Here is a 57,671-nt window from a genome sequence, read left to right on the forward strand (position 1 = left end):
TAGAGGGTCGAGGTGGTAATATTTCTATTAACGCAGAAGGGGTTTTTCTGGATACAGATAGTCAAATTACTGCCACTTCAACTTTGGGCATTGACGGTACAGTTGAACTTAATACTCAAGTAGACCCTACTCAAGGAGTGGTCAGATTATCTGCAACAGTCATAGACGCTGATTCATTAATGGCCAACAATATATGTGCCCCGACTCAAGCCCAAAAAGAGGGTAATTTGTTTGTGATTACTGGTCGGGGGGGTCTACCACCAGATCCAACTCAACCATTAACAGTATTGAGAGGAACAGTAGAATGGGAAACGAACACTCATATAGGTAAATATGAGAACACAACAAGGATCGTTTCTCATCACAGACAACCAGTAAAAGTTTACCATCGCCCACAGAGTGCAGATTTACCAGAAATTAATCAGGTTCAAGGTTGGGTAATGACCGAAAATGCTACAGTGAGGCTGACATCGACCTCAACTATAGTTAATTCAGCTAGTCCACAATTAATTCATCCTAGCTGCTATCTTTATTACTAATCAGAGCATTTAGAGATATACAAAATTTTACACTCTCACATTTTTTTCTGGATTTGATATTAGGAAAATTGTTAGACATAATATCATATTTTATAAGATACTGACAATAAAGCTTCATGGTCAAGCTAACCGCATCCTAAAAATATTTCTGGCGCAAAACACAAATATAGTAAGGAACCAGTAGGTGTTTGACATAGACGAATAATTAACCTTAGACAGGGAAATGTTTTTCTTACTGTTGCCTCACAGGAGTGCGCATTCTCTCTTTTGGTCCGTTGGATATGGCGAGGAACCCGAAGAATGCAGAGCTGCTCCGCTAATGGCATCCCACCCTAGTGCCGCTACGCGGAAGTCATAAGTCATAAGTCATAAGTCATAAGTATTGATTGGTAAGGCTTTTAGGATTTTGTAACTGGTCAGTTATTTCCGCCATTCTGCACTAGGGGAAGCTTCCCTTTCCTAAGTAATGCTACGCAAACATGTCGCTGACAGTCAAAACGCCGACATGAAAAGCTTTAGCTACTCTCCGTTAACATAGTTGTGCGCTAGCTTTTAGCAGAAGCTCTGCGAAGCGCAAAACGACCGCTTGCGTCTGTCGCCGATGCGGGGTCGCACCGCTGTTCCCTGCTATACAAACATAGATTTTTTTGTAACTAATTATACAAAAGGATAATTAGTTCAATTCTTGAGGTGCATTAATATGACTATATTTGTGTTCAATGTTTATGATACCAATTTGGAAAAATAATGTGACGAAGAATCAGGACAATTAAATGACTTTATAGGAGATGTCCCTTGGAGTAAAAATATCAATTCCGACCTAATAAATGGTATCAAAGCTATTTATTATGACTCCTGACTTCCCTTCCTGGGAAAGGTTAGGGGTGGGTTTACTCCTAAGAAATAACCTATTTATTTGTAGCAAAAATTTATTGATTTAGTATAACACACTCCATTGTTACCGAAAAATTGTGGGTATGTGCCTCCCCTTTTAAGGGGATAATAAGCGGTCGATCTTCGGAGCTTCCCGTAGGGTGGGATGGCACCGAAACCTGCGGCATTCTCCAATCGACTCCTGTGAAGAAAAATTTTCATCTCTTTGTCAATCCTCTTCTTTTCAAGGAGAGGTAATGATTCATTATTCATTATTCATTATTCATTATTCATTATCATTTTCTTTATGGGTTTAATACCCCACCGTCTACACGGTGTTCAAAATTACTTGGGGTTAGAATCCCCATGTAATTTCTCTCCTGTCTCCTGTCTCCTGTCTCCTGTCTCCTTCTTCAATAATTGTTGAAAGTGTGTGATGGCCAAACTTCTATAAATGCTGGAATATAGCGCTACGCGCAAGGCAACAGCTCCGGAAGGCAATAGGGGAATACAAAAGGGTTTGCTGCTTCTATTCATGTCAAGCACCTTAATGCGTAGAACTATACATAATAAATGGTGTCGCCACATACTCTACTTTTTCTATCAATCAACCGTCTCTAAGTTAGCAAATTTATCATTATTTTCTCGGTTGAATATTAGGGAAATAGAAAAAAAAGAAGTATAACTATGGATAAAATAGCCCAATGATGGGTGAGACATTTCACACCCTTATAAAATTATGTTGGGTATTTTATGTTGGGTCTTAACACTAAGCCATGAAAGGACACTATAAAAAAAATTTTATTATTTCGATGACCATATTTTATTATTTGCTTAGGCAGGACCTCAACCTCAAAAAAAAGTTATGATTGTCTGGATAATAATTCTTATTTCTTTGTCTTATCTTTCTGTTTCTGAACCTGCCACTGCTCAAACAACTCCTAGACCAGTTAACCCTAACCCTCAACCTATACCACAAGTAGAACCATTACCTCCACCAGATGATTTACTCCAACCTCCACCAGTACCATCTCTATCTCCCCAGTCACCTCCTCTGCAAATTCCAGGTAAAATTACTGTTACCCAATTTGTAGTTGTTGGTAGTACAGTTTTTAGTTCTACAGAATTGGCGGAAATTCTTGAACCTTTTACAGATCGTCCTATTTCTTTTGCCGAATTATTAGAAGCACAAACAGCAGTAACTCAGCTATATTTCGATGGAGGATATGTTACTTCTGGGGCATTTATTCCCCCACAAACTTTGCAAGATGGTACAGTTACAATAGAAGTGATAGAAGGGATAGTTGAAGTAATTGAAATTTCGGGGTTAAAACGACTTAATTCTGGTTATATTCGCAGTCGAATTGAATCTGGTATTAAAACGCCTTTAAATCAAGATGATTTATTTCAATCTTTACAGTTACTTCAGCTTGACCCTTTAGTTGAGAGATTATCTGCTAATTTAACAGCAGGTTCTCGTCCTGGTTTGAGTAGGTTAGAGGTTGAGGTGGAAGAAGCACCTGCTTTTTTTGCTCAACTTTCTGCTGATAATTTACGCTCTCCTAGTGTGGGTACTGTTCGTCGTCAAGCTCAACTTTCTCATAGTAATTTGACTGGGTTTGGCGATCGCCTAAATGCAACTTATTACAATACAGATGGTAGTGATACTCTTGATGACTTTAGTTATACTATCCCCATTAATGCTAAAAATGGAACTATTAGTTTACGTCATCGTCGCACCAGTAGTGAAATTATTGAAGATCCTTTTAATGAACTAGATATTGAAACAAATTCTCGCACTTATGAGATGAGTTTTCGCCAACCTATTTATCAAACTCTTAGTAAAGAAATTGCTTTGGGTTTAACAGGTTCAACAGAAGAATCAAAAACTACTCTTTTTGGTGAACCTTTTCCGGGTTCTGTAGGTGCAGAAGATGATGGGGAAATTAGAATTTCTTCCGTTCGTTTTTTTCAGGAATATACTTCTAGGAGTACCAATGATGTGTTTGTAGCACGGTCAGAATTTTCTCTAGGAATAAATGCTTTTGATGCTACTGTTAATGATCAAGCTCCAGATGGGAGATATTTTTCTTGGCGGGGACAAGCACAATATTTACGTTTATTTGCACCAGATACAGTTTTTTTAATTAGGTCAGATATTCAATTAGCTCCTAGAAGTTTGTTTCCCCAAGAACAGTTTAGCTTGGGAGGTGGATTAAGTGTGAGGGGATATCGTCAAGATGCTTTACTTGGTGATAATGGTTTGTTTATTTCTAGTGAGTTTCGGTTTCCTATTCTGCGGGTGCGAGACTTGGATGCTACTTTACAATTAACTCCTTTTGTTGATTTTGGTACTGTTTGGAATAGTAATGAAGTTGAATTGGTAGAGGAAACTTTATCTTCTGTAGGTGTGGGTTTAAGAATTCAAGTAGGAACTCGTTTTTCGGCTCAATTAGATTGGGGAATTCCTTTTGTAGATATAGAGACAAATGGAGATTCATTACAGGAAGATGGCATATACTTTTATCTTAGATACAGAGCTTTCTAATTATTTATTAATTAAATATTCTCGATTTGTTAAGATATAAAAAAAATATTATTAGATAATTGATTGTATTCTGTTTTGAAGAAGGAGTCAGGAGACAGAAGACAAAAGACAGAATCAATTGCTTATGGATAGTCTTCGACACGCCGTCAGGAGAAAGCTATTAAAAAAATACTATAGGAATAGGGAATAGGGAACAGACAATGGGCAACGGGCAACAGTAGGAAAAATATTTCTCTGTCTAAGGTTTATCATCAACATAAATCAAACACCAACTCGTTCTTTGCTATACAGCGCTTTTGCTCATTGATGAACCACATCTTCACACATCAAACGTTGTAGGGACATTCCATGGAACGTCCCTACTAGACATCTGGTAATAATAAAAAATCAATATCTATATCGTACAGAAATTATCAATTCTTTCCCCCTACTGCCTACAGCAAAGCTGCCTACTCCTTCTTTTCTGGAGATTTCTACTGTGGTCTACCCAAATGAAAACTGCTGTATACTAATAAGTAGTCGTGCAAAATAAATTTCCTAGTTGAGATAGGGAACAGGGAACAGGGAACAGAAAGTCAAATAGGATGTGTAATTAATTTTGCATAGGAACTTACCAAATTGAGAAATGTTTGCTACAAATAATTTTTTAGATTTTAGGTGGTAGGTTTTAGATTTTAGGTGGATTATTAGTTATTTACTAGCCAGTTTATTTGTAAAATTCTTTTTTTCATGCATGGTATAATTTTATCCACAATTAAGATAATACTATTTGCCAAAAAATATAAAATTTTATGCTTTGCCGAAAAATTGTGGTTTCAAGCCTCCTCTTTTAAGAGGATGATTTGAGTCAATCCTATCCGTTTTAAAGGAGAGGTAATTATTAATTGTTAATTATTAATTATTAATTATTAATTGTTGAACTATTCTGTAGCAAATATATGCTTAAAATTTTTCTTATTTCTTCTGCCTTCTGCCTTCTGCCTTCTGCCTTAATTTTAGGTATTCAAGTCAAACAAGTTCAGGCAGTTTACCTGGATAATAATCTAGTTAAAAAAAGTAAAATAAATGGGGATGTACTAACTCAAGCACCGACAACATCAGCTAGTAATTTAGAACTACAAGCACAAAAATTATTTGAAAAAGGAGATTTTTCTGCAAGTATACCTCTTTTAGAAGTAGCTATTGATAATTATGCCACTCAAGGAGATAATTATAGTCAGATCAGAGCGCTAAGAAATTTAGGTTTAGTTTATCTCAAACTAGGAAAATGGCAAAATGCTGAAGCAGCCTTAAATAATTGTTTAAATTTAATTCAACAAATATCAAATCTTCAAAAAACTGAAAAAATTACGGCTAGTGTTCTAGAAGTAAAAGGTCAATTAAAATTATCTATTGGTCAATCAGAAGCAGCTTTAGATACTTGGAAAGAAGCCAGTGAAATTTATGAAAAAATTGGTAATTCTTTAGGGTCTACTCGTAGTGTCATTAATCAAGCTCAGGCTTTACAAGCTTTGGGTTTATATTCTCAAGCATTTAAACAGTTAACAAGAGCTAAACAAAATCTGGAAGAACAACCAGATACAATAATTAAAGCAAAAGCACTACAAAGTTTAGGTGATGTACTTCGAGGAATAGGTCAACTATCAGAATCTCAAAAAGCTTTAGAATCTAGTTTGGTAATAGCAGAAAATTTACAAGCAACAGAAGAAATTGCCATAATTTTGATTAGTTTAGGTAATACATCTATCCTTTTAGATAATCCCCAAGCGGCTAATTTATTCTATGAACGAGCTATTCAGGAATCACCTATAGTAGAAATTAAAATTCAAGCAATGCTAAATCAGTTAAATTTAGCTATCCAACAAAAACAATATTTAACTGCCACAGAATTAGTAACAAATATAGATAATTCGTTAAATCAATTATCTGCTTCTCAACCAGGTATTTATGCCAGAATTAATCTGGCTCAGAACTTAATAGAATTAAGAAAAGTAGTCTTGGCAAATGGTAATAACAAACCATTATATTCACCAGTTAAAATTGCTGATTACTTAGTTATAGCAGTACAACAAGCAAGAAATTTAGGAGATGCAAGAGCAGAATCTTATGCTTTAGGAACTTTGGGAACTTTATATGAAAATAATCAGCAATGGAATGAGGCTAGAGAGTTAACAGAAAAAGCTTTAATTTTGGCTCAAAGTATTAATGCCGCTGATATTGTTTATCAGTGGGAATGGCAATTAGGTCGGATTTTAACAGTTACAGGAAATAAAAACGAAGCGATAGTAGCTTATTCTCAATCAGTAAAAACTCTCCAAGCTTTGCGGAGTGATATAGTTGCTATTAGTTCAGAATTAAAGTTTGATTTTCGAGATAGTGTCGAACCTATTTATCGTGAATTAGTCGAGTTACTTTTAGAACCTTCTACTCCCGGAAAACAAGATATTAGTCAAAAAAATTTAAAACAAGCACGACAAGTAATTGAAGCTTTACAGTTAGCTGAACTAGATAATTTTTTTCGTAATGCTTGTTTAGATGCCAAACCTGTAGAAGTAGACCGCGTAGACAAAAATGCAGCTATTTTCTATACAATTATTTTGCGCGATCGCTTGGCAGTGATATTAGCTATACCAGAAAAACCTTTGGTTTATTACAGCACTAAGATATCAAGAGCGGAAGTAGACTCAACAGTTGAAACTATGCTAACAGCTCTAACATTTCCGCAAAAGCGAATTTTTATTGAAAATTATCGGGAACCTGCTGCAGAAGTCTATAAATGGCTAATTCATCCTGCTGAAGAGCTATTGGGAGATAATAAGATAAAAACCTTAGTATTTGTATTAGAAGGAAGGTTGCGAAGTATTCCTTTAGCTAGTCTTTATAATGATGATAGTCAGGAATATGTAATCCAGAACTATAATGTGGCGATCGCTCCTAGTCTAGAATTAATCGATCCTAAACCACTAGCACGAAATAAACTAGAAGTACTAGGTATGGGAATAACTGAAAGTCGTCAAGGTTTTCCACCGCTGCCAAATGTGAGACAAGAGTTAGAAGATATTCAAGCTCAAACTTCTAGTGAGATTTTGCTAAATGAGTTGTTTACAGAAAATGAAGCTAATACCGAAGTCGCTGATACTCCTTACCAAGTAATTCACATTGCAACCCATGGCGAATTTAGTTCTAATGTTGAAGATACATTTATTCTGACCTGGGATGATAGGATTAATGTTGAAGAGTTACGAAGTATGATTAAATCTGGGGTTCAACAAACCCGTCCTGTAGAATTATTAGTATTGAGTGCTTGTCGTACTGCAACTGGAGATGAGCGAGCAACATTGGGGTTAGCGGGAGTTGCAGTCAGAGCAGGGGCAAGAAGTACCATTGCTAGTCTGTGGTATGTGAGTGATGAAGCAACTGCTGTGCTGATGAAAAATTTATATGAACAGTTGATAGACTCAAAAATTACTAAGGCAGAAGCTTTGCGTCGAGCACAACGCAAAATTTTACGAGACGCTCAAATAGGAGAGGTAAATTCAGAATTTGATCATCCTTACTTCTGGTCAACTTTTGTTTTAGTAGGGAATTGGTTGTAGAAGTCAAAAGTCAAAAGTTAAAAGTTAAAAGTGAGAAGTTAGAAGTTAAAATTTAGAAGTCATATCATGTCCGGTTGAATAATTAGACTTTGGTGGAAGAAAGGCAGAGGACGGAAGGCAGAATACGGAATGGTTTCCTGCAATTTTAACCTAATTCTATACACAAACGATGCTACCAGACATGATATCAGGAATCAGGAGGAAAGAAAAGGTTAGAAGGGAGAAAGTTTTTTTATCGTGCTATTATCCGGACATGATTATAAAAATAAAAAAAGAATGCTACGAATAATAGCGCTGGTGATTTGAGGTATGATATCTTGTCCGGATAATTACTGATAGAACTCAATTCTGCGCTCCACGTTTTCGGTGCGGAATGCTGCACCTGACCTGTCGCGTAGCGTTAACGTGTGTTGTGCGCCAGTTAAACAAAAAACTTTCTTCCCTACTGACTCCTAACTTTTGACTTCTACCTTCTGACTTCTGACTTTTGACTTTTGACTTCTAACTTCCTCCAATAGCTTCTGAGAGAAAATCTGCTGTAGATTTAACTATGGCGATCGCATTCTCATAAACCATTCTCGTTGGCCCCAAAACTCCTACACTTCCCAGTGGAGTTGTCCCATTTCCATAAGTTGCAGAAATCAGGGCACAACCTTGGATGGGTTCTAGAGGATTTTCTGAACCTATTCTGACTGTCACCTGCTTATCTGTACTGGGGGCTTCAAATATTAAAGGCCATAACTGCTCCTGTTCTTCTTCTAATAGTTGAATAATAGTTTGAACCTGTTGCAGTTTAGAGAATTCTGGTAAACGCAATACTTCTGCTATACCACTAATCATAATCCTAGTATACTCTGGTGTCTGACAACGGAGAGCTAAATTTTCCAACAGATTTTTGATTGACTCAGCATACTTCTCAAACTCCCGGTCTAGCTCCGTCCAATCTAATGAAGATAATTCCCCTATTGCTCGTCCTCGTAGTTGGCTATTCAAAAAATTTGATAATATTTGTAACTCTCTGTCAATATCTTCTGGGTCAGGCAGTACAGAATTATCTGGTAAATCCTTGCCATGTTTTTTCTGATTTACAGCCCTCAAGTCCATCATCAGAGACTGAGTTTCATAGGTATTTGTCACCACAATTAACATGATTTTTTCTGCTTCCACTTGTACCAGTTGTAGATGTCGTAACTTAGCGGTAGCAGCTTGAGGCATTGTCACTAGGGTAATATAACCACTCAGAGTAGCCAAAATTTGAGCCGAACCTTGAAGTATGGCCTCTAGGCGACTTTCTGGCAAATTCAATTGTTTTTGTAAAAGTTCTTCAACTTCAAAAGCCAGAGTTTCTGAAGGTTTCATTAATTGGTCAACATATATTCGGTATCCTGAGTCCGAAGGAACTCTTCCAGCTGAAGTATGAGGTTGATATAAAAGTCCTATTTTTTCCAGAAAGCTCATCCCATTGCGAATTGTCGCTGGACTAACACTGAGATTGTACTCTTCTGCTAGAGATTTGGAGCCAACTGGTTCTGCCGTTGCAATATAATGACGAACTGTTGCCCATAATATATGTTGATGACGATTATTAAGATTAACTTGCAGTGACATGGACGTAGAGAAAGTATATTAGGTAAAGTGCCAGACAATAGCAAAAAATATGATGTTAGTTAATCATAACACCAAAGTTATTTTTCTTTATATAACTTATACTTCGTTATTATCTACTCATATTGATCTTGATTTGTAGATAGCAAGATAAACTTTATCAATTTAAATCTAAAATACTTAATCCTTGAATAAGGTGGCAATTTATATTTTTTATTTACTTTGTAGATACACCAGCGCGAAGTGCTATTAGGTTCAATTAGATCAAAAGATGGTAGGTCTTATATCATCTCCGGATAATTAGCGATGGAACTCAGTTCTGTGCTCCGCGTTAACGCAGTTTTGCGCGAGCAAACAAAAAAACTTTCTCCTTCTCCTGCTCTTTCTTCCATCTTGACTCGGTCTTCCTCCGTCGTTTATTTATAACTGCTCAACCACACATGATATTAGGTGTAAAAAAATTTACTACGCCACCTAAAACCTTTGAAGCGTAGCAACTATAAAATGTTGTATATTTCTAAAATTAGAATACCTTAGCTAACTAAGTTCTACCAAAAGCTGAAAGTTCCGAATTCTGATTAATAGCGAGGTATACTTTGATCTACTACCATTGAGTAGGCATCAATACCACCAATAATATTTTTCACATTTGTAAAACCCTGGTTCTTCAACCATTGGCACATTTGAGCTGAACGTATGCCATGATGGCACAAAACTAGAGTTTCTTTCTCATAGTCTAAATGGACATGGATTTGTTCTGACCATTCAGAAAATTTACTTAAAGATAAAACTTGAAAACCTTTGATAGAAGCTATTTCTACTTCTTGAGATTCTCGAACATCAACTAATTGTAAATTTTCAGGAATACCATTTGTTAAACGGTCTGCTAGTTCTTCGACAGTAATATCTAGTAAAGGCGCTTCGGAAGATTGTTGTGACATTTGAGAAAAATTAATGACTTTACATTGACAATAAAGTTATAGAAAGCTTTTCAACGTTAACTATAATTTTTAGCTGAATATATAGCATTTTCTTTTATTTTAGTCAAGCATAAAAGTTTTTGATGTTTTTGGTTGCTTATTTTTGATTAAATATTTAGGTTATGAATAAAAGAAAATTGTATGAAATTATCTCCCCAGTTTCCTATTATCTCACCGAACTTGAGAAATTTGTACAAGCTCTATACAAAATACATAACAAAGATCAAAAATCAGAAAACATTACCGAAAAATTGTGGGTATGCGCCTCCCCTTGGATAGGGGATAATAAGCGGTCGTTTGCGCAGCATGACCTAGGATGGGATGGCGAGGTCTCGGAGCTGTCCGACCATCGACTCCTGTGAAGAAAAATTTTCATCTCTTTGTCAATCCTCTTCAATTCATGGAGAGGTAATTATTCATTATTCATTATTCATTATTCATTATTCATTATTCATTATTCATTATTCATTATTCATTATTCATTATTCATTATTCATTATTCATTATTCATTATTCATTATTCATTATTCATTATTCATTGTTGAATGCTTTTCCATAATTCCAAGAAATTTTCTACACAACCGCGCCGAGGACTACTATTGCAAATTAATTAAACTTGTAAATACTTTTGTAAACTATTGATTAATTCTTGGTCTAAATAAGGCTTACTTAAATAGTCATTTGCACCTAATTGTTTAGCTAATATACGATAGGGCTGACTACTACGAGATGTTAACATTAATACAGGCATTTCTGCCATAGAATATTGTTTACGACAACGACTAAGGAATTCAAAACCATTCATTTCTGGCATTTCTACATCACAAATAACAGCTTGAATTTGAGTATGCTGTTGTAGTTGTACTAACCCTTGCCACCCATCTTTAGCTTGCACAATATCATATCCTGCTTTTTGTAAAGTACTGGAAATAGCTTGGCGAGTAGTTAGAGAATCATCAATTACTAGAATAGTTGGTAATTTAGAAAGAGTATACTGTTTAAATTTAGATGTATTTTTGGAAGATTTTTTAGTATTGAATTGTTCTGTTTGTAATGTTTTTTCTAATAATTTAATCCCATCAATAACTGGTACTAAGCTCCCATCTCCTAAAATTGCACAACCATATAAATATGATGGTGCGGTTAAAATATTGCTAAAAGGTTTAATCGTTAAATTTTGCTCCATTAATATTTGCTCAATTTTGATAGCAATTGTATCAGAATCTTCAGATATTAATAGCAACATCACTTTCCCTTGAGAGTTTTTTGTATAAGAATTTTTCCAAGAAGATTCAATAGGTTCTTGTTGAATAATTCCTGGGGCTATGGGATAATTACAATTAAATAAAATTGATGGTGCTATAGATACCTTTTTGCCTTTCCAATAATATACTTTTTCCCTGCGCTCGACTTTAATTTCACTAGGATCAACATATATGATGGCTGCTAAAATATCTAAAGGAATTGCAAATAAATTTCCCTCCATGCGAAAAACCAATAATTTTGTAATTGTTAAAGTCCATGGCAGTCTGAGAAGAAATTTTGTCCCTTGACCAAGTTGGGATTGAATAGTAATATTTCCTTTCAATGATTCTATTTGACTGTAAACTGATTCTAACCCCATCCCTCTTCCTGATAAATCACTCACCTTTTTTGTAGTAGAAAAATTAGGATAAAATAATAATTTGTATAATTGTTTAGTGGATAATTTCGCTGCTTCAGTGACAGAAAAAATTTTCTTTTTTATAGCTAGATTCCGAATTTTATTAACATCTATACCCCGACCATCATCTCGAATTTCTATATAAGTATAATTCCCTTGATAATAAGACTTAATCGTGATTTTTCCTTCTTTTGATTTACCATTACTTTGTCTGATTTCTGGGGGTTCGATACCATGATCGAAAGCATTTCTGACTATATGAACTATAGGATCGTACAATTTCTCTAAAACTGCTTTATCAATTAGAGTATTCATCCCTACTAATTCGAGTTTGACCTGTTTTTGCTTTTGCACTGACAAATCTCTAATCATTCTAGGAAATCGATTCAATAATGATTCCACAGGTAACATTCGAGTTTTTGTGAGATGATTTTGTATTTGCTGTAAGGTTTGTTGTCTTTTTTTGACAACTTGTTGACTTTGCTGATGTAGTAGTTTAATATCATTAACTGCTTCGCCTACTTGAGCAATTTCTTCTAATAGATTTGGTAGTATATTTACTAGGTATGCTAGTTGATTATTCTGAGAATTGGGGGATTTTTTTAGTTGCTCTGGAAAAGTATTAATATCTTGAAGTTTCATCATTAACTGATGAAATTTTTGCCACCCTTTTTCTAAAGTTCCTATTGAAGCTTGAGATTGTTGATTTTGGAGAATAAAACTATTATCTTGAGTGGCTAATTCTCCCAGCAAATTATTCAGCATTTCCAGACGGTTGATATCTATCCTGACACCTAAAGAAGATGAGGATGTAGAAGTAATTTGCTTTTGCTGAATTTGTTTCTTTTGATTAGCAACTCCCGGTGCAGAAACTTGTTTTTGAGAAATATTTACTGATGCGGTCGCACTATTAGATGTTTTGACATTTTCTGTTTCCACTGCAACTTCAGATTTTTGAGGGACAACAGCTTTTACTGCTTGAGTTGGTTGATTAACTTGTTTTCTCTTAGCAGTTGTTTCTACCTTTCGAGATTTGAGTGGTTTTGTTAGTTTGACCAATGTGGCATTTAGATTCCCTCCTTGAGTGCGATCGCCTGCTAATACTGCTTTTTGCCCTGCCCAAAAATCTGCTAGAGCTAGTGTAGCAATTTTTTTTATGTATTTTGGATTTACTTCCAAAGCTTTGATCGTAGTTTGAGCAATAGAAGTAAACCCAGGCAAATTTAGCATAGTCCCTAAAGTTGCAAATACTTCAGCTTGTCTCTTCAGTTCATCTTGAATGGATAAACCACTGTCAGGGCCATTATTTCCAGCCAATAAATTTTCCCAACGATGCAAACCAGAGGGTATTTCTTCTGTAAACAGAAATTTAGTCATATCACCCTCTTCCATCGATACTTCGGGAAATTCTGCTGCTTCTTCTAAAGAATGTCCAAGTTTCTTTTCTATCTGCTCAAAAACTTGTTTGGCCTTAATAATAGAATTCTCTTGGTCGTAGTTACCTGTTTCAATTTGTTTGACAGTAGGCGATCGCAAACAGTCAAAAGCTTGTAGCAGTAGATTTTCTAACTCTAGGTCAAAAACAGTATTTTCTTGATAAAGTGCTCTAATACTATTTTCTAAGTCGTGGGCAATTGTTTGAATTCCCATTAAACCAATACAAGCAGCACCACCTTTAATTGAGTGAGCTGCCCGCATTAGTTGATGCAGTTTTTGGATCTCATGCTCTTGAGAGATATTTATTAATCCTTGTTCAAGAGTCTGTAGTAATTCTGTAGCTTCTTCTACAAAAAATTTGTAGGCTTGATCGTCAATTTCTATCATTATATTATATCAATCTAAATCCATAGGGAACAGGCAACAGGTAAGAAAATTGAAAGTATCATAGTGGGCAAACATTAAGTTTTTGATATTAATCTTAAATACAGCAGTTTCCTACCCTCTGGAAGTATATATATAGCAGAATAAAGAACCGAAAGACCGAAAAATCGTCGTTGTCTGAGTTTTAAGCTCTTGATATGTCCGTACCCTTTGCTTCGACTGCTATATTGATGGTTTTAGGGAGTAGGGAACTTCTGTATCTATAACACCCACATTCGCCACGTCAATTTGTAATATACAAAGTAGCACAAAATTTCCTAGCCCCCTAAGTATTTATAACTCTGTAAATTAAGTTGATTAGCCTTCGCAATGGTGCTCCATAGGATGCGGAGCACCATCGCGCCGTTCGCCAGGAAACTGCTAAGTATTTGTACTTAATTTATTTCTCTGATTACCGACCATTATTTTCTCCTGAGTTCTGAGTGCTGAGTTCTGACCCCTGATTTTGATACTACATTTTGAAGTACGGAATGTGGGATAAAAGCATTTTAGAACTACCTCCAAAGTTTCTTGGCGAGTACTGAATGCTGTTTGCAAAGCATGACAAACGAAAACACTATTTAATTTACCTTAAACTCCGCCACACTCTTTTCTAAATCTCCTGCTACCCCTAGTAACTTAGAAAAAGACTCAGCAACAGTCATAGATTGTTCAGAAGTTTGATTAGCGATCGTTGCCACTTCTTGCATTGTTTTTGAAAGTTTGCTAGAAGTATTAGCTTGAGTAGTCGCAGACAAAGTAATCTCCTCTACCAACTCACTGATCTGTGCACTCACATCCAATAAATCAGTCAGAGTTTTTCGCGCTCCTTTAACCAACTGAGTTCCTACCATTACCCGCTTGCGACCTACTATCATTGCCTTGACAACTTTGCTAGTACCAGATTGCATTTCTTCAACAATTTGCTCTATTTCTTGAGTAGCACTAGCTGACTGTTCCGCTAGAGAACGTACTTCACTAGCAACTGTAGCAAATCCTTGGTCATCTTGCCCCGCTCTGGTTGCCTCTACCGAAGCATTCAACGCCAAAATATTTGTTTGATTTGCCAAATCATTAATCAAACTCAGCACCCGTGAAATTTTCTTAGAAGTTTCCCCTAAAATTTTCACCTTCCGTGCAGTTGCCTCCACTGTTTTTTGAATTACCACAATTCCCTCCACACTACGGTTCATTGCAGCATCACTAGTTTGCAGAATCTGATTTGCTTGCTGCACCTTAGCTTCTGCCTGTTGAGCATTAGCAGCTACTGCTTTAACCGCATTTGCCATTACCTGAATTTGCCCAAGAGCATTAGCAATCGCTTCTGCTTGACGATGAGCTTCACCGGAAAGTTTTTTAATTTCAGCATTGTTAGCTTCAGTTGTTGAACTCACAATATTTGTTGCTGACTTCACCTTTAGTACCAACTGCTGTAAATTTTCAATAACGGCATTAAAAAAGTCAGCCACAGTCCCCATTACACCTACTGTTACATTAGCTCGTACTGTCAAATCCCCATCAAAAGAATTTTCTATTTCTGTCAAAAAAGTTTCTATTTGATTTTCTAATAATTCTTTCCCCTTTTGTTGTTCCTCAGAGATAGTTTCTGCTGTTTTCCGAGCCTGGATTACCTGTTCTAATAGTAGAGCTTGTTCAAGAGTAGAACCCACTTGTAAAGCCAGTTGTTTGAAAGCTTCGACCTCTGAATCTTGCCATTGTCTTGTACCGGAACATTGATGAGCGCCTAATAAACCATAAAGTTTTTGATCTACTAAAATCGGCACTACCACATTTGCTTTCACCTGCCATTTTTCCAACTGTTCTCGATGACAGTCTGTTAAATTTGCCTTGTTAATATCTTCTGTGACTTGTACTCGACCTTGACGATAGGGTTCTACATACTCACTCGGAAAACAGGGAACTTCTGTTTCGATGTCTGCAATCTTTGACCAATTAGGTTTGACTGACTCAGAAATAATTTTACCGTCCCAGTTTTCATCGAAACGATATATGACAATACGGTCAGCTTTCATCAGTACCAGTGATTCTTCTACAGTAGTTTGGAAAATTTTTTCCAATTCTAGAGATTCCCGAATGCGGGAGCTAGTTTCACTGAGTAACCGAGCTCGTTGAGTCGCTGCTTGTTGTTGCTGTAGCAAGAATGCTTGGTCTAATGCGTAACCAACTTGAATAGCTACTTGCTTAATTAAGTCAATTTCTAATGCTTCCCAGTTGCGAGGGGCAGAACATTGGTGGGCGATTAATAAACCATATAATTTTTTATCTGTGATAATGGGAGCTACTAAATTTGCCTTAACCTTGAACTGTTCTAATTGTTTAATATGGCATTCTGTTAATCCAGCTTCACGGATATCATTGGTTGGTCTAACTCTGCCTTTGAGATATGGCTTAATATAACCTTGAACAAAGCATGGATCTGCAATTTCAGATCCTAATGCTTCAGGAAATCCGACTGTTACTGATTCTGCTATTATTGTACCTTTCCACTGAGGATCGAATTGATAGACCATAACTCGATCTGCTTGGATAGCTTCCTGCATATCCTCCACTGTAGTGTTCAAGATGTCTGGAGGGCTGAGAGATTTACGAATATTGGAGCTGATTTGATTGAGGGCAATAGCTTGTTTTGTGGCGGCTTGTTGCTTTTGTAATAATGTGACTTGGTCAAGGGCAAAACCTACTTGGGTGGCTAGTTGTTTAGTAAAGTCAATTTCTGAATCTTGCCACTTACGGGGTGCAGAACATTGATGTACGATCAGTAAACCATGAAGTCTTTGTTCGGCGATAATAGGAGCAACAATATTAGCTTTAACGGCAAAAGGTTCTAAAAGTTGGATGTGACATTCTCCTAGTCCAGCTTCATCAATATTCTCTATAGTACTAACTCGTCCTCGCAGATATGATTTGAGATAATTTTTTTTAAAGCAAGGCTCAGATATTTTTTTACCAAAGGCTTGAGGCCAAGCTTTATCTACTGACTCGGATACAACTGTACCATTCCAGTCAGCATCAAATTGATAAAGTATGACGCGATCGGCTTGTAATGCGCTACGAGCTTCTTCCACGATCGTATCAAAAATATCTTCACTCCTCTGGGAACTCCGGAGTTTGATGCCTATCTCGTTTAAAAATCGAGCTTGCTTGGCAGCGGCCTGTTGTTTTTGCAAAAGATATGCCTGTTCTAGAGCATAACCCACCTGAACAGCCACCTTGCGAATTAAGTCAATTTCTAATTCTGTCCAGGCTCTAGGCCCTGTGCATTGATGGGCAATTAATAGACCCATGAGTTTTTTTTCTACTAATATGGGAGCAATTAAGTTAGCTTTTACTTCAAAGGGCTTAAGCTGATTAATATGGCACTCTGTTAGCCCAGCTTCGTAAATATTTTCTGTGGCTTTAACCCGTCCCCTTTGATAGAGTTGAACGTAGCGATCGGCAAAGCAAGGATCGGCTATTTCTGCCCCTATAGCTTGTGGCCAGTTACTATTAACTGATTCTGCAATAACTTTGCCTTTCCACTGGGTATCAAATTCGTATATTACTACTCTGTCACATTCAAGAGCTTCGCGAGTTTCTTCCACTGAAATAGTGAGAATGTCTTGAACATTTGGAGATTTACGAATCTGGACATTGATGTGATTAAGTTTTTGAGCTTGTTGGGTAGCTACTTTTTGTTTTGTTAGTAGTAGAGCTTGGTCTACAGCATAGCCTAGCTGAGTAGCGAGTTGCTGAAAAAATTCTATTTCTGATTCTACCCATTGTCGTGCTTCAGAACAATGATGGGCAATTAATAAGCCTAATAATTTTCCGTTGGCAAGAATGGGAGCAACTAAGTTAGCTCTAACAGCAAAAGGTTCTAGTTGACTGATGTGACATTCTGTTAATCCTGCTTCGTAGATATCAGCAGTCGCTTTTACCCGGCCTTTTTGATAAAATTCTACATAACGGTCTGCAAAGCAGGGGTCGGTAATTTCTGCCCCCAGGGCTTTTGGCCAGTCACTATTAACTGATTCTGCAATAACTGTACCTTTCCAGTTTTTGTCAAATTGATAAACTACTACTCTATCTGTTTGTAGGGCAGCTCTGACATCTTCTACTACTGTTTTAAAGATGTCTTTTAAGTTGAGAGATTCCCGAATATGGGAAGTAATTTCGTTTAATAATTCTACTCGTTCGGCTGCTGCTCCTTCTGTTTCTATTAATAATTGAAGTTGATTAATTCGGACATCTATATTAGACCGTAAGGCTGCTAAATCTTCTGTTAAAGCATTAGTTTTTGCTTTGATTCCTAATGATTTTTGATTAGTATCCGGTTGCCACACTTCTACTGGAACAATTGCTAATGATTCATTATTTGCTTGATTCTGTACAGTTTCTTGCTCAGATTTGTTGTAGCTATTTTGGGTCAGATTTTGCGTTCTATTTTCTGATTGGTTGGTTTTTCTAAAATTTGTCTGTGCCATAATTTTAGTTGTATTAATTTTCAATAATTACTAATTATTTAACGGCTATTACTAATTTTTTGTCTGATTTTTATTTCTTTGCTTTTTCTAAATATTGAAGAATTTTTTCAATATCTAGAATCATCATTTTTTCTCCTTCTGAGTTTGTACAAGTCCCCTTGATAAATTTTTCTACAGGAGAATTAACTTTCTTTTGTTTCAACAGGGTAATATTTTTAGTCTCAATATTTATCAAATCACCTACTTTTTGTACTAAAATACCTAGATAGTTATCTTTATATTTTACTTTTACTACCCGAAATTTTTCCTGATTGTATCCGGTAGATAGTAAAGGATTAAATCCCATCAAATAAGCAATATCAATTAACCACATAATCTCGCCATGCCACTGAAAAACTCCTGCAACTACAGTTGGCATACCTGGTATTTGTAAGATTTTTCGGTAGTCTAAGGTAATAACTTCATCTAGGTCATCAGTAGATAGTATAGTTTGTAAAGTCCGATCAATTTCTATGTATAGAAATTGTGTGCTACGGAATAATTGTTGTTTTTGCATTGACTTTAACTGAAGACTTTAGTCATAAAAATTGATTTTTGTTAAACAACTATGTTAAACAACTAATCGTCTTAATGTTGCTACAACTTCTTCTCGATTAATTGGTTTTGTAACATAAGCAGATGCACCTTGCTTCATACCCCATTTTTGATCTATTTTCCCTGATTTATTAGAACAAATAATAATTGGTATATGAGCTGTATTTTCTTGATTTTTTAGTTCCCTACACAGTCCATAACCACTTTGACCAGGTAATACTACGTCTGTTAAAATTGCGTCAAAAGTTTTTTGATTCAGCAAAGCTTTAGCTGCCTCTGCTGTGGTTACGCTCAATACATCAAATCCTGACTTTTGTAGGCATTCAGTCAAAATACTAGCTTCAGCTGGGTTATCTTCTACAATTAATATACTTGCTTTCATCACTTTCTAATTGTTATTTAATGTTTGTCCAAAATTTTACTTAACTATTAATAAATTTTTTGTTTGCCAGTTGAATTTTAAGTGTTAGGCAAATGTTTTTGGATCATTTTTAAGGTTTCTTCCGGTTTAGGAGGCTTACTCAAAAAGTCGGCTGCTCCTATTAATTTAGCCCGACTGCGGTCTATCAAATTATTTCGATTGGTAAAAATAATGACTGGTATTTTTTCAAATGCTGGTGCTTTGCGTAAGAATTGATAGACAGTATAACCATTTGCATGAGGCATTTCTAGGTCAAGAAAAATTAAATCTGGTTTATATTCAGCTATTTTAACAAATCCTTTAATTGGATCTTGTATACTGATAAACCTATAACCAGCAGGTTGCACAATTTTCTTTAATGTTTCAGCCACTACTGGGCTATCATCAATACAAGCAATTAATAATTGTTTTTTGGATGTAGTTTTGTCTGTACTTTTCTGAGAATTAGCTGTTATTAAAGATGATTTTATAGGTGATTTTGATAAGTCTGGTACTGTTTTTAATTGAAGTAATCCTTTTTTGACTAAAGGAAATAAAGTTTTAGTTACAGCTAATACTGATTTTCTTAGTTGATAGGCAATATCCCATATAGTTAGGTCTCCCTGTAAGTATTTACCCCAACCAGATAAAGCTTCTGGTTTAACAGGTTTTTTCATTACAGGAACAAGATTGGGGTTAAGACTATTAAAACCTGCTTTTTGCCATAACTTTTGCATTTTATTAACTTTACTAAAAATTTCTTCTAGTTCTCTATAGCATAGAGCTAAACCTAAAGATAATTCTGATTTCTTATCTGGACTTTGCTCCCACTGGCATGTTAAATCTACGTAAAGACTCAGGGAAAATAATATTTCTAAGGTGACAGTACGAATGACTTTTTTAGCCTGATAAAGAGTAATTTGATCTCTTGTTATTCCATCATATAGTAGAAGATATTCCCAAGGTTTTTCTTGATCTGATAGTTGTGAAGTTATGGGTTTCCATTCAGGACAGTGCAATTCTATGGATCGTTGCCAACGTCTCACTCTATGAAAGTTACCAGTAGTATAGAGTAATCTACCATAAAATATATAAATTTTTCCTTGTTTAGCATGGCTATTTAATAATAGGTTGCCGGTTGCCATTCTTTGACTAAGGATGTCTATTTCTTGTGCTAATTTGATTATTTTGTTGTTTGCAGACATGAATCTTAAAGGTTCAATATGAAAACTCGAATCGTGATCGAGTTATGAATATTTGACAACATCACTTGTGGCCATCTGCTTAACTTTCTAGATTAGTTTTTCTTCTCAAGAAAATGACAATACAATAAAATTTTTTTAATATTTTCTCCGTTAATCATAATTATATTATGATTCTTAATATTTGAACAGAAAATCATTATTTCATACATTCTCAAAATATTTTATTGTATTGATTGTATTAAAATCACTGATTTTTTTATTTTTGCTAATCAAATACATTAGATAATTATCATAAATATCTAAACAGTAAAACCATGTTAATTTCATCATAAAATTAATCTTATTTTATCAAAAAATTGATTGATAATATTAAAATAAGTAGCTGAAAACACACGATAGTTGATAGTTGATTGATATCTATCATCATATATATAAATCATTCTACACTATTAAATCTAAGTATATTTACTTTGTGGCCAATGATTTTGATGGTCGCCTTATATATAGCAATCCGCTCATTGGTTGTGACAATTTTTATAATAGTTAATTTCAACTGAAAACCTTGAAAATTCTGACTCCTGACTCCTGAGTCCTAACTGTCAGAAAAATATTACAACTTAAATAGGATTGCTACAGATTTATAAACTATAAAAGCTTTGCTATAACTTACTAATTACAAAATTTAAAAGCTAATGAACTTCTCAATAATGTTAAGTTCTCAGACCTCTAAACAAATTAAGTTAAATTAATATTTATGATGTAAATTCTAGGAGTGATAGCCACTTGAACATTTTTTTGCACTATGAATTTCTCATATATCCCCTTTTCAGAAGTTAGGATACATATTAGTGATTGAAGTATTGAAAAGGCGCAATCGAGATGTATTGACTCCATTCAGCGATCAGTTAATATTTTTAACTTTGCACTTTTATAAGGAGTATTTAGACACGGATTGACTTTCCTTGAGTATCTCTCATACACCTATAAATTTTCACTGATTCAATTCTTTAGAGTCAACAAAATATAGTAAAAGTATTACGAAATGATCAAACATACCACCTAAAGGCCATATTAAACACTTAAATTTTTGCTAATTTGAGACAAATATAAATAGTTACTGAAAAATTGGGGTATGGGGCCAGGTGTCTCGCCCTTGTAAGGCTACTTTTTATTTTATTTGCAAGTGAATTGAATATATGCTAAAGTCTTAGGTAGTCCAGAGCGCAAAGTGTGGGAATGATTTGATGAATATAGTCCCTAAATCGTGGAAATAATTATGGAATGTCCTCTGTCTGGTGATCATAAACTCCATAAACAGGGAAAAACCATTCAACAATTAATAATGAATAATGAATAATTACCTCTCCATGAATTGAAGAGGATTGACAAATTCATGAAAATTTTTCTTCACAGGAGTCGATGGTCGGACAGCTGCGAGACCTCGCCATCCCTGGACCGCTGATTATCCCCTATCCAAGGGGAGGCGCATACCCACAATTTTTCGGTAAAGGAACTCAAGCATACTATTGTCCCGAATCCGGACAAACTTTTCCTGGGGAATGGGGAGCAAACAGGCTCAACTTTTGACACTCTATACTATCGTCGGCAAATTGAACCAGAAAAAATGCCCATGGTTCTACAAGCTGATGTTGAGGGCAGTAGCTTCAGAGGAATTAGTCCCACAGTCAATAAGCGCCTATAATACAATAGTTAGTTTGGTCACAGCAGCCTCTCAAAAAGGGCAAATGATTGATAATGCCCATGTACAAAATATAGAAACCTCACAAATCAGTAGTGACGAATTTTGGTCATTCGTCCAAAAAAAGCGAGTGCGTAATTCTGGGGAGACCCCAGAATGTAAGACGCACTCAACAGACAAAAACACTGTCAGATGAATGAATTGACACTTATGTGATTGTGGGACTGGGATGACTCAACCATCCAGAACCTGGATAAATTTTGGCCACTGGTGTCGGCAAACACACTGACCAGTTGATCGCAGAATTAATTGCCAACACAGAAGGGAAAAGTAACTGACTGGCAGTGGCATACTGATGATTGGGGAGGGTATGAGGGAGTTCTCCCTCCTGAAGGGGGCACATCATTGGTAAAGACCAGAGGCAGCAGTTAGAGCTTTCCTAACGGGATTGTCAGACAACAGATAGGTTGGTGGCATCGCACCCCAGAATAAATTTGGTAAGGTCTGGACACAGACAGAGATAACGGTTAGGTTAGCGTACGCGTACTTCAATTGAATTTGGGTTCGCCCGTCGCACAAGATTATACTGCTGCACAAAGAGCTGAGTTGGCGTTCGCTCCTTGGAGTTGGAACGACCTAATTACTTATCCCACACTTTGCGCTCTGCACTACCAATATGATTTTGCTTTCTGTCGTTTGAAATTAAACACAGTTTATTATAGCTCTTCACTTCATATTCTGGGTTTTATCCAGATACTAAATAAGTTAAGCACACCTTTAGGCGATCGCATTGCCGATAGACCGAGTTCTTAGGCAAATAATTACCATTTTTATCTTTTTTAGATTAGACTTGTCGCTAAATAGAGGGAAAAAATCGCTCCAACCTAGACAGAGCAATAATTCCAATAATTTTTGCTTACCAATAGCTACAATCCTTACAGAACAAAGTTTTTGGGGATTTTTTAAGTTATAAAGCGACAAGTCTATTGATTATGTTTTGCCATATTTGACACTTTTAAATATTCTCAAATATGACATATTTGACATCTCCAGGGGTTGAAACACCCTGGATTCTGTGGTTAGTCCACCGCAAATGGGATAAACCCACATTTGCTTAAAGCCTGTCAACAGACTTCTAAACTCCTCGGCGTAAATCAAAGATTTAGCTGTGAGCTTACTTTTTTATAGCTTTCACGAGTGGTTTTACTCGCGCTGGTTGGAGCAATCTTCTCGCTGCTCTAGCTGCCTACTTGCTTTTCGGTGCCGAATGCGGAGCTAACAGCCGTCGTAGGAAATCAATTCCCCGTCTCCTGTCTACCGGAATCTCACCGCAAAGCGCGGTCTTGTCATGGCGACAAACCTTGTTCCTTATTCCTCTAAGTATAGCAGATTTTTACTACGCTTTATTACCCGCGTGTCGTTATTCAACCAGCCGTTAAAACGGGCGCTGCGTACTTCCTCCCGTTATTTTTTAGGTTTTATTCGATAATTCTCACCACCCAATTTGGCAATAAGCAAAATTAGATACCTGATTTTATCTAAGTTTTACAGGAACAATCATTAAGTAGAAAATACTACTATCTGCGAAAAATTTTTCTCATTCTTGATATTATATCATATCCGCTTAATAGATAGTACGATCAAACTCCGCGCGTGCTGACGCGAACAAAAAATATTCTCCGGCCTTATCTTTTTGGTGGTGGTGCATAGTAATGGTAAAGGAAGTGTGGGGAGATGGGTACCCACCCGCGCACCCCTCCGGTGGAGGGGAATGTGGGGAGATGGGGAGTGTGGGAAAAATTAAAAAATATATATCCTCACCATTACCATGCAGGACTACCATCTTTTTTTGGCTTATTCCTCCTATCTACTCCCTAGTGCAGGATGGCGGAAATAACTGACCAGTTACAAAATCCCAAAACAATTACAAATCAAAAATGATTGACTGTCAGATATGCGTCTTACATTCTGGAGGGGCTGTGTGCGGAATTACTTCCGCACAGTAGGCGCCCCGTAGGACACCTCGCCAATTAGCACTCGATGCATGAATTTTGACTTTTAACTTCCGCGTAGCAGCACTAGTCTCTTATTTATGGACATAATATTACTTATTACTTTTTCCTGATTGAAATTCTATTCAAGCACTTTTTAAGATAGTGAGGTATAATTTCCATCCCTATTCCCTATTCTCCCAAAACTGCTGTAAATGAAATTTAAAATCACAATTTCTCCCTTTAAAATTGCTAAATACTTAACTTTTGGCGTGATATTTTTAACTATATGCAGCATCGCCATTCAGATAGGTAAATACGTTTTTGATTACCGCGAACCCTGGACAAGATTATTGAATCTCGACCGGGAAATGAATATTCCAACTTGGTATTCAGCTTTAATGTTAATATCTTGTGGATTAATTATTCGCGGAATTTTTGCAATAAAAAAATCACAGTCTGACCGTTTCTGGCGAAAGTGGAAAATTCTCTCAATTATCTTCTTCCTATTAGCACTTGACGAAGTAGCTAGTATCCATGAAATTTTGATTATTGATGACTTAGCAGATACTCTAAATCTTCCGAGTTTATGGCACTCAGTGTGGGTAATTCCTGGAACAGTTTTAGTAATAATTTTTATCTGGAAATATTGGAAATTTATACTCTATTTACCAAGGGAATTGCGCCGATATTTCTTAATTGCTATTAGTTTATATGTGGGTGGTGCATTGGGTATGGAAATGGTCGGAAGTTACTATGATGGAATTGATGGTCAGCAGAATTTAGTTTACGCAATGTTAGCCACTGTAGAAGAAGTAATGGAAATGATGGGATGTGTAGTTTTTATCTATGGTTTATTAACTTATTTAGGTGAGTTAAGTGCAGAGTTACAAGTTAATTTTTACATTCACAATAAGGGTTAATTTTATATCGCAGGAGTAGGTCTCACTGTAGGGAAAAAATGGATAATACCAATTTGGAAAAAGTGGAAAAATAATGTTACGAATTAATTTGGGCAGTTAAAAGACTTTAAAGGAAATCCCCCTTGGACTAAGCGGTGCGACCCTGCGACGATGCCAGCTCGCTTGCGGAACTTGCACCAAGAGAAAAAGATAAATTACAACCTAATAAATAACCTAGTTAGGGTTTGCTGAAAAAGTCTTATGGGTGAGGGTAGGAGACAGGAGACAGGAGACAGGAGACATGAGACATGAGACAGGAGACAGGAGACAGGAGACAGGAGACAGGAGACAGGAGACAGGAAACAGGAGACAGGAGAAATGGGAATGAGCGAGGAGGTAGGTAGGAGTAAGAATTTTCATTAATGGATAATTGATAATTGATAATTACCTCGGGTTTTAACCAAGAGGATTGAATATCAGGAGATATTATTTCTTTTCTTGGTCGATTGGATATAGCGCAGGTTTCCTCGCCATCCCATCCTAACGGACTGCTCCGCAAACGACCGCTTTTTTTCCCCTATCCAAGGGGAGGATTCAAGGCTCGAATTATTTAATTATTAATTATTAATTATTAATTATTAATTATTCGGTAAGAGTGATTTTTCTACCCCACTATGCGCCTAAAATACGCTCCTTTTTGAGCGTGAATAGCTGAAAAATAGGCACTTTTGAAAGACCCCAAAAAGGCTAAAACCTTTATCTGTAAATACTTTTAGATTTAATCAGCAAGCCCTAGTTATTTGTAGGAAATATTTATCAAATTGGTATAATATCATGTCCTTTGGTATCCTTTGTGTAAAAACTTAGGTAATATCTACTTTTTCTTGATTTTAAATCTTCTTCCTTCTTCCTGACTGAATAATTATTAATTGTTAATTATTAATTGTTGAATTGAGCTTTATCTTTTCCCTTATGGATTTAATACCCCACTGTCTAGACGCTGCAAATACGCTTGGTGAGGTGAGAATCTCCATCGACCGCATTTTTCTGACTCCTGAATTCTGACTCCTGACTCCTTCTTCAAAATACTGATGTACCGGACTTAATATAAATAGAATAGCTAAGGCAACCACTTAGGATTAATACCAGTTAGAGGCAATTCTTCTGGTTTAAGTTGCCACTGGGAATCATCTTCTGGCATTTTTGAGTCTAAAGGTAACATCCATAAACGACTAATTTTTCTCGTGTTTTTTGTATTTTCTTGTTCTTGTTCTTCTTGATTTGATATTGTCACCATTTGGTCAAATAATAATGCTAAACCATCCGGTGATAAATCCATATTAACTTCCTGTTGATTTGGCAAAATAACCAAAGGTCTTAACAAATTTATCTTAAGATCAAATGCTGCGATATAAGGTTGTTCTTGATACTCTTCTTCCTTCTCTACTACTTGAGTTAATAAACAATAAATAATTCTTTTATTCGGGTCAAATTCTGCACTGAGAATATTACCATAAGGACGAGTTCGTAATACCTCTCGCTCCTCACCTTGATTAGTCACAATATAAAGCGATCGCGTTCCATCTTGATTATATTTTACCATGGTTGCCATCGAGCCATCAGGAGCAAAATTTAATACTGTTCCAAACTTTGGTAAAAATATTAAATCCTCTGAATCTGTTTCTGGATTTATTGGTAAAATGGAGGTTCCTTCTCCTTGTAAAATCACTAAATTTTTGCTATCTGGGGTAATTAAAAAGTCTCCACCTTTTTGAATTATTCCATCTTTATTTGTTAAAGGTTGTGCTTCTTTTCCTAATTCTAATACCCACGGACCGGAATCGAAAACATCTTTTCTATTTACCCTTTGAATTACAATTTTTTGACCATCAATAGATAAATCAAATTTCAAGTTTTGGTATTCTAAATTATCAAGAACTTTTTCGATTTTACCTACAACTTCTGAAGATTTTAATCTGGTATCTCCAGGAGTAAAATTAATACCAGTTGTCACAGTATATATTTGTTGTTCTATCAGAGTCGGAACTTCATTTTGCTTTTCAACTGCGGAAAATAAAATCTTTTCACCTTGGGGAAAAAATTTAAAATCCATTACTTCTAAATTTTTCGGACTTAGTATTATAGGCCGTTGCTTTTTAGTTAAATTAATTAAGATTAATCTGCCTTTTTCCTCTCCTTGAAAACCTACATAAGCAAATGCGCGATCGCGACTGCTAAATAGACCTTGAAAAGGCTGCATTACCTCCCCTTGATCTAAGCCATAAAACTTTTCTTTTGCTCCAGATAATTTTACTGTATACTGATTACCATAGGGAGCAGGATCTAAAATAGTATAAGCCATTCTTCGACCAGCCCAACTCACTTTTCCTGGTAAAGGTGGTTCTATTGTTAAGTTTTTTTCAACACTTGCATGATTCATTGGTCGATTAAAATTTAGTATAAAAGCTGTATCTTCAGCTCCTATTTTTTTGTCTTGCCAGCTAAAGTCTTTAACTTTTGGAGCTGTACTTCCACCACCCACAAATAGCAGACAAATTAACACAGTTAACCCGAGAATCAAAGTAATAGCAAGTCTATCAAGAGGTTGTTGTAATTCCTGTAAAAGAATGTCTTGATTTTCACGAAATAGATAATTAATTTTTTTTCTTAAATTTACCATTTATTTTTATCCTTATATCATCTCTGATTTAATACTTATACTTTGAAATAAGGAAGGCAGAAGGGAATTTTCGTTCAAAGGGAGAAAGTTTTTGGTGGTTAATTATTCGGGCAGAATATTATATCCCACAGATAAAAGTTTCGCAATAGTTTTGAAAATTGTACTTAATCATAATAGTGTTTACCAGCGTTGGAATACTTAACTTTTGAAGATTTATAGAGAGTTACTTGTGAGATGCTGTTATTAAGCAGAGATAATAATATTATCTTTTTCTTTTGAGTTTAATACCCCGCCGTATACAAGATGTTTACAATTGGTTAGGAATTTGAGTTCCCATCCACTTTTTCCTTGTTACTTGTTACTTGTTACTTGTTACTTGTTACTTGTTACTTGTTACTTGTTACTTTTGAATTCCTCCTTCCTCCTTCTTCCTTCCTCAATAATAATTTTGAGTTCCCATCCACTTTTTCCTTGTTACTTGTTACTTGTTACTTGTTACTTTTGAATTCCTCCTTCCTCCTTCCTCCTTCCTCAATAATAATTTTGAGTTCCCATCCACTTGTTACTTGTTACTTGTTACTTGTTACTTGTTACTTGTTACTTGTTACTTGTTACTTGTTACTTTTGAATTCCTCCTTCCTCCTTCTTCCTTCCTCAATAATAATTTTGAGTTCCCATCCACTTGTTACTTGTTACTTGTTACTTGTTACTTTTGAATTCCTCCTTCCTCCTTCTTCCTTCCTCAATAATAATTTTGAGTTCCCATCCACTTGTTACTTGTTACTTGTTACTTGTTACTTGTTACTTGTTACCTTGTTACTTGTTACTTTTGAATTCCTCCTTCCTCCTTCTTCCTTCCTCAATAATAATTTTGAGTTCCCATCCATTTTTTCCTTCTTACTTCTTACTTTTGAATTTTGACTTTTGAATTCCTCTTTCTTCTTCAATAATCATAAGGATTTTTTGGCTTAGGAATTGGTTTAATTTTAGATGGCGAAATTGTTAATTTACGTTGACCATTCAACTCATCAGTAATCATATTACCTTCAACTTTCAACCAACCATCTTGAGCATATTTACTCCGACTTCTGCCTTCTGGTAATCTAACAGGTAATCCTACTGGATAAGCATCAGCAGCACAACAAGTCAAAATAAATCTAGATATCCAAAAATATTGCTCAGATAATCCAGGAGGATAAATTACAAACCCAGTTACTTCCACTTTTTGCTCGTTATAAGCATCTGGTTCTGGATAAACATTCAAAATTCTAATCCATTCAATCAGCGATCGCTCTTCTGGTTTAGTAGCACTACGAAATTCTTGAGGTTGAGTTCTAGTCACTGGCAAAGATTCTGTTAAACCTCTTTGTAATGCTGTTTGACTAGCAAAAACTTGAGGAGTAATCATCAATGCCAATAAAGCTGATATTAATAATAAACTACTACTCCAACCAGGGGGAAAAAGATTAATATGCTGATTTTCAATACTGGTTAATGCTTGTTGTGATTGTCTCTTAAATCTTTGACTTTTGCGAATACTCCATAACTCTAAAATTTTCAATCCACCTAATAAGAGTAAAGCAATTCCAGCTCCCACTGTTAAACCAAAATAACGAGGATGAATTAATATGTATAACTTGCTTGTCATCCAATAATGCAATAACACAAAACCCCAAACAAAAATTGCTATAGCATCTATCCAAGAACTATATTTTTTGAGTAGGGAAAAAAGTGACTTGTAAACTTTCATCTGATTAAAATTACCGAAAAATTGTGGTTTAAAGCCTCCTCTTTTAAGGGGATAAAAGCGGTCAATCTTCGGAGCTTACCGTAGGGTGGGATGGCGAGGAAACCTGCGCTGTCCGACCATCGACCAAGAGAAGAAAAACTTTCCTTTGAATCAATCCTCTTATTTTAAAGGAGAGGTAATTATTAATTAGGGTTTGCTGAAAAAGTCTTATGGGTGAGGGTAGGAGACAGGAGACAGGAGACAGGAGATAGGAGAAATGGGAATTACAGAGGATGTAGTTGGAAGAATTGTTCCTTAATTTTTCGGCCCAACTCTTGCACAAAATGCTAGTTTTTTGAGCAATCTTTACCGAAAACAGGCGCACTTTTATCAACCTAAGAAGGCTGAAACCTTTATATGTCAATACTTTGATAGTTAATCAGCAAGCCCTAATAATTAATAATTAATTATTAATTATTAATTATTAATTGTTCCCTACTATAAGTTAATTTAACTCAAATATAAATTCACAATCAAAGCCATAATAAATGTTAATTGTGCTGCTAAAACCATTAAATAAATTACAACCCGCGACCGAAATACTGATAATAACAAACCAACAGCTTTGATATCAATCATCGGTCCAAAAACCAAAAAAGCTAATAGGGAACCACTGGTAAAAGTTGCAGCAAATGATAAAGCAAAAAAAGCATCCACAGTCGAACAAATAGAAACAACTGCGGCCAAAGTCAGCATAGCAATAATTGAACTAATAGGACCCTGACCAAGACTCAGGATAAATTCACGGGGTGCAGCAACCTGAATCATTGCAGCGATCGCGCTACCAATAACTAACACTCCACCTAAGTCTTGTAACTCTTGCACCATACTATTTAACAAAGATAAAAGTCGCTGTCGATCAGGTGCAACGAACAGAGATTTCCAACTCATATCTTTGTTAGAAGTGGTTTTACTACCAACACCTAGTGGACTTTGATTCATAGTACTAGCTTCTACTTGCCAAAGTGGGATAGACTCCAGAGGCATAGATGTGCTAGACTGACCGAGAAAAAATGTTCCTGACTGTAAAAGAGGAGAAGTTTCAACTTTTTGAGAAACTGACTGTTGAGGTCTAGGCAATAGACGAGCAGTTGTAGCTTGCAATAACGGTCGCATATCCTTTTGTACGCTGAATACCCAACCAATAATTGTTGCTATTGCTAGAGAAAATACCACTCGTAAAACCACTATTTCTGGTTGGTCTCTAAAAGCAGTCCAAGTAGCCCAGATTACTATGGGATTTACTGTTGGAGCTGCCAATAAAAAACCAATTGCTACTGAAACTGGCACACCTTGTAGTAATAAACGTCGAGCAACCGGAACATTACCACATTCACATACCGGGAACAAAAAACCAACTAAACTACCGACAAATGCTCCTAAAAGAGGGTTTTTAGGCAGATATGTAATTAATTTACGTTCATCAATAAACCACTGTAATATTCCGGATAAAATCACCCCCAACAGTAAAAATGGTATTGCTTCTACCAATAAACTAAGAAAGAGGGTAAAAGCATTATTCAACTGATTTGTCAGCGTTGATGCCATCTTTATATTTACTTTAGATTTACTCTTTAAACTTTTTTTCCTAAGTATTTTCTTTGGTTCAATAATCGCCTAGGGATCGATATTAATTATTTAAATAACTATACATATATTTACAATGTGAGTATATACTAAAGTAATCTAGAATAATTAGCCTCTCTAGGTATATACAATTTCTTTCGACAAATAAATAATATTGAAGTTTTATGGTTAACTTATCTAGCTTTAAGTCCTTAATCTTACCACCTCTTGAAAACTCCCTGCCAAAAACTTTTCAGGAGTTAACTTTACAAAATTTATCGTTATATGGTTTTCAAGTTGACAGTAATCAATCAGGAGAAGTGGCTGCTTTAAGACTAGAAGCTGAACCAAGATTGCCAGGAATAATCTTAACTGAAGAGGGACATATCTCAGGAATGATTTCCCGACAGCGATTTTTGGAGTATCTGAGTCGCCCTTTTGGACGAGAACTATTTCTCAAAAGGTCTTTAAAGACTTTGTATGAGTTCGCTTACACAGATTTTTTAGTGATGCCTGGAGATACTAAAGTTATAGAAGCTAGTAGTAAAGCTTTACAGAGACCAACTAACCAAGCTTATGAACCAATTGTGGTTGAAATCGAACCCTATGTCTACAGAATTTTAGATGTCCATCATCTGCTAATAGCTCAATGTCATATTCATGAATTGGCCAGTAATTTACTCCATGAACTTTATCAAGAATTGGAGACAGCTCACCAAGAATTAGAACTTCAAGCTTCTTTAGATGCTTTGACTCAAGTTGCTAATCGTAGAAGATTTGACCAATATCTAGCTCAACAATGGTTCCAAACGTCTAAAGAGCAGAACTCTATATCCCTCATCATGGCAGATATTGATTGTTTTAAAGGTTACAATGACACTTATGGTCATCAAGCTGGAGATAAATGTCTCAAACAAGTAGCTTTGGCAATCAATCAAGCTGTTCAAATGTCACTTCAAACAAATAAGGAAAATTTAGTAGCTCGTTATGGAGGAGAAGAATTTGCTATAGTTTTACCCAAGATAAATGCTATTGATGCTGTTTCTGTAGCTGAAAAAATTCGTTCTCATGTCAAGTCATTAAATATTATTCATCAAGCTTCTGTTGCCTCAAAAGTTGTAACTTTAAGTTTAGGACTCGCCACAACTGTACCTCAACTGGGTGGCTCACGAGAAGCATTAATTTCTGAAGCAGATCGAGCACTTTATCAAGCTAAAATTAAAGGCCGCGATCGCGTTCTCCTTAGTTAAGGTTAGCTCTGGATAAATTATATCACCTCCGGTAGAATCGTTAGTGTATAAAATTACGTCACAATTAGAGGGAACCCTTCTTCCTGATAACTCCTGTTCTCTGTCTCCCTTTCATCAAACTTTAGGTATATAACCGGACATGATATTACAGTGCTTTTCAAATGAATGAACCACAAATATCTAAAATAGAACTGTATAAGGAGTAATCGCCTCAACTTATAGTTGAATATTAATGATGAGCATCAAAAATTATCATCAACTTTCTTCAAATAACAAATCAACCGTTTTCAGATTTATTCAGCGAACCCTAAATATTGCTTAACTATTCAAGCTAATTTTCTGCTTCTAACTTCTTGAATCAACTAATTTTATTTCTGAGTACGACGACTTCTAGGAGGAACGACTTTTGGGGAAGTTGATTTACCGGGAGTGGACTTACGTCGCTGTTTCTGAGGCTTGACTTTGGGAATTAAGCTAGATAAACCTTTCGTTTTGAAGCGTTTGTAAGCTGAACTACTCCAGTCACTAACAGAATGACTCATTGCACCAAGTTCTAGACCCACTAATAAAGCGATTACTTCTTGATAATGCAGGGAAAGCGATTGCCATAAGCTTTCAACAAACCCTAAAATACTCCATTCCAGCCCCAGTAATTCATCTATAATTAAACCAAATACAACCACCATTCCCAGCCATGTCAAAATATACAGCAGTCGTAGTGCAGTACCAATTATAGGTCCGTGAGATAAAAAGGAGCGATGATTCAGACTTGTTTGGTAGGGTCGCCAAAGCCACTTAAACCAACCCCATCGTTGAAATTGCCGAGAATTAATGTCCAGGTCTGGGCCAAACATTAGCCCACTGAACAAAAAACTCCCAGAAACAAATAAGGTTAAGTGGGTACTACGAATTAACCCAAAGCTTAAGCTTGTTACTATGGGTAAACTCCACAAGGTTATCCGGTCATGGGTGCTACCACTGGGCATAGCAGATTTAATCTAGGCCAAAAAATGCATAATCTATTTATCAAACTTAGCAGATAAAAGATACTTTTTTTTACTTGCATATTTAGTAAGATGTGTTATACTTATAAAAGTTGGGCGGTTAGCTCAGCGGTAGAGCGCCTGCCTTACAAGCAGGATGTCACTGGTTCAAATCCAGTACCGCCCATAAAATAAATCTAGGTATTAGTTAAGTTTATGTTTTTGGTAATCATTTTTGATTCCTAAATTTAATTAGATAATCTTAGATAATCAAAACCATTTATATACTTATTCTTAATTTATACCTTAATTTTCTCCTTTTCCAGTCTCTGTGAAATGTTGACTATATTAGTTTTGACTTTAGTGGACTAGACTACTTCTGATTTAAGCATATCTACTTTGAAGTGAAAGTCCCAGTATTAGAGCTGATTTTTAACTCGTGCTAAAACCCTTATTTCATCTAACTCTCAGGGATTTAGGCATTATTGGACTATAACTCCCAAAACCCTTGTATTGCCAGAGATTCAGCCTCTTAATATTTATTTGAGAAATCAGCTCTTAATGAAAATTGAATGGATATATTTGTATAGGTACTTATTACTTTTAATTCGCACAAAGGCGATCGCCATATCAAATTTTATTTGACCGAATAATTAATCATTAATCATTATTAATTAAATAATTCAGCTTTATTAGCCTCCCTTTTCAAGGGGAAAATAAAGAAATAATATTTCCTTATGTTCAATCAAGAACGGTTTTAACCAGAGGTAATTATCCATTATCCATTATCCATTATCCATTAATGAACGGACAATCAAGGTTTAATATCATGTCCGAAGGCAATCGTTTGTGTAAAAGTTAGCGTGGATATCTATAGGAAATTTAAGTTTTTTTTCTTGCTCTTATACCAAATTCAAAAAAGGTAGTTACATCTTAATTTGTGATTTATTGCTACAATTAAAAATTGTATATATCCATCAAATGTCAAAATTAAGCATTTTTTCCTCTTTTTTATCCAGTTTTTCTTTCCCTGTTGTCTGTTCCCTGTTGTTTGTTCCCTGTTGCCTGTTGCCCGTCTCGAGACTGTAGCAATATTTTATGAAATTGGCATTAAGCCTTCCTGCCTTCCGGAGCTGTTGCCTACCTTTGCTATACAACAACGATGCTACCCGACACGATGTCAAGCTTGTGCCTCTATACCACGGACCTTCACTATACAAGCAGCAAACAAGAAAAATTTTTCCTTTTAGTAAATCCTCTTCTTTTCAATTAAAGGTAAAGGTAATAGTTAATTATTAATTGTTAAAATTCTATCCTATTCTTCTGGTGCCTTCTCTTGAACTCCCTGTATAATTCTAGATAATTCACTTTTCTCGTTAACTACAATTCTAGTAGGAGAACCACTAATAATTCTTTCATAGCTACGGAAGGAATCTTTAATCTCAGGACCATTTGATGTTATTGTATATTCTCTAATTCCTTTATCATGCCATGAACCACGCATTTTGAAGACATTAATAGCCCGGGACATTTCACCACGAATTTCGACATACTGTAGCATGATGATTGTATCAGTAATAGTAGAAATATGAGTATTTGTAATAGAATGAGACCCCATAAATTGATCGGTGGTATTAGTAAAAAAGCCTGTTATTTCTTCTTGCTTGGCAAAACCTGTAACCCCAATCACAAATTGTCTAAAGGCATTATTGCTTACTCCTCTTGCCAAAGCAGATAGAGAATCAATAGCTATTCTAGAAGGTTTAAAGTTGGCAATTTCTGATTTAATAATTTGTAAGTGGTCTTCTAAACCTGCTGATTCTGGGTAGCTACACAAGATTCTTAATAATCCCTTTTTTTCTAATTCTTCAAAATCTATACCCCAAGAATAGGCATTACGAAATAATTGAGCACGAGATTCTTCATAAGCAAAAAGCATCGCAGGTTCATTATTTGTACAACCATTTTCTAAGAATTTACTTACTAAAAGAGTTTTTCCTGTACCTGTAGCTCCAGTTGCTAATATGATTGAATCTTTAAAGAAACCACCTCCACACATTTTATCTAGAACTTCATCTCCAGAGGAAACTCTAACATTTGAAGAACGTTGAGTTAGTCGCATTGCTCCTAGTGGGAATATATTTACACCATCATTAGTAATCGTAAATGGATATTCCCCCTTCATGTGGGTTGTCCCCCTAAGTTTTAAGATTTCCATGGTTCGCCTTCTACGCTCGCCTTCTAGAGCATTACGAACTATAACAACATTATCCGAGACAAATTCTTCTACTCCAAATCTGGCTACTGGACCATATTCTTCTACTCTTTCTGTAGTCATAATTGTAGTTGCACCAACTTGTTTGAGTCGGGCAACTAAACGAAATATTTCTCTTCTAACTACAGAAGCAGCATCATATTGTTGAAATACAGCAGTTACTGAATCAATAGAAACTCTTCTTGCTTTGTATTTACGAATGGCATATTGAATTCTTTCTATTAAGGCAGATAAATCAAAATTTCCTACTATATCTTGCCCCTCTGGATCGGGAGAAGCATCTAGTATAAATAATTTCCCATCATTAACTAATTTTTGTAAATTCCAACCAAAACTGTAGGCGTTTTTAATAATATCGTGGGGAGATTCTTCAAAGGTTACAAATACTCCTGGTTCATCAAAATAGATAATTCCATTGTAAAGAAACTGAATAGCAAGCAATGTCTTACCAGTTCCAGATGTACCACTTACTAATGTGGTTCTGCCAACTGGCATACCCCCATGACTGATGTCGTCAAACCCCTCAATCATGGTCCGAATCTTTTCAACTCCTACTGTTGCTATTTCATCTCTTTTAATAGATTCACTATTTTCATTCATATTTTTATCTTTGGAATATTAAAAAAATTTTAGCTATCCGCAAATATATAAATATATCTACATATATCAGGATTGTCGCACCATAATGTACAGTTTATGGCATTTTTAATTTTGGTAGAACACAGAGAAGTCTGCTCTCTGGCTTTTGCTTGAAGGCAAAAGTCTATATGCCATACCTCAATAAAAATCACGACTATGTCCAGAGTACTTATATCACAAAATACTAAAATTTATGTTAATTGTATCAAGAAGTTCATTTTAGAGATTAAATTCGTCTTCATTGAGTTCCTCATAAAGTAGATCTAATCCAATTAATACTTTTTCTCTATCTGAAAGATCCCCAATAATTTTTCTCACAGGTGGGGGTAATATTTTTGACAAAGTTGGTGTGGCCAATATTTTATCCTCTTCTGCTAATTGAGGATTTTTTAGTACATCTATTACTTTTAGGGCATAAACTCCTTGAAATTCTTGCTCAAGGATTTCTTTGAGTGTCTTTAGCGCCCGCACAGAATTAGGAGTATTTCCAGCAACGTACAACTTTAAAACGTAGGTTTTCTTCAGGGGACTCATAGTTATTCTCTAGTGATTTTTTTGCTGTTTGAAGAGTTTTTTCTTGATGAACAGAGTTTTTAACTATGTTTAAATTTTACAAAATTTACAAAAAAAATTATATTTTTTATCCTCCTAAGGTAGAGGTTAGCAGGGAGTAAGGGATAGTTACTTTTGTCTACCCCTTTTCACTATTGGGTTTAATGTTCCACGGCTCATCTTTAAGATTAATCAATCTGGGTGGAGTTTAATCCCCACCTCAATTGCCCCAACTCCCATACGTTCCAAATTCGACGGTTCTTCTACCCAATTCCCTTGTTCAATTTGAAGGTTCATTTATTCATTGAAATATATTTGATAATGTAAAAGTCTTAAACTTTATTAAAGGCACATTATTTATTTATAAAATAAAATTTTCAATCAAGAATACTTTACCTGGTATGTATATTGAAAGTTCTTAAGCTTACCTATATATTTATGAACTTTACACTTACTTTTCATAAATAGTTAGACTATCATTTCAGTGCTACAATCTTGAGCTAGTTAATTATTATTTTATAATTTCAAGTTTTTAAGATTCTCTAGGAATAGAACGTCGGTACATTTCACATAGGTGTGCTATTGTATCTATAAGAGTTAATCGGTAATCTAGTAATATTTCCTCACTACGTCCTTCTAACTGTAATTGTTTGGAAAATTCATCCATTAAGTCCATGTGAATTTCTACAATTTGTGTTACAGGAACATCTGAGAAAAAACATAAATTGACAAACTCATCTATTTGATTGTTGAGGGAATTATCTTTAGAAAAATATTTGAGAACAATGTGACGGTAATCTAAGTTAAGTTTATCTAAAAACTTACGTCGCTCTTCTGGAGGCATATTCCTAATGAAATTTATGGGATTCCTTTTGTAATACACACCGAGGTATCCTAATCTTTCTCTTAATTTTTCAGATAGTCTACGTTGTTGTTGATTGAGTGAATTTTTGGTACTATCATCGGCAATTTGACTAGATTTTTGAGATTTATCTGTTGAAGAATTACTGGGAGAAAGTTTCAGAAATTTTTGAATTGACTGCCCAATATAAAAATCAATTTGGCTTAGTTGGTTGATTAATAATGAAACTTCTGCTTCGTGGTAAATAAAACTTGAATCGTTATGCTGTTCGTGAGATTTAGTAAAATTAGTATTAGCTAAACTATGATTATTCTCGTCGCGTTCAGATTTAAGTTGTTTGATAATTACAGCAGGTAGTAAAATTGATTGATATTGTAACTTCTCAATCAAAGAAGTTAGTTCAGAATATTCTTGGAATATCAGACAATCTATGTTATTATTTTCCTCAACAAGCTGGAAAAATTCTCTGGAAGAATTAGTCAGTGCCACAAGATAGCGATCGCTACTTAGTAATTTCATTACTGAATTAGCAAATTGATCGTCATATAGGTATACACAGACAGATATTTGAGTAGACAAAGTTTTAGGTACAGTAGTTAAATCTTGGTTAGGGTTAGAATCTTTATCTTGAGAAATCTCCATTACAAAATAATTATTATATTAAACATCTAAACACAAACTTTAACAAATATTAACATATATCGTCTCTATATTTTCTTTGTAAGGAAGATAGCATAAGGAATATAGCTTGATTATGAATAATATGCACCCAAATTATATTTAATTTCCCAACCCAAACTCAAGAATATCTCTAACATAGCACTAGCTTAACGCAGTTGTATCCGTGTACAGGATATTTAATTCTGTGGTGATCACCAATCAGTATCAAGATTTTAACTAACCGTAAATTATAGAGAAGTTTCCTACAAGCGTGTTAACGTAACGTAGCTATTTTTCATAATCTTGTAGATAGTAGATAAATGTGGGGATAATTAGGTTTAGTAATAATGGCCAAAATTATGGTTAGGTTAGTCAAAATACGCTCATCGAATTACGAACTTTCTCTCAGCATATAATATGCTCTAACTTTCATGTCAATGGCCTACACTACTTTAAAAAAATTTATATCTTCTATACCAATCTGCTTACACACAGAAAATTTGCAGGTAGTATGGTCAATTCTCTGTAAAGAAAAATACAATGAGTTAGTAGTAGTAAATCATCAGCACAAACCACTAGGACTAATTTACTTACATAATTTAATTCAGTATATAGATTTAAAGCCTGAAACTCAACCCGATCAAAATGATGCTCTAATTTTGAATTGGCAACAACCTCTATCTGAAGTAGATTCTTTAACACTTAATGGCCTGAGAGTATTGTCAGCAGATTTAACTATTACTGAGTTATGGCCATATCTCCAGACACAATCAGAAGGGCAAATTAATGAAGAATCTGATACTTTAGACATTGCACCTCCTAGTACACCTATTGCAGTAGTAGACAGGGAAGGTAAATTTTTAGGACTACTAGATACCTGGCGTCTACTAGAATTTATTGCTACAAATCAAGCTCTAGAGACAAAATTGAGTAGCAAAAATTGTATCTCTGCTCCAGAAAATTCTATCAAAACATCTGGGAAGTTTTTACCTACACCTACTGCCAAGGAAAATTTGCAACCCCAGGCAACAGCAGAGACTTCTTCCTACCTCTATTCACTCATAGAACTTTTAGAAAAACTGCCTCTACCTCTAATGTTACAGAGCAATGACGGCGAAATTATTAAGCAAAATCTGGCATGGCGTTCTCAGATAACAAAAGAATCTGATTTGATGGAAATTGCAGATGCTGTTGTAAACTTGTCTACCAAAAATATCAAACAACAGTCCAGAAGAGTCGAAATGCCAGATTCTCTAGCAGTAGTGAAAGATATGATTACATTATCATGTCCAGCTACAACTAATTGGAGATTTTCTCCTGCAACACTTTTACAAGAACGAGCAAAATTGCCAGAGTCAAATTCTGCTTCTAGCTTTTGTTATTACACTCAACCAAATACCTACCTTTGTACTTGTCCTCAAAAAAATGGCCAGGAACGAGTATGGCAGTTTAGTAGTCAACCATTGTTTGACTTGACATTAATTTTAGCTCAGGATGTCACGGAGCAACGCTTGATAGCGAAGGAGTTGGAAGCTAAAAATGCTGATTTGATTCAGCTTAATCGACTTAAGGACGAATTTTTGGCTTGTATTAGCCATGAGCTGAAAACGCCATTAACCGCTGTATTGGGTTTATCTAGTTTGTTGAAGGAGCAAGCTCTGGGGAGTCTTAATGAACGTCAAGCTCGTTATGCTCAACTAATTCATCAAAGTGGTCGTCATTTAATGGCTGTAGTTAATGATATTCTAGATTTGACTCGCATGGAAACAGGCCAGATGGAGTTGAACTCTGAACCTGTGGAGATTCAGAAAGTTTGTGATCGTGCTTTTCAAGAGGCTTTACAAATTCAGTATAAAAATCCTCAAGACTCATCTTCTTCCTCACTACCTGATTCTTTAAACGCAAAGTATACATTGGAAATAGAATCTGGTCTAAATATTTTTATTGCAGATGAGTTGCGTTTGCGTCAGATGTTGGTAAATTTGTTATCCAATGCTTTGAAGTTTACTTCAGCGGATGGCAAGATGGGATTGAAAGTAGCTAAATGGGAAAAGTGGATAACTTTTACAGTTTGGGATCATGGTATTGGCATCCCAGCAAACAAGCAACATTTGATTTTTCAGAAGTTTCAACAATTAGAAAATCCTCTAACTCGTCAGTTTGAAGGAACTGGTTTAGGTTTGGTATTAACTCAACGTTTAGCTCGTTTACATGGTGGGGATGTGACGTTTATTTCTCAGGAAGGTAAAGGAAGTGAGTTTACGTTAATTTTGCCGCCTAGTCCGCCTCCAAAAGATTTAGGAACTGAAGGATGGGAAACAAATGATTATCTCAAAGAGCAAGGATTAATTCCTACTAGGCAAAGTGAAGTTGGTACAAAAAAACATAAGAAATTACCTGTTAATAATTACGAAGTACCTGTTATTAATTATTCATCTCGTTTAGTTTTAATTGTTGAAGCAGTACCAAGATTTATTGAAGATTTAACGAGTAAATTAACAGGTTTAGGTTATCGAGTTGTTATTGCACGTTCTGGCACAGAAGCGGTGGAAAAGGCGCGAAAATTACAACCAAAATTTATATTTCTTAATCCATTACTGCCTCTTTTATCGGGTTGGGATGTATTAACTCTGCTGAAAACGGATATTGATACTTGTCAGATTCCTGTAGTAATAACTGCTACTAGAGGGGATAAAGAACGAGCGATCAATAATGGTGCAAATAAGTTTTTAAGTTTGCCTGTGGAACAATTAGAATTAGAAGAAATTCTGGCAGAATTTCCTGATTCAGTAGAACAAAATCATTATCAAAAGTTAGTACTTCTGCGCTTAATTCCAGGTAAATATGAGTTTCAGCAGTCTACAGAAGAAAGTTCTATTTATGAGGATAAGTTCCTTTCTTTGCCTGGAGAATACACAGTAATAGAAGCAGATGATTTAGCTCAAGCAAATTTACTTGCTAAGATTTGGCAGCCTCATGTCATTCTCGTTGAAAAAATTAGTAATTCAGTAAGTCCAGTTAAATTTATTAATCAACTCAGTCAATATTCTGCTTTAAAAGCTATTCCTTTAGTAACTCTAGATTCTGAAACTACTCAAGTGGCTAATCAAGTGAAAGAATTGTCTGTGTTTCCTTGTTTAGCTTTTGAGAAAAATGACAATAATTTAACAGAAACAAAACTTGATTATGAATCTTTAACCTCTGCGTTGTGTCAAGTAATTTCTATTGCTGCGGGTATGAACTGGCTGCCAACTATATTAGTTATGGATGTGGCAAATATTAAGGATTTTACAGTACCTTTAACAGATGTTTTGTCTGAGGAAGCTGTTGTTAATTTCTCAGATTTTACTCCTGAGCAAAAGGGGAGAGACTTAGGAGATAATACTTTTAGTTCTCCGATTTTTCCTGCTTTGAGTTCTGATTTAGAAGTGGCTAATCAAAGTTGGAAATATTGTGAACAAACAAAATTACCAATTGATAGTACACAGGTATTAGTTCAGTATATTCAAACTTCTGGGTTTAAAGGTTTAATTGCTAAATCTTGGGTTGAAGTTTTGTCACAATTGAAAAATCAGAGTGTGGATTTATTATTAATTTGTTTACGGAGAAATTTACCACCTGGTTTGGATAAGGCATTATCTGATTTAGAGCAAATAGTTACAAAACCTCCTATATTAGTGTTGGAATATTCTGATTATAAATTACCCAAAAATATGACGCTAGAAAGTCTAAATTTAGTCTTGAGCAAGATTGCTACAAAAATTTTGCCTTCTGATTTACCAATAGTAGATTTATTGGAGGAAATTAAGGGTCAGTTGATATTTTAGGGAGTGGGGAGTAGGTAGTAAAGAATCAGAAGTAATCCTTGACTGAGTTTGAGCATTTATAAATCAGGACTTACGCAAATTTACTTTTAAACCACCATCTGTAGGGGTAAATAGTATTCTTTATCGCTATATGTAGAGTCTCTGCGTAAGTCCTGTAAATGTCTTAACTAACTTATCTCAACGTTGGTTGAAGACCCCCGCTCTCCCGTAGGGGAGCGTCGGGATGAAAACCAATCAATCTTGAGGTTTTCCAGATAATTTGTTAAAATGCAAGTGTGACTCAACCAAAAACCAAGGTTGAGACTACTATCGCTTTTTAATCAAGTCGCCGAGGGGCACTCGGAGACGTTAAACGGACACGGAGGAAGCGTTAGACTGACTGGCAAGCCAGCATTTTCCAGCGAGGTGTCAACTCGCCCTGAATCATTTGTTCAGCTTGGTCTGTTTGAATGATGGATGGGAATCCCGTGCTGTACCCTCAGGTCAGCGTCGGGAGGATGTCAAATCAGGTTACATTAATTAACTACGATACAAAAAGATGGCGTAGATAATTGAGTCATCTAAAGATGACTTAAACTATTAGCCAAGGATTGAAATTCTTGGCTTGGCTAGCCATCGGGTCAGGTATAAAGTTTAAAGTTGTGTGGCAATGTCTACCGCCAAGCCAAGAAATAAATTTCTTGGCTCATAGCAGAAGTCATCTAAAGATGACTATTTTCCCATGGGGATAGAGGAAGAGTCGTTTCATTTATTTAAGCTCCCGAAGCTGGATGATAGAATTTTTCTGTTCTCCATACAGATAGAGGAAGGTTCGTTTCATTTGCTGAAGTTCCAGGAGGCGGATGAGATGATGAAAATTTTCTCTTTCCCATAGGTCTAGAGCAAAAGTCGTTTCATTTGCTGAAGTTCCAGGAGGCGGATGAGATGATGAAAATTTTCTCTTCTACATACAGATAGAGTAAACGTCCTGCTACAATTTCCCATAAGTAAACAGCAAAAATAGTCTGAAGTTATTGTCAGTTAAGATTTTAGTGCAAATAAATATTCTTTTGTGATGAGAAGAGTGCAGATCGAAATAAACTATATAAAAATTTGCTTGCTAGGTTGCCTTGCAGTAGCTGGATTCGATTTAGTATCTATAAATTGCACAGAATCAAAAGTATTAATCCACAAGTGAGCGCCACAACTTGCTGGTTTGTAAGGTCGATAGACGATTTGGCAAGGACCTGAAATATATAACTCATAACCATAATAGTTCTTACCGCCGTGCTTAACTGACACTACAGCTTCCAATTCTGTTGGAGGCTTACTTTTATTACTTTGAATTTTGTTTTGATTGACATGAATCATTTTTGGTGTGGTAGATTCTCTCTTGCGCCACATACCTTTCGGACCGCGCCGAGCCGGAATTATTACAGGCATTCCACTCGAAGATACTGGTATTTCCCAGAATCTACCTTTTTTTTCGGCTCCTTTAACTCTTCCTTGAGCTAATAAAACTAATAAACGTTGACGAGAGATACCTAATAAAAAAGATGCTTCTCTAGTACCCATAATTTTTTCTTAACTGTTGGACAATAGTAAGTGTTTAATAAAAAGGTAACTTTCTCAAAGTAATAGAGAGAGTATTTTATGCAAGTTACCTAAGAATAAATGTAAATGAGATTATTGATTTTGTTTTCCTCTAAAATCTCAGAACTAAAACGTTTGAGTTAGAGAAATTTTTAACCACAGGAAAAGCTTCTAATTTTTGGTGACTCTAAAATCTCATAACTCAGAAGTTAGAGGTTAGAGAGAAATTTTCTTTTCCGAGGGAAAGCTGCTGGTTCTTGGTCAGGACTAAGAGATATTTACACCAAGCCCATATTGCTCTAAACGTAATAATAGCTCAAACGATTTGCTTTAATAAAATCCTTGGCTGTCTGTGCTATCTCTGGAATCGTAATATATACGATTTTCTCTATCAGGAATGGTAAAGGAATTTGACCGGGGGATACCTTTGTCTTGGGAACTTTACTCAATATTCCTCTCAATATCCTTTTCCCCCAGTCACTTTTCTTGGTTCGTTTTTTCCTTGGTGTGTAGCGCCGACAGAAACCTTTGTAGGAGTCGGCGCATTCTGACAAGGATGAACCTAATTCAAGGAAGGCGGGATGCCATTGGGTAATACCATCGGTGGTTAGTTGTTCGTAAGTGCCATAGTTACTGAAGTCGTAGAAAAAGCCTTCTCTCATCCCTGCTGCCTTGGGGTTGGCATGAATATAACGGATGGTGTTTAATGCTCTTTCTTTGTCGGAGTTGGGGAAACCATGACAGGTATATCTTTGTTCCCAAAAGTGACCTTTGCGGTTAAGGAGGGCGTTAAAAGACATGGCAGAATACCAGAAGAAGGAGTCAGGAGTCAGGAGTCAGGAGTCAGGAGGGAGTTACGGAATTTTAGGAGGAGTTAGAAGTCAGGAGATTGTCTGCGCTGTTCAATTGCAGCAACATAAGAATCTAGTAATTTACTTACTTCTTCTAAATGTATTAAAAGTTCTTTTGTATCCCCATATTCAAGGTCATTTGCCAGAATTAAGTAATACCGACTTTCTTCTAGGGAACCTTGTGCAATATTCAAGAATCGAATTTTATCTGCTAACCCTTTTTTCCGAAAGCCTTCTGCTACATTAGCTGGAACTGATACAGATGCTCGTCTTAACTGAGAAGTTAATCCGTAGGTTTCTGCTTTGGGAAAGTTTTTGCTAAAGCGGTAGACTCTAAAACGAGTTGATGTGCTTTTTGCCAAACAATTAAATCTTGAAAATTTTTAGCAGGTTCTCTCCTCATTCTGACTCCTTCTTCCTTTAACTCCTTCTTTGTCTCTTCATTCTGACTCCTGACTCCTGACTCCTGTCTCCTGACTCCTTCTTCACTCCTGACTCCTTCATAAAAAGATTCTTAGGAACTTTCCCTAATTGATAAGCACCACGACTGTCTAAATATTGATATTCTCCTGGTTGTAATCCTGCATGAATAAACTTTTTTGGATAACCAATCATCACAACATTACCTGAAGAATCTTTTTGCACAATTTCCTCTAGATATTCTCTAGCATTTGTTGCGCGTCGGAAAAATTCTACTTGTTGCCTAGTGTAAAAAACTAAACTAGGTTTTTCTAAGGCAATCATAATTATTTCTTCTCCAGGTTTTCTAACTTCAACAATACGGTAAGCTAGTTGACGTAAGGGTAATTGACGTTCTTGGTCTACTAAAAACATCATGGGGTTAATAGTAAAAATTAAACAAGCTACTAATTCAATAAAGTTAGCAAAAAAAACCCAAGAAATTAACTTTTGCCATTCATTCTGACTCCTGTCTCCTGACTCCTTCTTCCTCCTTTCATTCTGACTCCTGTCTCCTGTCTCCTGACTCCTTCATAAAAAGATTCTTAGGAACTTTCCCTAATTGATAAGCACCACGACTATCTAAATATTGATATTGCCCAGGTTCTAATCCTACATGAATAAACTTTTTTGGATAACCAATCATGACAACATTACCAGAAGAGTCTTTCTGAACAACTTTCTCTAAATATTCTCTGGCATTTGTAGCGCGTCGAAAAAATTCTACTTGTTGCTGAGTATAAAAAACTAAACTAGGTTTTTCAAAGCTAATCATAATTATTTCTTCTCCAGGTTTTCTGACTTCAACAATAGTTTGAGCTAATTGACGTAAAGGTAATTGACGTTCTTGGTCTACTAACAACATCATCGGATTAATTGTAAAAATTAAACAAGCTATTAATGCAATAAAGTTAGTACTCCAAATCCAAGAAGTTTGTTTTTTAACTAACAGAAATCCCACCACTATTGCTGTAGTTATTAAGATTAATCCACCACGAGTCAATAAACCTGATTTTCTAATTAATTCTGGGAAATATGGCATTGCTGGGTCTCCATCTAGCCAGTTAAAACTCAAGATAATTCCTATGGCTAAAATAATCAGAAAAATGATATTGGCGATAATCGAAGCAGATAAAAAGTGACTTATTAATTTAGAATTATTTCTCTTTAATTTGACAATACCTTTAACATAATTATTGCTTGTATTAAAAGTTGATGTGGAATCATTGGCAATTTTATTAGTCTGACTACGACTAGGAACTAAATCTCTATTAATAATAATATCACTCCACAATAACCCTATTAATATTGCTGCTGCTGGCATTAATGGTAAGACATAGCTGGGTAATTTGGTGGCAGAGACTGAGAAGAAAATGAAGATACAAATAAACCAGAAAAAAGCAAATAGACTTAACTGTTCATTTCGAGGTTTATTGCACCAATAACGACGTTGCCAAAATTTAGTTTGAGCGATCGCTATTGGTAAATAAATAGACCAAGGTGCAAAACCAATTAGTACGACTAAAAAGTAAAAGTACCAAGGCGCTCCATGATGATTAACAACTTTAGTAAAACGTTCAAAATTGTGATAACCAAAAAAACTCTCAATATATTCTTTACCATTTACTAAAGTGACTAAAGAATACCAAGGCAAAGTAATAGTAAAAAAAATTAAGCTACCACGCAAAATATTGATTTCTTTCCAGACTTCAACAAATTTACCTACATATAATAAAAATGAACCAATAATTAGTCCTGGTAAAACAATTCCAATCGGACCTTTAGCAAGAACTGCTAAAGAAATTAGGATATAAAAAGCTAAATACCATCTGTTAATTTTGGGAGTTTTTGTAGCTATTGATAATTTATTTTTATTTGGTCGTGATGAAACTTGTTTTCTGAGTATTTTGCTGTTTTTTGGCTGTGATTTTTTTTGCTTCTGAGGATGATTTGCTTGAGTAATCCGATCATTATCTTTATTATCTGCTTGTGAAGCATATCCGATAAAAAAGGCGAATAAAGCCGAACAAATACAGCCTGTTAATAACATATCAGAAACTCCAATGCGTCCCCAAGCAATAGTTTCTGGATTTAAGGCAATCGTAGTAGCACCAATCCATGCGATTAATAATTTTACTATTAAAGACTTATTTTTAGGGGTAGATTCCTGATTACTCAAATGATAATTACCATATTTGTAGAGGACGTAAAATCCAAAACAGACTAAAGAAGTTCCAGATATTGCCGAAGGGAGACGCACAGACCATTCATTAATACCAAAAAGATGATAAGCGACCGCCATTAACCAATAAATTAAAGGTGGTTTATCGAAGCGAGTTTCTCCATTAAAATAAGGTGTAATCCAATCTCCAGTTTCTACCATTTGACGAGCAGCTTCAGCAAAAAGTGGTTCTGTTTCATCAATTAGACCAATATTTCCCAAATTACAAAAAAAGGCTAACCAAGAAAGTAAACAAAGCCATAAAATAGACAGTCCTAATGTTAAAAGATGATTTTTTGGTTGAGTTTTAAACCAATTGATAATTTCTAATTCTTGTATTAATTTCATTCAGATTTAGTTATCCTTTGTTCGTCTTGAAGTAGCACTCAGTACTCAGCTATCAGCTATCAGCTTCTCAAGGTGTATAATGGGGGATACTCAAGAAAAGTCGCTCCCCATCTACAAACCCCCATTAACACGCACCACGCGCTTTTTCCAATAAATAAATATAATGTAATGGGGGACTTAAACCCTTGAATTTTTAGCTGACAGCTATTAGCAGTCAGCACTTCCCTACGGGATGCTACGCAAACAGCAATTATACCTCCCCAGAAAAGAGGGAGTAGGCAGTAGGCAATAGGGGGAAAGAATAGATAATTTCTGCGTGATAATTGATTTTATTTTTTATTATTGGAGATGTCTAATGAATAAAGCAACTATTCATTTAATTTCTACTACTACATTAAGGCCAGATATTAGCACTCTGAAGCTTTGATAAAATTGCTTTTTTCTCCTTTAAAGGTAATAAAGCTGTTTGCGCAGCATTCCGTAGGAATAGCTGATAGCTGAGTGCTGTTTGCGCAGCATTCCGCAGGAAATGCTTACTTTAAAATTAACAACCATTCTAATGTTTCTCTATTCCAAGTAGGAAATTTTGTTTCTCCTACAACATAAGGTCCCCAGTATAAACGAGAGCCATCTTGGGCAAAGATAACTAGGATATCTCCTGGTTTCAAGGTTAATTTTTCTTCTGGCAAAGAAAGTATTAATCCTCTATTACTACCTTCCCCTGGGGCAAAATCCCAGTGAGCAGATTTTTGGTAAGATTGGTCTGAGGATTTAGCTAGTAGTGCTAGACGAACTGGACGATCTGTACAGTTGCTAACTCGAAAAGCTCCTTTATCAGTTTTGACCATAGATGATTGAGAAGTAGTTATGAGGAGACCACATTTTTGAATATGGTTTGTTGGAGATTTTGGTAGGGGTTTGTGAGTAGGAATGTTTAATAACGGAGATTCAGAAAATGTCTCAGAATTATTTGTTTCCCAAAATATTTTTAACTGAAATCTGCCAATAATTAATCCTAATAAAAAAAATATTAAAGTAATAATAGTTTGTGTATAAGGTTGAAGTTTCATTTGAATTTTATTCTTTCTTTTCATTCTTTAACTAGGCACCCTGATTTTATTCAATTAACCTGATACATCACAGCTTGCTCTTTTGCTATGTTAGACTGCCTAGAGTATTTTGTAAGTATTCAGCTATTAGCTAGTCAGCTAGACTTCTTCGGAGGAACTACCTTAACAGCAATTAGTAATGAATAATTACCTCTCAGGTTTTGTCCGGGGACTTTAGCAGTAATTTTTTATTCAAACTTAATTTCAAAGATTGCTTTTACCGAATAATTAAGGTTTAAAGCTTCTCCTTTAAAGTCGATCTTCGGAGCTTCCCGTAGGGTGGGATGGCGAGGTCTCGGAGCCATATCCAATCGACCAAGAGAGAAAAAATTTTCATGAATTTGTCAATCCTCTTCTTTTTCAGGAGAGGTAATTGTTAATTATTAATTGTTAAACACACCCAAAATTAATGGCTGAAGTCCGCAGTTCCGACCCAAGAAGCTAGCTAATAACTGATGGTTATTTGGGCAGCATTCCGCAGGAAATGCTTACAGTATTTTTAACTTTCAAATTGACTTAAATATTCCAAAAATTCAAAATTTATTTATTCATATCTATAATATCTATGCAAAATACCCGTCTCAATAAATTATTTAACGTTATTACTGAAAGGTTTAGGCTATGGTTGAGTAATCCTTGGCGTCGAATTTCTCTATTAATTATTAGTTTGTTATTTGGTAATTTTGCTGGGACTGCGGTTTCTACGATCGCTGGGCAAGAAGGTTACTTAGATGTTATTTATGCTTTAATATGTTTGCTGATTACTGAATTATTAAACTGGTTTACTTATGGTATTAAGGGTAAAATAGCACGTTCTTTGGGAATAGATATTTTGAATGGTTTTAAAATTGGTTTTACTTATGGTCTATTTTTAGAAGCTTTCAAATTAGGTTCTTAGATTTTCTCTACCTTAAGGTGTTAGGTGGTAGGTAGCAATAAATTTATCTTTCGCTGTCTGAAAATCAATAAATTCATTGCCAAAATATAGAATGAAATGACCCTACTAAATAGGTAGATATAATTAAATTTAAAATGTCATTGCGACTCGAACGGAGTGGAAGGAAGCCATCTTAATTACTTCTTGAATTTCCAAATAATTTCCATTTTACTAATTATTTATGTCTATCTACTTAATACCCATAAAACCTTACAAGTTAAATATATTAATGAGTGGCCTTTCAGCTATCGCCGACATCAAAGGCGGAGCAAGTACGACAGCTACATCGCTTTAATAAAGATAGTTATGATAGGTGTTTGAGTATTTTTGGAGATTTATATTTCCTAAACTATAGAGTTATATTAATATTTTCACTATCCTCAATCGTGTGAGGTGGTTAACTTTTTTAACCTAAAACCTACAACCTTATTCAATAGTTAATTTAATTTTTATGGAGTTTTCCAATTTATCTCTAGTACAAATTTTACAGACTTTAAAGCTAGGAAAGTTTCTAGAAAAAAAAGAATTAGAAATATTAGAAACTCAGGAATTAATAGACCGAAAACGAGCCGAAGTTTTTAACATTACTCCAGAAAATGTCAGAGAAGTAATTAGAGAGCGATCGCTTGTATTTCAATATGTAATTACTGACTATCATAAATTACCCTTGAAGGATAATAATACTCTCGAAAATTTATGGAAATTTTGGTTGCCTTTAGGGATAAAATTAGCAGATAAATGTCAAAATTTAGGTCATCCATTAATTCAAGGTATTTTAGGCGGACAAGGAACAGGTAAAACGACTCTGGCTAAAATTTTAATCTTGATTTTAGATAAACTTGGCTACAATACAATAGCTATTTCTATTGATGATATTTATAAAACCTATGCTGAACGTCAACTATTACAAAAACAAGATTCCCGATTAATTTGGCGCGGTCCTCCAGGAACCCATGATGTTAGTTTAGGAATAGAAACTTTAGATAAATTACGTCAATCTCAAAGTTCCGATAATTTAATTCCAATTCCTAGGTTTAATAAGTCTCTTTTTAATGGTGCTGGAGATAGAATCGAACCTGAGATAGTAAGTAAAGTTGATATTGTTTTATTTGAAGGTTGGTTTGTTGGAGTTAGACCAATTGCTGAGAAACTTTTTAATGTTGCACCATCACCTATTATTAAAGAAACAGACCGGGAATTTGCCCGTGATATGAATCGAAAATTAATAGACTATCTACCTCTTTGGCAAAACTTACATAAGTTAATTGTTTTATACCCTACTGATTATCGCTTTTCTAAACAATGGCGACAACAAGCAGAACAACAAATGATTGCTTCTGGAAAGTCGGGAATGAGCGACGAACAAATAGAAAAATTTGTCGAGTATTTTTGGAAAGCATTACATCCAGAATTATTTATTAAACCACTGGTGAAAAATACTGAATTAGTAGATTTAATCATAGAAATTAATTTCGATCATTCCATTGGAAAAATTTATCAACCAAATTATTTAAATTGAGCAACAAGACTTTATTTGGTGAACATTTTGATTTCTATTAAGTTAAATGTTTAGACACCATAGCTAATGTTTGCCTATACATAATAGATTGTTATAGCAGAAGGAAGAAAGAAGAAGGAAGAAGGAAAAATTTTATGTTGTCTGAGTTTTAAGCTATCTATCTGTTCTAACCTTTCCTTGGACTGCTATATTATTATGTTCAGATAATTAAGCGATATAAAAGAAGGAAGAAAGCGTTTAGTTATCTAGAATAGAAGGAAAAATCTGGCGTTGTCTGATACCAAATTCAAAAAGGTAGTTACATCTTAATCTCTATTTTTGACCTTAAGTATAAAATTTTATCACTTGCAGATATTGTCAATATTTAATATTTTTTTCTCTTTTTTTTTATGCTAATTTTCCTCTGTTCCCAAATCCCTCTTCGATGAATGTAGCAATATTTTATGAAATTAGTATGATTTTTAAGCTTTTAATATGTCCTAACCTTTTCTTCTTCTTCTACTGCTATAAAAAAACTTTCTCCTGTTCTTCCCTGCTCCTGACTCTAATACCATTTCTCTGTAACAATGCGCTTAATAATTGTTGCTCAGACCTTATTAAACTTACTATTCTCATCTTTATATTAAGTGCAACTTCATGGAGAAATGGTATAAGTAGAGCAAGCTAGAAAAAAGACGTCACATTTTTAATCAAAAAACCCCTAAAGGCAATGAATATGAACTTTTGAACTAATTTACAATTTGATACATAGCGCCCAAAATTTACCATGTTCTACTTAATACCAATCCCCAAAAATAATGCTATACTTCTTCAACACTTCAGTTATTAAATAAGAAGTAAGGTTCATTCAAAAATTAATAATTAATAATTATATTTGAATCTAATCAAATTTATTATAACTTACTCAAAGAAGCAGGAATAAGTTGGAAAAAACTCGCGCATAAGAATCCCGCTAAAAATGATGAATTAGTGCAAGTAAAAAAAAAATAAATAGAGGAATTGTTAGCCAAATGGCAACCGGAAATAGAAGCAGGAAACATGACAGTGTTTCGGAAGTGACGAATGTCATTTGCTATGGGGGGATCTATTAGGTTATGCTTGGGGAAGAACAGATAAAATAATAGAAATCCCGCTCAAAAATGAAAAAGAAAGACAGACTTATTATGAACCATTAGACTATCAAAGCAAAGAATTTATTGTGCAAGAATATAAGAGTGGAAATACGGAAAATACCATTGAATTTATTAAGTATTTGCAAAGCGCGAAGGCCGGGAAAAAGGTTGGCAATATTTTGGGATGGAGCAAGTTATCATAATTATCAGGAATTTCGAGAATATTTAGTGACAATTAATCAAGACTTAGCAGAAGATAAATGGTTGATAAATTGTACAAAATTTGCCCCGAATTCCCCGGAGCAAAACCCCGTTGAAGATATTTGCTTACAAGCCAAAAATTTCATCAGACAATTCTATCATCTTTGCAGTTCTTTTAAAGTAGTTAAGTGGCTATTTAAGTTTTTTGCGCTATGGTCAAATATTCGATTTCCCAAAACTTTTTCTGTATGGAATTTTGCCACAACCAATTTAGGATTGCTATATGAATTTTTACTGTAGTCTACCTTTGTGAAAACCGCTATAAAAATTACCTCTCCTTGAAAAGAAGAGGATTGACAAAGAGATGAAAATTTTTTCTCTCTTGGTCGATTGGATATGGCGAGGAGACCTCGCCATCCCACCCTACGGGAAGCTCCGAAGATCGACCGCTTGTTTCTCCTTTAAAAGAGAAGTTTTAAACCTTAATTATTTGGTAATCTTTTTAGAGATTATAGACATAAAGTGAACATATCTTATACCATTTCTCAAAAACTTTTCTACATTTTGTTGAGCAGGAGACCCACCCCTCGCCCCTCCCCCTCCCAGGAGGGGAAGTAGGGGAGTGGGTAGGGACGTTGCATAAGGGCGTCCGTACAGGGAGAAGCAAACATAAGAATAATTAACAAGATTAGCGAACTAAAATTAGCATGCAAAGTGATTTAGCTTGTGCTGATTAGTTGACAACTGAAGTATTGCCCAAGTATAGCACTAATGCGTGGGAATTAGTATTATTCCTCATTTCCCTGCTTCCTACTACCAACTCTCAAGAATATGTAGCAAAAATGCGTAAGATTTGGCATAACTCCTCTGCTCCCTCGTGTAGGATGGCGGAAATAACTGACCAGTTACAAAATCCTAAAACAATTACAAATCAATACTTTTTACTTTTTACTTCCGCGTAGTGGCACTCGTTATTTATTACTATTCATTTAACCGACATTCCGCAGGTCTAGCTTGTAGTGTCAGGTATTTATTGCTCAGATTTTTACATTACAGGCATTACGAGCAAGGTTTAAGTATAAATACATACTACCGACATTCCGCAGGTCTAGCTTGTAGTGTCAGGTATTTATTGCTCAGATTTTTACATTACAGGCATTACGAGCAAGGTTTAAGTATAAATATATACTACATAACTATTGACTATAATTCTTAATATTAGAATCTGTGTTCCACCATCTTCGTGGAAAAAGGTACTGTAGTATGTTTGTCGTGCGGAATGTGGGATACTACATTAACTATTGACTATAATTCTTAATATTAGAATCTGTGTTCCACCATCTTCGTGGAAAAAGGTACTGTAGTATGTTTGTCGTGCGGAATGTGGGATTTAAAGTTTTGGCGAAGAGAACGTGAAATGAAAAATATATAATCTTGTAGGATGGTAAGCAATGAGAAAAATTCAGTTTCTTTCATTTCCTCGACCTCAACACTGACCATCCTAAAACTACTTAGAACTTTATATTAGTTTTACCGCAAAAATAAGTTATCAAACCTCCCCTTTTAAAGGGATAAAAAAGAAAATTCTGCATTTTCTTGCCTTCCTATTTCAGGCGATACTGATAATTGAAGTTCACAGCTCCTCTGGAGGAGGCTAACATATAACTGAATTGACTCCAAACTATTTATTTATAAACCTTTTCTTTATCTTCTTCTTGAACTTCAGGAACTACTTTAGGACTAACTTCAGGAACTACTTCAGGAACTATTTTTTCTGGAGCACAAGCAATAAAATTAGTTAGTAAACATACACTTGGACCTATGGTTGTACCACGCAAATTAACCCCTTCTAAATTAGCTCCACTAAGATTAGCAAGAGTTATATTTGTTTCAATTAGTTTTGCTTTAGCAAGGTTCGCATTAGAAAAATTTACATCTTTCAAATTTGCTTGACGCATATCAGCATTAAAAAGGTCAGACTCACTCATATTGGCATTTTCTAAATTAGCTCTAAACCAATATGACTGACGTAAATTTGCATTAGAGAAATTAGCCCCACTAACAACAGATTCAATCAAATTAGCTTCAAATAGATTTGCATTTTCTAAAGTTGCTTCTGTCAGATAAGCTCTAGATAAATTAGCATGAGCTAGGTAAGTATCTGTTAAATCTGCACCTCGAAGATCTGCATCATTCATTTTTGCTCTAGAGAGATTGGCATTAGAAAGATTAGCACCAATAAGATTAGTAACAGCAAGATTTGCCCCAGATAAATTTGCTCCTTCAAGATTTGCACCTTCAAGGTCAGCTCCAATCAAATTAGCATTATATAAGTTTGCTTTACTAAGGTCACACCCCGAACATTCATTAGTTTCTAATAGTCTTCTAATAGCTGCTGGGTTAGCTGCTTTTGCTGAACTTATCCAGCCAAGTTGGGATAAAATCATTATGATTGCTAATATTGTCAATTTCATATTCAGTATTTGAGAATCAGAGAACATCAAATATATCTGAGTAGTAAATATACAAATAATTTTGTCTATCTACTTATATAGATAATTGCTTAATTTATCATACATCCAAATTTTTTAGACCGACAAATTTAAAACAATAGACATCTCCAAAAATTAATAAAGTGCCTTGATCATTTGACTTTAGGTTACTTGCAATGCCAAACATATAGCAATCTAATTTTATTCATGTCCAAAATATTGCTGTTTTTTGGGAATAGGGAATAAGAAATAGGAAATGGGTAATGGAGAATAGGCAAAAATTTCGGAGTTTATTTCTAGTTTTTGAATTTTCAGAACCTATTTAGGATTACTATAGTTGCGTAATTTTATGACAGAATCAGGTTTTGAGATATTTGATATTACTAATTAAACATTTATTGCCAAATATTTTTTTTCTTGCTTTCTGTTTCGGTATAGTTTTTATCTTTACTCTTCAATCGGTTTTAACTCCTTGAAATTTTGGTTTTTTATCAACCTTATCTTGTTGTTTTATGAATCTATTTACATCAAGTACTAGACCTTTTTATTTTAACCATTGTATTTACTATTTATTCTCCTTCTGGTGTCGTTATTATATCAAATCTGTTGGCTTCGGAGTAATATAATTCTGTCGATTGTCATACAATGGGTAAGGGCGAATGGCCATATAGCCTGACGGCATGGGCTTCGCAATTGCGCCCCTACAATATAAACTCTTATCTTTAAATACTTAAATACTGAATAACACCGATGCTACTGGATTTGATATTATTTGATTTTTAAAAGTATAGCAATTCTATTTAATTCGTGTCTAAAATCTTGCTGATTTTTGGCAATGGGCAATGGGCAATTAGCAAGAATTTCAGAGTTTATATCAAATCCGTTTTGGTATTATCACTACATATATAGGACTACCTAACTATTAAGTAGTTAGCATTCACTTAAGTATTCGATCCCAATTTAATACTTGCTTATTCCTAACTTTAACTATTTAGTTATCATGGTATAACTTCCATCCCAATCATTTGGTGGTGGATTTGTTATATGCTTAACCGATCGTTGAATATGTGTACCTACAGCTTCATCATCAGGTCGAATTTTTTTAGCACTCTTAAAGTAACTAACAGCCAAAGCAAAATTCCTTTCCATATAAGCCTTTCTAGCTCTAGAATAAAGTTCTAAAAACTCCTCTGTTTCCCGGTCAATATCTTCTGAACTTGCACCAATCAATTCATATATACTCACAGATTTTTGCTTACCTTTAACTTTAACCTTATCCAACTCTCTGACCCTAATATAGTCGCGACAAAGTTGATAAGTAAACTCACTTAAAATAATATCGCAGCCATAATGTTTAGTAATTGCTTCTAAACGGGAACTCAAATTTACACCATCACCGATTACTGTATAATCCATTCGTTTTTTAGAACCAATATTACCAGATACTACCTCCCCTGAACTAATACCAATACCAATTTTAAATTGTGGTTTATCGGGACGAGACTCATTAAATTTTCGGAGACGATGACGCATATCCAAAGCAGTTTTAACTGCCATTAAAGCATGATTTTCTAAAGGTAATGGTGTACCAAAAACAGCCATTAAAGCATCTCCAATAAACTTATCTAAAGTCCCTTCATGGTCAAATACTGCCTCTACCATTGTTTCAAAATATTGATTTAGAAGCTTAACTACTTCAGAAGCTTCTAAATTTTCTGTAAGAGTTGTATAACCTCGAATATCAGAAAATAAAATAGTTACTTCCTTACGCTCTCCTTCAAGTAAAGCATCTTCAGCTAAAGCCATTACTTGTTCTGCCACCTCCGGAGTCATGTAGCGATACATGGTATTTTTCATGCGTTTTTCTTGACTAATATCTTCAAGAACTACCAATCCACCACGCACACCACCTTCAGGATTAGTTAGGGGATTAACTGTTAGATTCAAACTACGTTCAATTACTCGATCTAGTTCAGATAAATCTATTAATCTGCTAAAATCCATGTGGTTATTTTGAACTAAATTTGCCTGTAAATTTGTTGGTTTTTGTTCCCCCCAAGGAAGAAAAATATTATGATTTTTTAGATCGGGAATTGCTAAAATATAAGCTGTTTCTTCTTCACCTTCAAATTTTATAAAAGAACCTACTCGTAAATTTTGCTCTGGAACATATTGTCTAGTACCATGCTGTAAACTATCTTCTAAACGGAACTGTAAATTTTCAATTGGTATAACTTCCCATACATATCTACCAATCAGTTTTTCCTCCCAAAGTTGTCTATTTGTTTTACCTTTTATTTCTTTGTCAATAGGACAACCTAACATTTCTAAAGCTGCTCCATTGATAGTCACAATTCTGCCTTGCATATTTGTAGAAATTACAACATCAGACAAACTTTGTAGAATATCTTTCTGATATTGCTTTTCTACCAAAACATTTTCAAAAAGTTGAGAATTCTGAAGGGCAATACCTGCTTGAGCATTAAAAGCTAATAAAAATTTTTCATCTGAAGAATTAAAACTACCTTGATTTTTATTAATTAACTGAGTTACTCCAATCAATTCGCCCTTAGCATTATACACAGGCATACAGAGAATATTTCTTGTTTGATAACCTGTTTTTTGATCTGTACTAGGGTCAAAACGAGGATCTATATAAGCATCAGGAATATTAAGAGTTTCTCCAGTAGAAGCAACATAACCAGCTATACCTCGATTGGCAGGAATTCTAATTTCCACCATTTTTTTTTCATCTGCTGTCGCTACCTTAGTCCAAAGTTCATTTGTTTCTTTACTAAGTAGAAACAATGTGCTACGGTCTGCTTGCA

The 57,671-nt window shown here is 35.1% G+C and carries 33 protein-coding genes, 1 tRNA gene and 2 pseudogenes (1 of these 36 running past the window's edge); 13 read left to right on the forward strand and 23 right to left on the reverse strand.

The features are described 5' to 3' along the window. The 3 genes and pseudogenes from F6K23_RS27905 to F6K23_RS27915 all read left to right on the forward strand — a co-directional run. Positions 1–539, forward strand: a pseudogene (locus F6K23_RS27905) (hypothetical protein); the annotation flags it as partial. A 1,738-nt stretch (positions 540–2,277) separates the two neighbouring features. Continuing rightward, a complete protein-coding gene (locus tag F6K23_RS27910) occupies positions 2,278–3,960 on the forward strand; it encodes a ShlB/FhaC/HecB family hemolysin secretion/activation protein (RefSeq protein WP_293161840.1) in 1,683 nt (560 codons plus the stop codon). 938 nt (positions 3,961–4,898) lie between these two features. Further along, positions 4,899–7,556, forward strand: a complete 2,658-nt coding sequence (locus F6K23_RS27915) for a CHAT domain-containing protein (protein WP_293161842.1) — start codon at positions 4,899–4,901, stop codon at positions 7,554–7,556. Between the two features lie 501 nt (positions 7,557–8,057). On the opposite strand, the gene F6K23_RS27920 is transcribed toward F6K23_RS27915, so the two are convergent. The 7 genes from F6K23_RS27920 to F6K23_RS27950 all read right to left on the reverse strand — a co-directional run bounded on the left by F6K23_RS27920 (position 8,058) and on the right by F6K23_RS27950 (position 20,347). Next, positions 8,058–9,158 carry a heat-inducible transcriptional repressor HrcA gene (locus tag F6K23_RS27920; RefSeq protein ID WP_367267845.1) on the reverse strand — a complete coding sequence of 367 codons (1,101 nt, stop codon included), beginning with the start codon at positions 9,156–9,158 and terminating at the stop codon, positions 8,058–8,060. 581 nt (positions 9,159–9,739) lie between these two features. Further along, complete coding sequence (locus tag F6K23_RS27925; RefSeq protein WP_293161846.1) at positions 9,740–10,102, reverse strand: rhodanese-like domain-containing protein; 363 nt, start codon at positions 10,100–10,102, stop codon at positions 9,740–9,742. Positions 10,103–10,751: 649 nt separating this feature from the next. Further along, entirely contained in the window at positions 10,752–13,628 is a 2,877-nt protein-coding gene (locus F6K23_RS27930) for a response regulator (protein ID WP_293161848.1), read from the reverse strand. Between the two features lie 617 nt (positions 13,629–14,245). After that, positions 14,246–18,148 (reverse strand): GAF domain-containing protein, encoded by a 3,903-nt coding sequence (locus F6K23_RS27935; RefSeq protein WP_293161850.1) that lies wholly within the window; start codon positions 18,146–18,148, stop codon positions 14,246–14,248. 70 nt (positions 18,149–18,218) lie between these two features. After that, positions 18,219–18,704, reverse strand: a complete 486-nt coding sequence (locus F6K23_RS27940; protein ID WP_293161852.1) for a chemotaxis protein CheW — start codon at positions 18,702–18,704, stop codon at positions 18,219–18,221. A gap of 54 nt (positions 18,705–18,758) precedes the next feature. Next, on the reverse strand, positions 18,759–19,124 hold the full coding sequence (locus F6K23_RS27945; RefSeq protein ID WP_293161854.1) for a response regulator transcription factor: 366 nt from the start codon (positions 19,122–19,124) through the stop codon (positions 18,759–18,761). Positions 19,125–19,201: 77 nt separating this feature from the next. After that, complete coding sequence (locus F6K23_RS27950; RefSeq protein WP_293161856.1) at positions 19,202–20,347, reverse strand: response regulator; 1,146 nt, start codon at positions 20,345–20,347, stop codon at positions 19,202–19,204. 1,559 nt (positions 20,348–21,906) lie between these two features. Here F6K23_RS27950 and F6K23_RS27955 point away from each other — a divergent pair. Next, the gene (locus F6K23_RS27955; RefSeq protein ID WP_293161858.1) at positions 21,907–22,242 is read left to right on the forward strand and encodes a hypothetical protein; all 336 of its coding nucleotides are present in this window, start codon (positions 21,907–21,909) and stop codon (positions 22,240–22,242) included. Between the two features lie 12 nt (positions 22,243–22,254). Here F6K23_RS27955 and F6K23_RS27960 read toward each other — a convergent pair whose 3' ends face one another. Further along, the gene (locus F6K23_RS27960) at positions 22,255–22,452 is read right to left on the reverse strand and encodes a hypothetical protein (protein WP_293161860.1); all 198 of its coding nucleotides are present in this window, start codon (positions 22,450–22,452) and stop codon (positions 22,255–22,257) included. A 146-nt stretch (positions 22,453–22,598) separates the two neighbouring features. On the opposite strand from F6K23_RS27960, the gene F6K23_RS27965 reads away from it, so the two are divergent. The 3 genes from F6K23_RS27965 (at position 22,599) to F6K23_RS27975 (ending at position 24,960) form a co-directional block, all read left to right on the forward strand. Next, the gene (locus tag F6K23_RS27965; RefSeq protein ID WP_293161862.1) at positions 22,599–22,859 is read left to right on the forward strand and encodes a hypothetical protein; all 261 of its coding nucleotides are present in this window, start codon (positions 22,599–22,601) and stop codon (positions 22,857–22,859) included. 921 nt (positions 22,860–23,780) lie between these two features. Next, positions 23,781–23,924: a hypothetical protein gene (locus F6K23_RS27970; protein ID WP_293161864.1), complete on the forward strand. Its 144-nt coding sequence runs from the start codon at positions 23,781–23,783 to the stop codon at positions 23,922–23,924. Between the two features lie 328 nt (positions 23,925–24,252). Continuing rightward, on the forward strand, positions 24,253–24,960 hold the full coding sequence (locus tag F6K23_RS27975; RefSeq protein ID WP_293161866.1) for a hypothetical protein: 708 nt from the start codon (positions 24,253–24,255) through the stop codon (positions 24,958–24,960). 1,099 nt (positions 24,961–26,059) lie between these two features. Here the strand turns inward: F6K23_RS27975 and F6K23_RS27980 are convergent. The 3 genes from F6K23_RS27980 to F6K23_RS27990 form a co-directional block, all read right to left on the reverse strand. Beyond that, positions 26,060–27,619 (reverse strand): Ig-like domain-containing protein, encoded by a 1,560-nt coding sequence (locus tag F6K23_RS27980; protein WP_293161868.1) that lies wholly within the window; start codon positions 27,617–27,619, stop codon positions 26,060–26,062. A 943-nt stretch (positions 27,620–28,562) separates the two neighbouring features. Continuing rightward, positions 28,563–29,369, reverse strand: a complete 807-nt coding sequence (locus F6K23_RS27985; RefSeq protein ID WP_293161869.1) for a TIGR03943 family putative permease subunit — start codon at positions 29,367–29,369, stop codon at positions 28,563–28,565. A 489-nt stretch (positions 29,370–29,858) separates the two neighbouring features. Next, on the reverse strand, positions 29,859–30,956 hold the full coding sequence (locus F6K23_RS27990; RefSeq protein ID WP_293161871.1) for a permease: 1,098 nt from the start codon (positions 30,954–30,956) through the stop codon (positions 29,859–29,861). 203 nt (positions 30,957–31,159) lie between these two features. Here F6K23_RS27990 and F6K23_RS27995 point away from each other — a divergent pair, with 203 nt between their 5' ends. Continuing rightward, positions 31,160–32,224, forward strand: coding sequence for a GGDEF domain-containing protein (locus F6K23_RS27995; protein ID WP_293161873.1), 1,065 nt, complete (start codon positions 31,160–31,162; stop codon positions 32,222–32,224). Positions 32,225–32,592: 368 nt separating this feature from the next. Here F6K23_RS27995 and F6K23_RS28000 read toward each other — a convergent pair whose 3' ends face one another. Beyond that, positions 32,593–33,210, reverse strand: coding sequence for a metal-binding protein (locus F6K23_RS28000; protein WP_293161874.1), 618 nt, complete (start codon positions 33,208–33,210; stop codon positions 32,593–32,595). A gap of 112 nt (positions 33,211–33,322) precedes the next feature. On the opposite strand from F6K23_RS28000, the gene F6K23_RS28005 reads away from it, so the two are divergent. Beyond that, positions 33,323–33,394: transfer RNA gene (locus F6K23_RS28005), tRNA-Val, on the forward strand. A gap of 1,128 nt (positions 33,395–34,522) precedes the next feature. Here the strand turns inward: F6K23_RS28005 and kaiC are convergent. The 3 genes from kaiC to F6K23_RS28020 all read right to left on the reverse strand — a co-directional run bounded on the left by kaiC (position 34,523) and on the right by F6K23_RS28020 (position 38,177). Beyond that, entirely contained in the window at positions 34,523–36,082 is a 1,560-nt protein-coding gene (gene kaiC / locus F6K23_RS28010) for a circadian clock protein KaiC (RefSeq protein WP_293161876.1), read from the reverse strand. A 258-nt stretch (positions 36,083–36,340) separates the two neighbouring features. Continuing rightward, positions 36,341–36,655: a circadian clock protein KaiB gene (kaiB, locus tag F6K23_RS28015; protein ID WP_124155262.1), complete on the reverse strand. Its 315-nt coding sequence runs from the start codon at positions 36,653–36,655 to the stop codon at positions 36,341–36,343. A gap of 550 nt (positions 36,656–37,205) precedes the next feature. After that, the gene (locus tag F6K23_RS28020) at positions 37,206–38,177 is read right to left on the reverse strand and encodes a circadian clock protein KaiA (protein WP_293161877.1); all 972 of its coding nucleotides are present in this window, start codon (positions 38,175–38,177) and stop codon (positions 37,206–37,208) included. Positions 38,178–38,632: 455 nt separating this feature from the next. Between F6K23_RS28020 and F6K23_RS28025 the strand changes: the two genes are divergently transcribed. Further along, positions 38,633–42,022 (forward strand): hybrid sensor histidine kinase/response regulator, encoded by a 3,390-nt coding sequence (locus F6K23_RS28025; protein ID WP_293161879.1) that lies wholly within the window; start codon positions 38,633–38,635, stop codon positions 42,020–42,022. Positions 42,023–43,102: 1,080 nt separating this feature from the next. Here F6K23_RS28025 and F6K23_RS28030 read toward each other — a convergent pair. The 6 genes from F6K23_RS28030 to F6K23_RS28055 form a co-directional block, all read right to left on the reverse strand. Further along, complete coding sequence (locus F6K23_RS28030; RefSeq protein WP_293161881.1) at positions 43,103–43,576, reverse strand: hypothetical protein; 474 nt, start codon at positions 43,574–43,576, stop codon at positions 43,103–43,105. Between the two features lie 317 nt (positions 43,577–43,893). After that, on the reverse strand, positions 43,894–44,394 hold the full coding sequence (locus F6K23_RS28035; RefSeq protein ID WP_293161883.1) for a transposase: 501 nt from the start codon (positions 44,392–44,394) through the stop codon (positions 43,894–43,896). A gap of 74 nt (positions 44,395–44,468) precedes the next feature. Further along, positions 44,469–44,807, reverse strand: a complete 339-nt coding sequence (locus F6K23_RS28040) for a four helix bundle protein (RefSeq protein ID WP_293161885.1) — start codon at positions 44,805–44,807, stop codon at positions 44,469–44,471. Between the two features lie 58 nt (positions 44,808–44,865). After that, on the reverse strand, positions 44,866–45,282 hold the full coding sequence (locus F6K23_RS28045) for a hypothetical protein (protein WP_293161887.1): 417 nt from the start codon (positions 45,280–45,282) through the stop codon (positions 44,866–44,868). Positions 45,283–45,400: 118 nt separating this feature from the next. Further along, a complete protein-coding gene (locus F6K23_RS28050) occupies positions 45,401–47,473 on the reverse strand; it encodes a glycosyltransferase family 39 protein (RefSeq protein ID WP_293161889.1) in 2,073 nt (690 codons plus the stop codon). A gap of 533 nt (positions 47,474–48,006) precedes the next feature. Next, positions 48,007–48,543 (reverse strand): hypothetical protein, encoded by a 537-nt coding sequence (locus F6K23_RS28055; protein WP_293161891.1) that lies wholly within the window; start codon positions 48,541–48,543, stop codon positions 48,007–48,009. Positions 48,544–49,147: 604 nt separating this feature from the next. Between F6K23_RS28055 and F6K23_RS28060 the strand changes: the two genes are divergently transcribed. The 3 genes and pseudogenes from F6K23_RS28060 to F6K23_RS28070 form a co-directional block, all read left to right on the forward strand. After that, positions 49,148–49,480 carry a DUF565 domain-containing protein gene (locus F6K23_RS28060; protein WP_293161893.1) on the forward strand — a complete coding sequence of 111 codons (333 nt, stop codon included), beginning with the start codon at positions 49,148–49,150 and terminating at the stop codon, positions 49,478–49,480. A gap of 490 nt (positions 49,481–49,970) precedes the next feature. Then, positions 49,971–51,038, forward strand: coding sequence for a glycerate kinase (locus F6K23_RS28065; RefSeq protein WP_293161895.1), 1,068 nt, complete (start codon positions 49,971–49,973; stop codon positions 51,036–51,038). 867 nt (positions 51,039–51,905) lie between these two features. Continuing rightward, a pseudogene (locus tag F6K23_RS28070) lies at positions 51,906–52,625 on the forward strand (transposase); the annotation flags it as partial. A 1,411-nt stretch (positions 52,626–54,036) separates the two neighbouring features. Here F6K23_RS28070 and F6K23_RS28075 read toward each other — a convergent pair. Together F6K23_RS28075 and F6K23_RS28080 are read right to left on the reverse strand one after the other, a co-directional pair. Further along, a complete protein-coding gene (locus F6K23_RS28075) occupies positions 54,037–54,825 on the reverse strand; it encodes a pentapeptide repeat-containing protein (RefSeq protein WP_293161897.1) in 789 nt (262 codons plus the stop codon). A 1,005-nt stretch (positions 54,826–55,830) separates the two neighbouring features. Continuing rightward, positions 55,831–57,671, reverse strand: the 3' portion of a protein-coding gene (locus F6K23_RS28080) for an adenylate/guanylate cyclase domain-containing protein (RefSeq protein ID WP_293161899.1). The gene runs 754 nt beyond the window's last position; 1,841 of the gene's 2,595 nt are visible here — the last part of the coding sequence; its start codon lies off the right edge, out of view; the stop codon is at positions 55,831–55,833.

Origin of the sequence: Okeania sp. SIO2C9 (genome assembly GCF_010672455.1) — a bacterium.
GTDB lineage: Bacteria > Cyanobacteriota > Cyanobacteriia > Cyanobacteriales > Microcoleaceae > Okeania.

Coding starts and splice junctions, on each gene's coding strand:
- F6K23_RS27910 (WP_293161840.1), top strand. CDS start 2,278: ATGATTGTCTGGATAATAATTCTTATTTCTTTGTCTTATCTTTCTGTT.
- F6K23_RS27915 (WP_293161842.1), top strand. CDS start 4,899: ATGCTTAAAATTTTTCTTATTTCTTCTGCCTTCTGCCTTCTGCCTTCT.
- F6K23_RS27925 (WP_293161846.1), bottom strand. CDS start 10,102: ATGTCACAACAATCTTCCGAAGCGCCTTTACTAGATATTACTGTCGAA.
- F6K23_RS27930 (WP_293161848.1), bottom strand. CDS start 13,628: ATGATAGAAATTGACGATCAAGCCTACAAATTTTTTGTAGAAGAAGCT.
- F6K23_RS27935 (WP_293161850.1), bottom strand. CDS start 18,148: ATGGCACAGACAAATTTTAGAAAAACCAACCAATCAGAAAATAGAACG.
- F6K23_RS27940 (WP_293161852.1), bottom strand. CDS start 18,704: ATGCAAAAACAACAATTATTCCGTAGCACACAATTTCTATACATAGAA.
- F6K23_RS27945 (WP_293161854.1), bottom strand. CDS start 19,124: ATGAAAGCAAGTATATTAATTGTAGAAGATAACCCAGCTGAAGCTAGT.
- F6K23_RS27950 (WP_293161856.1), bottom strand. CDS start 20,347: ATGTCTGCAAACAACAAAATAATCAAATTAGCACAAGAAATAGACATC.
- F6K23_RS27955 (WP_293161858.1), top strand. CDS start 21,907: ATGGGGAGCAAACAGGCTCAACTTTTGACACTCTATACTATCGTCGGC.
- F6K23_RS27960 (WP_293161860.1), bottom strand. CDS start 22,452: ATGATGTGCCCCCTTCAGGAGGGAGAACTCCCTCATACCCTCCCCAAT.
- F6K23_RS27970 (WP_293161864.1), top strand. CDS start 23,781: ATGGGTACCCACCCGCGCACCCCTCCGGTGGAGGGGAATGTGGGGAGA.
- F6K23_RS27975 (WP_293161866.1), top strand. CDS start 24,253: ATGAAATTTAAAATCACAATTTCTCCCTTTAAAATTGCTAAATACTTA.
- F6K23_RS27980 (WP_293161868.1), bottom strand. CDS start 27,619: ATGGTAAATTTAAGAAAAAAAATTAATTATCTATTTCGTGAAAATCAA.
- F6K23_RS27985 (WP_293161869.1), bottom strand. CDS start 29,369: ATGAAAGTTTACAAGTCACTTTTTTCCCTACTCAAAAAATATAGTTCT.
- F6K23_RS27990 (WP_293161871.1), bottom strand. CDS start 30,956: ATGGCATCAACGCTGACAAATCAGTTGAATAATGCTTTTACCCTCTTT.
- F6K23_RS27995 (WP_293161873.1), top strand. CDS start 31,160: ATGGTTAACTTATCTAGCTTTAAGTCCTTAATCTTACCACCTCTTGAA.
- F6K23_RS28000 (WP_293161874.1), bottom strand. CDS start 33,210: ATGCCCAGTGGTAGCACCCATGACCGGATAACCTTGTGGAGTTTACCC.
- kaiC (WP_293161876.1), bottom strand. CDS start 36,082: ATGAATGAAAATAGTGAATCTATTAAAAGAGATGAAATAGCAACAGTA.
- kaiB (WP_124155262.1), bottom strand. CDS start 36,655: ATGAGTCCCCTGAAGAAAACCTACGTTTTAAAGTTGTACGTTGCTGGA.
- F6K23_RS28020 (WP_293161877.1), bottom strand. CDS start 38,177: ATGGAGATTTCTCAAGATAAAGATTCTAACCCTAACCAAGATTTAACT.
- F6K23_RS28025 (WP_293161879.1), top strand. CDS start 38,633: ATGGCCTACACTACTTTAAAAAAATTTATATCTTCTATACCAATCTGC.
- F6K23_RS28030 (WP_293161881.1), bottom strand. CDS start 43,576: ATGGGTACTAGAGAAGCATCTTTTTTATTAGGTATCTCTCGTCAACGT.
- F6K23_RS28035 (WP_293161883.1), bottom strand. CDS start 44,394: ATGTCTTTTAACGCCCTCCTTAACCGCAAAGGTCACTTTTGGGAACAA.
- F6K23_RS28045 (WP_293161887.1), bottom strand. CDS start 45,282: ATGATGTTTTTAGTAGACCAAGAACGTCAATTACCCTTACGTCAACTA.
- F6K23_RS28050 (WP_293161889.1), bottom strand. CDS start 47,473: ATGAAATTAATACAAGAATTAGAAATTATCAATTGGTTTAAAACTCAA.
- F6K23_RS28055 (WP_293161891.1), bottom strand. CDS start 48,543: ATGAAACTTCAACCTTATACACAAACTATTATTACTTTAATATTTTTT.
- F6K23_RS28060 (WP_293161893.1), top strand. CDS start 49,148: ATGCAAAATACCCGTCTCAATAAATTATTTAACGTTATTACTGAAAGG.
- F6K23_RS28065 (WP_293161895.1), top strand. CDS start 49,971: ATGGAGTTTTCCAATTTATCTCTAGTACAAATTTTACAGACTTTAAAG.
- F6K23_RS28075 (WP_293161897.1), bottom strand. CDS start 54,825: ATGAAATTGACAATATTAGCAATCATAATGATTTTATCCCAACTTGGC.